49 protein-coding genes and 1 riboswitch (1 of these 50 running past the window's edge) are annotated in these 55921 nt (G+C 69.0%); of the genes, 20 read left to right on the top strand and 29 right to left on the bottom strand.

Translation table 11 applies throughout. The annotated features are described in order from the left end of the window. Window positions 1–132: 132 nt before the first annotated feature. Complete coding sequence (locus tag ACSQ2H_RS02105; protein WP_436059824.1) at window positions 133–912, bottom strand: hypothetical protein; 780 nt, start codon at window positions 910–912, stop codon at window positions 133–135. 64 nt (window positions 913–976) lie between these two features. On the opposite strand from ACSQ2H_RS02105, the gene ACSQ2H_RS02100 reads away from it, so the two are divergent. Then, window positions 977–3007: a TonB-dependent receptor domain-containing protein gene (locus ACSQ2H_RS02100; RefSeq protein WP_436059823.1), complete on the top strand. Its 2031-nt coding sequence runs from the start codon at window positions 977–979 to the stop codon at window positions 3005–3007. A 100-nt stretch (window positions 3008–3107) separates the two neighbouring features. Next, the gene (locus tag ACSQ2H_RS02095; RefSeq protein WP_436059822.1) at window positions 3108–3638 is read left to right on the top strand and encodes a hypothetical protein; all 531 of its coding nucleotides are present in this window, start codon (window positions 3108–3110) and stop codon (window positions 3636–3638) included. On the opposite strand, the gene ACSQ2H_RS02090 is transcribed toward ACSQ2H_RS02095, so the two are convergent. After that, window positions 3635–5083, bottom strand: a complete 1449-nt coding sequence (locus ACSQ2H_RS02090; RefSeq protein WP_436059821.1) for an AMP nucleosidase — start codon at window positions 5081–5083, stop codon at window positions 3635–3637. The two genes, ACSQ2H_RS02095 and ACSQ2H_RS02090, sit on opposite strands and share 4 nt — an antisense overlap. Before the next feature lie 123 nt (window positions 5084–5206). On the opposite strand from ACSQ2H_RS02090, the gene ACSQ2H_RS02085 reads away from it, so the two are divergent. From ACSQ2H_RS02085 to htpX, 4 genes are all read left to right on the top strand, one after another. Beyond that, window positions 5207–6457: a dicarboxylate/amino acid:cation symporter gene (locus tag ACSQ2H_RS02085; protein ID WP_436059820.1), complete on the top strand. Its 1251-nt coding sequence runs from the start codon at window positions 5207–5209 to the stop codon at window positions 6455–6457. 193 nt (window positions 6458–6650) lie between these two features. Beyond that, window positions 6651–8135, top strand: a complete 1485-nt coding sequence (locus ACSQ2H_RS02080; protein WP_436059819.1) for a putative bifunctional diguanylate cyclase/phosphodiesterase — start codon at window positions 6651–6653, stop codon at window positions 8133–8135. Window positions 8136–8252: 117 nt separating this feature from the next. Next, window positions 8253–9080 carry an alpha/beta fold hydrolase gene (locus ACSQ2H_RS02075; protein WP_436059818.1) on the top strand — a complete coding sequence of 276 codons (828 nt, stop codon included), beginning with the start codon at window positions 8253–8255 and terminating at the stop codon, window positions 9078–9080. A gap of 68 nt (window positions 9081–9148) precedes the next feature. Further along, on the top strand, window positions 9149–10123 hold the full coding sequence (gene htpX / locus ACSQ2H_RS02070) for a zinc metalloprotease HtpX (RefSeq protein WP_436059817.1): 975 nt from the start codon (window positions 9149–9151) through the stop codon (window positions 10121–10123). A 55-nt stretch (window positions 10124–10178) separates the two neighbouring features. Here htpX and ACSQ2H_RS02065 read toward each other — a convergent pair whose 3' ends face one another. Next, complete coding sequence (locus ACSQ2H_RS02065) at window positions 10179–10973, bottom strand: enoyl-CoA hydratase/isomerase family protein (RefSeq protein ID WP_436059816.1); 795 nt, start codon at window positions 10971–10973, stop codon at window positions 10179–10181. A gap of 79 nt (window positions 10974–11052) precedes the next feature. Between ACSQ2H_RS02065 and ACSQ2H_RS02060 the strand changes: the two genes are divergently transcribed. Then, complete coding sequence (locus ACSQ2H_RS02060) at window positions 11053–11652, top strand: class I SAM-dependent methyltransferase (RefSeq protein ID WP_436059815.1); 600 nt, start codon at window positions 11053–11055, stop codon at window positions 11650–11652. Between the two features lie 133 nt (window positions 11653–11785). On the opposite strand, the gene ACSQ2H_RS02055 is transcribed toward ACSQ2H_RS02060, so the two are convergent. Next, window positions 11786–12814: a ribonucleotide-diphosphate reductase subunit beta gene (locus ACSQ2H_RS02055; protein ID WP_436059814.1), complete on the bottom strand. Its 1029-nt coding sequence runs from the start codon at window positions 12812–12814 to the stop codon at window positions 11786–11788. Window positions 12815–12945: 131 nt separating this feature from the next. Between ACSQ2H_RS02055 and ACSQ2H_RS02050 the strand changes: the two genes are divergently transcribed. After that, window positions 12946–13599, top strand: coding sequence for a glutathione S-transferase family protein (locus ACSQ2H_RS02050; protein WP_436059813.1), 654 nt, complete (start codon window positions 12946–12948; stop codon window positions 13597–13599). Between the two features lie 19 nt (window positions 13600–13618). Here the strand turns inward: ACSQ2H_RS02050 and ACSQ2H_RS02045 are convergent, their stop codons facing one another. Both ACSQ2H_RS02045 and ACSQ2H_RS02040 read right to left on the bottom strand, forming a co-directional pair. Then, window positions 13619–14455 carry a lipid A-modifier LpxR family protein gene (locus ACSQ2H_RS02045; RefSeq protein WP_436059812.1) on the bottom strand — a complete coding sequence of 279 codons (837 nt, stop codon included), beginning with the start codon at window positions 14453–14455 and terminating at the stop codon, window positions 13619–13621. Window positions 14456–14771: 316 nt separating this feature from the next. Then, window positions 14772–16637, bottom strand: coding sequence for a ribonucleoside-diphosphate reductase subunit alpha (locus tag ACSQ2H_RS02040; RefSeq protein ID WP_436059811.1), 1866 nt, complete (start codon window positions 16635–16637; stop codon window positions 14772–14774). 324 nt (window positions 16638–16961) lie between these two features. Continuing rightward, a riboswitch (yybP-ykoY riboswitch) is annotated at window positions 16962–17108 on the top strand. Between the two features lie 78 nt (window positions 17109–17186). Between ACSQ2H_RS02040 and ACSQ2H_RS02035 the strand changes: the two genes are divergently transcribed. Next, the gene (locus ACSQ2H_RS02035) at window positions 17187–17744 is read left to right on the top strand and encodes a TMEM165/GDT1 family protein (protein ID WP_436059810.1); all 558 of its coding nucleotides are present in this window, start codon (window positions 17187–17189) and stop codon (window positions 17742–17744) included. On the opposite strand, the gene ACSQ2H_RS02030 is transcribed toward ACSQ2H_RS02035, so the two are convergent. The 3 genes from ACSQ2H_RS02030 to ACSQ2H_RS02020 all read right to left on the bottom strand — a co-directional run bounded on the left by ACSQ2H_RS02030 (window position 17741) and on the right by ACSQ2H_RS02020 (window position 23143). Further along, window positions 17741–19525: an SLC13 family permease gene (locus ACSQ2H_RS02030; RefSeq protein WP_436063531.1), complete on the bottom strand. Its 1785-nt coding sequence runs from the start codon at window positions 19523–19525 to the stop codon at window positions 17741–17743. The genes ACSQ2H_RS02035 and ACSQ2H_RS02030 overlap by 4 nt on opposite strands. Window positions 19526–19660: 135 nt before the next feature. Then, the gene (locus ACSQ2H_RS02025) at window positions 19661–20851 is read right to left on the bottom strand and encodes an OmpA family protein (protein ID WP_436059809.1); all 1191 of its coding nucleotides are present in this window, start codon (window positions 20849–20851) and stop codon (window positions 19661–19663) included. 489 nt (window positions 20852–21340) lie between these two features. Next, a complete protein-coding gene (locus ACSQ2H_RS02020) occupies window positions 21341–23143 on the bottom strand; it encodes a cation:proton antiporter domain-containing protein (RefSeq protein WP_436059808.1) in 1803 nt (600 codons plus the stop codon). A gap of 84 nt (window positions 23144–23227) precedes the next feature. On the opposite strand from ACSQ2H_RS02020, the gene ACSQ2H_RS02015 reads away from it, so the two are divergent. From ACSQ2H_RS02015 to ACSQ2H_RS01990, 6 genes are all read left to right on the top strand, one after another. Further along, window positions 23228–23620 (top strand): DUF2946 family protein, encoded by a 393-nt coding sequence (locus tag ACSQ2H_RS02015; protein ID WP_436059807.1) that lies wholly within the window; start codon window positions 23228–23230, stop codon window positions 23618–23620. 67 nt (window positions 23621–23687) lie between these two features. Further along, window positions 23688–25754 carry a TonB-dependent receptor family protein gene (locus ACSQ2H_RS02010; RefSeq protein WP_436059806.1) on the top strand — a complete coding sequence of 689 codons (2067 nt, stop codon included), beginning with the start codon at window positions 23688–23690 and terminating at the stop codon, window positions 25752–25754. Between the two features lie 152 nt (window positions 25755–25906). After that, window positions 25907–26374: a YcnI family copper-binding membrane protein gene (locus tag ACSQ2H_RS02005; protein WP_436059805.1), complete on the top strand. Its 468-nt coding sequence runs from the start codon at window positions 25907–25909 to the stop codon at window positions 26372–26374. Between the two features lie 11 nt (window positions 26375–26385). Next, entirely contained in the window at window positions 26386–26883 is a 498-nt protein-coding gene (locus tag ACSQ2H_RS02000; protein ID WP_436059804.1) for a copper chaperone PCu(A)C, read from the top strand. A 102-nt stretch (window positions 26884–26985) separates the two neighbouring features. After that, the gene (locus ACSQ2H_RS01995) at window positions 26986–28575 is read left to right on the top strand and encodes an AMP-binding protein (protein ID WP_436059803.1); all 1590 of its coding nucleotides are present in this window, start codon (window positions 26986–26988) and stop codon (window positions 28573–28575) included. Between the two features lie 121 nt (window positions 28576–28696). Beyond that, on the top strand, window positions 28697–30742 hold the full coding sequence (locus ACSQ2H_RS01990; RefSeq protein WP_436059802.1) for a M13 family metallopeptidase: 2046 nt from the start codon (window positions 28697–28699) through the stop codon (window positions 30740–30742). 357 nt (window positions 30743–31099) lie between these two features. Here the strand turns inward: ACSQ2H_RS01990 and hisG are convergent, their stop codons facing one another. From hisG to pgi, 8 genes are all read right to left on the bottom strand, one after another. Then, a complete protein-coding gene (hisG, locus tag ACSQ2H_RS01985) occupies window positions 31100–32050 on the bottom strand; it encodes an ATP phosphoribosyltransferase (protein WP_436059801.1) in 951 nt (316 codons plus the stop codon). Next, a complete protein-coding gene (locus ACSQ2H_RS01980; RefSeq protein WP_436059800.1) occupies window positions 32047–33180 on the bottom strand; it encodes an ATP phosphoribosyltransferase regulatory subunit in 1134 nt (377 codons plus the stop codon). Before ACSQ2H_RS01980 ends, hisG begins: the two co-directional genes overlap by 4 nt. Beyond that, window positions 33177–34646 (bottom strand): histidine--tRNA ligase, encoded by a 1470-nt coding sequence (hisS, locus tag ACSQ2H_RS01975; protein WP_436059799.1) that lies wholly within the window; start codon window positions 34644–34646, stop codon window positions 33177–33179. Before hisS ends, ACSQ2H_RS01980 begins: the two co-directional genes overlap by 4 nt. A 290-nt stretch (window positions 34647–34936) precedes the next feature. After that, complete coding sequence (locus tag ACSQ2H_RS01970) at window positions 34937–35587, bottom strand: glutathione S-transferase family protein (RefSeq protein ID WP_436059798.1); 651 nt, start codon at window positions 35585–35587, stop codon at window positions 34937–34939. Further along, window positions 35584–36054 carry an SRPBCC family protein gene (locus tag ACSQ2H_RS01965; RefSeq protein ID WP_436059797.1) on the bottom strand — a complete coding sequence of 157 codons (471 nt, stop codon included), beginning with the start codon at window positions 36052–36054 and terminating at the stop codon, window positions 35584–35586. The genes ACSQ2H_RS01970 and ACSQ2H_RS01965 overlap by 4 nt, the downstream gene beginning before the upstream one ends. Then, window positions 36041–36397, bottom strand: a complete 357-nt coding sequence (locus ACSQ2H_RS01960; RefSeq protein WP_436059796.1) for an ArsR/SmtB family transcription factor — start codon at window positions 36395–36397, stop codon at window positions 36041–36043. The genes ACSQ2H_RS01965 and ACSQ2H_RS01960 overlap by 14 nt, the downstream gene beginning before the upstream one ends. A gap of 78 nt (window positions 36398–36475) precedes the next feature. Beyond that, entirely contained in the window at window positions 36476–37330 is an 855-nt protein-coding gene (locus ACSQ2H_RS01955) for an SDR family NAD(P)-dependent oxidoreductase (RefSeq protein ID WP_436059795.1), read from the bottom strand. A gap of 24 nt (window positions 37331–37354) precedes the next feature. Continuing rightward, window positions 37355–38971, bottom strand: coding sequence for a glucose-6-phosphate isomerase (pgi, locus tag ACSQ2H_RS01950; RefSeq protein ID WP_436059794.1), 1617 nt, complete (start codon window positions 38969–38971; stop codon window positions 37355–37357). A 98-nt stretch (window positions 38972–39069) separates the two neighbouring features. Between pgi and ACSQ2H_RS01945 the strand changes: the two genes are divergently transcribed. Then, window positions 39070–39507: a hypothetical protein gene (locus ACSQ2H_RS01945; RefSeq protein ID WP_436059793.1), complete on the top strand. Its 438-nt coding sequence runs from the start codon at window positions 39070–39072 to the stop codon at window positions 39505–39507. A gap of 4 nt (window positions 39508–39511) precedes the next feature. Here ACSQ2H_RS01945 and ACSQ2H_RS01940 read toward each other — a convergent pair whose 3' ends face one another. The 3 genes from ACSQ2H_RS01940 to ACSQ2H_RS01930 all read right to left on the bottom strand — a co-directional run bounded on the left by ACSQ2H_RS01940 (window position 39512) and on the right by ACSQ2H_RS01930 (window position 42641). Beyond that, window positions 39512–40120 carry a thioredoxin family protein gene (locus ACSQ2H_RS01940; protein ID WP_436059792.1) on the bottom strand — a complete coding sequence of 203 codons (609 nt, stop codon included), beginning with the start codon at window positions 40118–40120 and terminating at the stop codon, window positions 39512–39514. Window positions 40121–40137: 17 nt separating this feature from the next. Beyond that, a complete protein-coding gene (locus tag ACSQ2H_RS01935; protein WP_436059791.1) occupies window positions 40138–42270 on the bottom strand; it encodes a protein-disulfide reductase DsbD family protein in 2133 nt (710 codons plus the stop codon). Window positions 42271–42350: 80 nt separating this feature from the next. Then, window positions 42351–42641 carry a hypothetical protein gene (locus ACSQ2H_RS01930; protein WP_436059790.1) on the bottom strand — a complete coding sequence of 97 codons (291 nt, stop codon included), beginning with the start codon at window positions 42639–42641 and terminating at the stop codon, window positions 42351–42353. A gap of 103 nt (window positions 42642–42744) precedes the next feature. On the opposite strand from ACSQ2H_RS01930, the gene ACSQ2H_RS01925 reads away from it, so the two are divergent. Next, window positions 42745–43137, top strand: coding sequence for an acyl dehydratase (locus tag ACSQ2H_RS01925; protein ID WP_436059789.1), 393 nt, complete (start codon window positions 42745–42747; stop codon window positions 43135–43137). A 60-nt stretch (window positions 43138–43197) separates the two neighbouring features. Here the strand turns inward: ACSQ2H_RS01925 and ACSQ2H_RS01920 are convergent, their stop codons facing one another. Beyond that, window positions 43198–44001 (bottom strand): SapC family protein, encoded by an 804-nt coding sequence (locus ACSQ2H_RS01920; RefSeq protein WP_436059788.1) that lies wholly within the window; start codon window positions 43999–44001, stop codon window positions 43198–43200. A 212-nt stretch (window positions 44002–44213) separates the two neighbouring features. Between ACSQ2H_RS01920 and ACSQ2H_RS01915 the strand changes: the two genes are divergently transcribed. Both ACSQ2H_RS01915 and ACSQ2H_RS01910 read left to right on the top strand, forming a co-directional pair. Continuing rightward, the gene (locus ACSQ2H_RS01915; protein ID WP_436059787.1) at window positions 44214–45095 is read left to right on the top strand and encodes a MaoC/PaaZ C-terminal domain-containing protein; all 882 of its coding nucleotides are present in this window, start codon (window positions 44214–44216) and stop codon (window positions 45093–45095) included. Between the two features lie 154 nt (window positions 45096–45249). Further along, window positions 45250–46047, top strand: coding sequence for an acid phosphatase (locus ACSQ2H_RS01910; protein ID WP_436059786.1), 798 nt, complete (start codon window positions 45250–45252; stop codon window positions 46045–46047). Here ACSQ2H_RS01910 and ACSQ2H_RS01905 read toward each other — a convergent pair. The 5 genes from ACSQ2H_RS01905 to ACSQ2H_RS01885 all read right to left on the bottom strand — a co-directional run bounded on the left by ACSQ2H_RS01905 (window position 46044) and on the right by ACSQ2H_RS01885 (window position 52453). Continuing rightward, window positions 46044–46580 carry a GNAT family N-acetyltransferase gene (locus ACSQ2H_RS01905; RefSeq protein WP_436059785.1) on the bottom strand — a complete coding sequence of 179 codons (537 nt, stop codon included), beginning with the start codon at window positions 46578–46580 and terminating at the stop codon, window positions 46044–46046. The genes ACSQ2H_RS01910 and ACSQ2H_RS01905 overlap by 4 nt on opposite strands. After that, window positions 46577–47104 (bottom strand): GNAT family N-acetyltransferase, encoded by a 528-nt coding sequence (locus tag ACSQ2H_RS01900; protein ID WP_436059784.1) that lies wholly within the window; start codon window positions 47102–47104, stop codon window positions 46577–46579. Before ACSQ2H_RS01900 ends, ACSQ2H_RS01905 begins: the two co-directional genes overlap by 4 nt. A 34-nt stretch (window positions 47105–47138) precedes the next feature. Beyond that, window positions 47139–48014 carry an N-carbamoylputrescine amidase gene (gene aguB / locus ACSQ2H_RS01895; RefSeq protein ID WP_436059783.1) on the bottom strand — a complete coding sequence of 292 codons (876 nt, stop codon included), beginning with the start codon at window positions 48012–48014 and terminating at the stop codon, window positions 47139–47141. After that, on the bottom strand, window positions 48014–49024 hold the full coding sequence (locus tag ACSQ2H_RS01890; protein ID WP_436059782.1) for an agmatine deiminase family protein: 1011 nt from the start codon (window positions 49022–49024) through the stop codon (window positions 48014–48016). The genes aguB and ACSQ2H_RS01890 overlap by 1 nt, the downstream gene beginning before the upstream one ends. Before the next feature lie 123 nt (window positions 49025–49147). After that, a complete protein-coding gene (locus tag ACSQ2H_RS01885) occupies window positions 49148–52453 on the bottom strand; it encodes a carboxypeptidase regulatory-like domain-containing protein (protein ID WP_436059781.1) in 3306 nt (1101 codons plus the stop codon). Window positions 52454–52672: 219 nt separating this feature from the next. Between ACSQ2H_RS01885 and ACSQ2H_RS01880 the strand changes: the two genes are divergently transcribed. Next, a complete protein-coding gene (locus tag ACSQ2H_RS01880; RefSeq protein WP_436059780.1) occupies window positions 52673–54229 on the top strand; it encodes an ArnT family glycosyltransferase in 1557 nt (518 codons plus the stop codon). On the opposite strand, the gene msrA is transcribed toward ACSQ2H_RS01880, so the two are convergent. The 3 genes from msrA to ACSQ2H_RS01865 form a co-directional block, all read right to left on the bottom strand. Next, window positions 54198–54782: a peptide-methionine (S)-S-oxide reductase MsrA gene (gene msrA, locus ACSQ2H_RS01875; protein ID WP_436059779.1), complete on the bottom strand. Its 585-nt coding sequence runs from the start codon at window positions 54780–54782 to the stop codon at window positions 54198–54200. The genes ACSQ2H_RS01880 and msrA overlap by 32 nt on opposite strands. A 73-nt stretch (window positions 54783–54855) precedes the next feature. Further along, window positions 54856–55497, bottom strand: a complete 642-nt coding sequence (locus ACSQ2H_RS01870) for a 3-oxoacid CoA-transferase subunit B (protein WP_436059778.1) — start codon at window positions 55495–55497, stop codon at window positions 54856–54858. Window position 55498: 1 nt separating this feature from the next. Further along, on the bottom strand, window positions 55499–55921 hold the 3' portion of the coding sequence (locus ACSQ2H_RS01865) for a CoA transferase subunit A (RefSeq protein WP_436059777.1). Its footprint extends 297 nt past the window's final position; 423 of the gene's 720 nt are visible here — the last part of the coding sequence; its start codon lies beyond the right edge, outside the window — the gene reads right to left on this strand; it ends in the stop codon at window positions 55499–55501.

Genomic DNA, 55921 nt, shown 5'->3' with positions numbered 1-55921 from the left:
AAAGTGGGGTGAAAACCTGTCGCACGACAGACAAAAAGCTATCGTCCGATAGAATTCCGTGAAACGCTGATTTCGCTGACAGATGCATGTCGCGACGGGAGGAAACACCCCCCTCGGAGAAACTCCCGCCCCTCAGGCGGACGCCTCGGCCGCAATCACATAATCATGGCCGTGAGCGAGACCGCCGTGCCGCAGGCATAGATCGAGGCTGCTCCCCCGCATTGCCTCGATCATCAGCCCCATGGCTGCGGCGAGGGCGGAGTCGGGCAGCTTGACGAGGCGGCGCGTCGCCATGTCGAGCTGCCCGTTCACCCAGGCTTCGCGATAGCGATTGGCGAACCGGCGGGCCGACAGCACGCGGTAGCCGGACGCCTGCAGGGCGTTGATCACCCACTCGGCCGGATACTCGCGGTAGGGCGTTTCCCCGGCGAGCAGCAGCACGGCGTCGCGCAGCCGGCCGATGTCGCGCACGGCCTGGGCGGCCGGCGTTTCCGCTTCGCCGACGACGTAGGGATCGAGCCCGACCACATAGATCCGCCGTTTCACCAGCGGCCGCAGCCGCGCGAACAGCTGCGACTGGAAATAGGGCGAGAAGCCCTCGATCGCGCCGACCAGATAGTCGGCCAGCACGGTGTCGAATCCCTCGCCCGCCAGCAGCTCCGGGTCGGTCCAGTTGCCGACGATCAGGCGGTCCTGGGCGCGGAAGGCGCCGCCGGCCCGGTCCTGGACCTGGGCGGCATGGCCGGGCGAGCCGGTGACCGCGCACCAGCGCTCGGTGGGAAGCGCCGTCGACCACAGCGCCGAGTTCACGCCGGTCCCGGCGTCGAGGAACGCGCCCCACGGCGCGTCGCCCTGCAGCTGTTCGATATGACGGAAGAGCGCCGAGGTTTTGGGAAGCGTGGCCGAGAGCATCTTGATGAGTGTTACGTTATAACATAATGAGCGACCCTTCAGTCATGAGCCGGGGTCCCGTAAAATGCAACTTCGAACTGTCCTACTCGCCGCCGCCAGCCTGTCGGCGGTGAGCGCCACCGCGGCCTGGGCCGACCAGTCCGGCCCCGGAACCGAGGTCGGCGAGATCGTGGTCACCGGCGACCCGCTGGGCCGCTCGGCCAAGGACGTGATCTCGAGCGTGGCGGTGGTGCGCGGCGAGGACCTCGACCATCGCCGGCAGTCGACGCTGGGCGAGACGCTGACCGGCCTGCCGGGGGTGAACTCCGACACCTTCGGCGGCGGGGCCAGCCGGCCGGTGATCCGCGGCCAGACCGCGCCTCGGGTGAAGGTGCTGACCGACGGCTCGGCGCTGATGGACGCTTCGGAGGTCTCGCCCGATCACGCCGTCTCCGGCGAGCCGCTGCTGCTGGACGGCATCGAGATCCTGCGCGGGCCGAGCGCCCTGCTCTATGGCGGCGGGGCGATCGGCGGGGCGGTCAACCTGATCGACAAGAAGATCCCGACCGCCCTTCCCGACGACGGCTTCGAGGGCGTCGCCGAGGTGCGGCTCGGCTCGGCCGACAACGAGCGCGCCGGCGTGGTCGGGGTGACCGGCGGGACCGGAAACTTCGCGATCCGCCTGGAGGCGGCCGGCCGCAAGGCCGACGACTACGAGGTTCCGGACTGGCCGGAGGACACGCTGGACGGCTCGTTCAACCGCAGCCGCACCGCGACGCTCGGCCTCTCGTGGGTCGGCAGCCGCGGCTATCTGGGCGCGGCCTATACCGACCAGCGCAGCACCTACGGCCTGCCCGGCCACAGCCACGAATACGAGGACTGCCACCCGCACGGCTCGAGCCTGCACTGCGGCGGCCACGACCATGACCACGAGCACGAACATGGCGAGGGCGACGAGCACGGCGCGCCGATCGTCGAGCTGAAGAGCAAGCGGGTCGACGTGCGCGGCGAGCTGCGCGACCCGGTCGCCGGGATCGAGCGCATCCGCCTGCGCGGCGGCTACACCGACTACGCCCACGACGAGATCGACGACGGCGTGGTGGCGACCACCTTCACCAACAAGGGCTATGACGCGCGGATCGAGGCGCAGCACGCGCCGATCGGCGCCCTGCGCGGGGTGATCGGAGTGCAGACCGCGCGCAGCGATTTCGCGGCGGTCGGGGCGGAGTCGTTCATTCCCAAGAGCCGCACCACCAACTCGGCGATCTTTGTGCTTGAGGAGCTGGAGCTCGGCGACTGGCGGTTCGAAGGGGCCTTGCGCCAGGAGTGGCAGGACGCCCGCGCCCAGGGCCGCGTCGACACCGACCACAGCCCGTTCTCGGCCTCGGCGGCGGCGACCTGGCGGTTTGCGCCCGACTATGCGCTCAGCCTGTCGGTCGCCCGCTCGCAACGCGCGCCGAGCGCCCAGGAGATGTACGCCCGCGGCGTCCACCTGGCGACCAACACCTACGAGATCGGGACCGCGACGCTGGACGTCGAGACCGCCAACTCGGTCGAGCTCGGCCTGAAGAAGACCGGCGGGGCGACGACCTTCTCGGCCAGCGCCTACCGCTACGCCTATGACGGCTACATCTTCGCCCGCACGCTGGACCAGTTCGAGGACTTCCGGCTGATCCGCTACAGCCAGGCCGACGCGACCTTCACCGGGGTCGAGGCCGAGGTGCGCCACGCCTTTGCGCCGGGCCTCTCGGCGGCGGTGTTCGGCGACTATGTGCGGGCGGAGTTCGACGACGACGGCGGCGACCTGCCGCGCATTCCGGCCGGACGACTGGGCGTGCGGGGCGACTTCGCCCGCGGCGACTGGTCGGGGAACCTGGAATACGTGCGGGTCTTCGAGCAGGACCGGATCGCGCAGTTCGAGACCAAGACCCCGGGCTACGACATGGTCAACGGCACGCTGGCCTACGACTTCGCGGCCGGCGCCTTCGCCAGCCAGGTGTTCGTGCGCGGGACCAACCTGCTGGACGAGAAGGCGCTGAACCACGCCTCGTTCATCACCGACGTCGCGCCGCTGCGCGGCCGCAACTTCGCGGTCGGCCTGCGGACGAAGTTCTAGAGTTTTTCCTCCCCTGCAAAGCGGGGGAGGAAGACCGCCCGCGGGGCTGCGCCGGCGCTGGTTTAACGAAATCGAAGCAGCGCAAACGTGTTCATGGGGCATGTCGACTGAAGACCAGCCGCCGACACCGACACTGGGCCCAAAGCCGCTGCTCGACTTGGCCGAAGGTCCGCGCCATAGCTTTTGGCAGCGGTACCAAGCCCAATCGAACGCGCCGGGAGCGGCGATCGCCGCCGCCCTTTCACCCATGAAGACGGCGCGGAGCATTCGCGACGGCGTCGAGGGGGGAGCAATTAGCGTCCTCTCGCTGGTTGCCGTGCACGGCGCTTATGCGGTGGCGGGGATGCTCGAACCCAACCTGTCACGCTTGGCGATCCACAGCTTGCTCACACTGGCCGCCATCCTCGCCTACTACGCCATTCTGCATGGCCGCACGATATGGCCGAGCCTGATCGTGTTGGGTTGGTATCTGTTCGAGATCTTCTTTAGCCGCCGACTGCTCGGCTATGCCATGGGCCAGACAACGCTCAACGTCATCATGCTGCCTTGGGTCCTGCTCGCGGTTCGAGCGTCGTGGCGCCGGCGACAGATGGCGAAACCGCCTGCCGCCGGCGCTGCCGCCGCATCCTAGCGGAACGGCGGCTCGTCGAAGCTGCGCAGCTTGCGCGAGTGGACGCGGGAGCCCTCGTCGCGCAGCAGGTCCATGGTGGCGATGCCGATCTGCAGGTGCTGGCCGATGGCGCGTTCGTAGAAGGCGTTGGCCTGGCCCGGCAGCTTGATCTCGCCGTGCAGCGGCTTGTCCGACACGCAGAGCAGCGTCCCGTAAGGCACCCGGAAGCGGTAGCCCTGGGCCGCAATGGTGGCGCTTTCCATGTCGATAGCCACCGCCCGCGATTGATTGAACCGCAGCGACGAGGACGAGAAGCGGAGCTCCCAGTTGCGGTCGTCGGTGGTCACCACCGTGCCCGTGCGCAGCCGGCGCTTGAGCATCTCGCCGCTCTCGCCGGTGACGTTCTCGGCGGCGCGGTTCATCGCCACCTGGATCTCGGCGATCGGCGGGATCGGGATCTCCGGCGGCAGCACGTCGTCCAGCACGTGATCGTCGCGCAGATAGGCGTGGGCCAGGACGTAGTCGCCGATGGTCTGCGAGCCGCGCAGCCCGCCGCAGTGGCCGATCATCAGCCAGGCCTGCGGGCGCAGCACCGCCAGGTGGTCGGTGATGGTCTTGGCGTTGGACGGGCCGACGCCGATGTTGACCAGGGTCAGGCCGCGCTTGCCCTTGGCCATCAGGTGGTAGGCCGGCATCTGGTGCCGCCGCCAGGCGCCGTCGGCGATCACCTGCTCGGGGTTCTCGGTTTCGGCGGTGACCAGCACGCGGCCGGCGGCGCTGAGCGCATCGTAATGGCCCTCGCGGATCTGCTGGCAGCCCCAGCGCACGAACTCGTCCACGTAGCGATGGTAGTTGGTGAACAGGATGTAGGGCTGCACGTGCTCGGCCGGGGTGCCGGTGTAGTGCGCCAGCCGCGCCAGCGAGAAGTCGGTGCGCAGGCCGTCGAACAGGGCCAGCGGTCGGGTTGGCTCCAGGCTGGCGTCCCAGAAGCCGTCGGCGATCTCGTCGCCGATGTGGGCCAGCTCGGTGGTCGGGAAGTGGCGGGCGATCTGGGCCGAGCCGATGTCGGCCATGGCCAGGTCGACGGCGCCGTCCAGCACGTATGGGAACGGCATCTCCTGGCGCGAGCGCCCGACCTCGATGGTGACGTCGAAGTCAGCCATCAGCAGGCTGATCTGCTCGGTCAAATAGTCGCGGTAGAGGTCCGGCCGGGTCACCGTCACCGAGTAGTCGCCGGGCTGCGACAGGCGGGCGTAGGCGCGCGACAGGCGCGGATAGCTGTGGCCCGGAGGCCAGGTCAGCCGCAGTTCCGGATAGGCGAAAATTCCTTCGGCGCGGGACGCGGGGCTGGGCGGAGGACCGCCGGCCAGGAAGGTTTTCAAGGCGCTCCGCAGAGCTTCGACGGTCGTCTGATATTCGGTATTAAGCCGCTCGACGATGGCGGCTGCTTTCTCTTCGTTGAACATGGGTCAGTTTAGCCTGCTCTTGTACAGGTTGCGAGACGTCTCTTTCACGCTTTTGCAAAGCTATGGACGAAAGCCCCTTTTGTCGGCCACAAGGCCAGCTCTAGTGATGCTGGGGGACCCGCCATGAACAGACTTTTCACCGCCTTCATTGTTGGGGCGATGGTGCTCGGGGTCCTTGTCGGCTGGGGCGTGAACCAGGGCCTGAGCCCGGAACAGGCCAAGTCCGTCGCTGAAAACCTGACCATCATCACCGACGTGTTCCTGCGGCTGATCAAGATGATCATCGCCCCGCTGGTGTTCTCGACCCTGGTCGCGGGCATCGCCCACATGGAAGACGCCGCCTCCATCGGCCGGGTCGGCGTCAAGACGATGGCCTGGTTCATCACCGCCTCGATCGTCTCGCTGACCATCGGCCTGCTGATGGTGCACCTGATCCAGCCGGGCGTCGGCATGGGCCTGGTCGACAGCGCAGGCCACGCCGCCGGCGCGGTCGACGCCAGCAAGCTGACCCTCAAGGAATTCGTCACCCACCTGGTGCCGAAGTCGATCGTCGAGGCGATGGCCAACAACGAGATCCTGCAGATCGTGGTGTTCTCCGTGTTCGTCGGCACCGCCGTCGCGGCGCTGGACGACAAGGCTCCGGCCGTCACCGCCCTGGTCGACCAGATCGCCAACATCATGCTGAAGGTCACCGGCTACGTCATGAAGACCGCGCCGCTGGCGATCTTCGCGGCGCTGGCGGCGACCATCTCGACCCAGGGCCTGGGCGTGCTGGTCGACTACGCCAAGTTCGTGCTGGGCTTCTACGCCTCGCTCGGCGTGCTGTGGGGCCTGCTGAGCCTCGCGGCGATCCTGATCGTCGGCAAGCGCGCGCTGCAACTGCTGGGCGCGATCCGCCAGCCGGCGCTGCTGGCCTTCGCCACCGCCTCGTCGGAAGCGGCCTATCCGCGTACCCTGGAAGAACTGCAGAAATTCGGCCTGTCGCGCCGGATCTCCAGCTTCGTGCTGCCGCTGGGCTACTCGTTCAACCTCGACGGCTCGATGATGTACTGCACCTTCGCGGTGCTGTTCATCGCCCAGGCCTACGGCATCGAACTGACCATCGGCCAGCAGATCACCATGCTGCTGCTGCTGATGGTGACCTCGAAGGGCATGGCCGGGGTGCCGCGCGCCTCGCTGGTGGTCATCGCCGCCACCCTCACCTACTTCGACCTGCCGGAGGCCGGCCTGCTGCTGATCCTCGGCGTCGACCACCTGCTCGACATGGGCCGCAGCGCCACCAACGTGGTCGGCAACTCGGTGGCCGCCGCAGTGGTCGCCAAGTGGGAGAACCAGATCGAGGAACCCGGCGAGAGCGAAACAGCCCGCGCCTAAAGTCCCCTGACGGGCGCCCTTTCCGGGCGCCCGTTAACGGACGATTCCAGGATTGCCGCATATTACGCGTAACCCTGATTTTTCAGGGCATGCGGAAGGGGGCGGCATGAAGGGCATCGTCTGGACGGAGTTTGTGGGATCCAGGGCGGATTCCATGGGCCCGCGCGGACGGCGTCCGGGGGCCTGAACCGCCGTGAACCCCTTCGGTCAACCCATCGAACCCGCGGCGCGCGACGCCGAGGCGCTGCTGATCGAGGCGCGGCAGGAGTTGCGCCAGGTCTCGGCGAGCCTGGCCGCGCGCATCGAGGAACTGGAGACCGAGCGCGCGCTGACCATGCACCTGGCGCGGACCGACAGCCTGACCGGGCTGCTGAACCGCGGCGCCTTCACCGCCGCCCTGGTCGGGCGGCTGGAGGAAGCCCAGCGCAGCGGCGAGCCGGCGGCGCTGTTTGTCATCGACCTCGACCGCTTCAAGAACCTCAACGACAGCCTCGGCCATGACGCCGGCGACCAGCTGCTGGTCGAGATCGGCCGCCGGCTGAAGGCCGACGCCCGCGAGGGCGACGTGGTCTCTCGCCTGGGCGGCGACGAGTTCGCAGTGATCGCCGCCGGCGCGGACGCCGCGGCGCGGGCCGCCGAGCTGACCTCGTCGCTGACCCAGACCCACACCATCTATGGCCGGGCGATCGCGCCGGGCGCCTCGGTCGGGCTGGCGGTCTATCCGACCGACGCCGCCGACGCGGCCGACCTGCAGCGGTTCGCCGACATCGCGCTCTACCGCGCCAAGACCGCAGGCGGCAGCCGCTGGGCGGCCTTCGACGAGGACCTGCGCAAGGCCACCGAGGCGCGCAACAGCCTGGAGACCGAGCTGCGCCGCGCGATCCCGGCCGGCGACATCGTCCCCTGGTTCCAGCCGGTGGTGAACGCCGCCGACGGCCGCATCATCGCCGCCGAGGTGCTGGCCCGCTGGAACCACGCCGAGCGCGGCATGATCCCGCCGGGCGTGTTCGTACCGCTGGCCGAGGAACTGGGCCTGATCGGCGAACTGGACGGCGCAATCTTCCAGTCCGCGTGCCAGCGCGCCGCCCCCTGGGTGGCCGAGGGCATGATCGACACGATCTCGTGCAACGTCTCGCAGCGCGAGCTGCTGGACCCGGCCTTCTCGCGCAAGCTGATCGCCCGCCTGGCCGACACCGACCTGCCGGCCACGGCGCTGACCGTCGAGATCACCGAGACCTTCCTGGTGCACGACCTGAGCCTGGCGCGCCGACACATCGAGCGGCTGGCCTCGCGCGGGGTACGCATCGCGCTGGACGACTTCGGCACCGGCTATTCGAACCTGCGCGCGCTGCTGCAGCTGCCCATTCACACCGTGAAGCTGGATCAGTCGCTGATCGGCGGGGTTGGTCGCGACCCGCGGGTCTCCAAGCTGGTCCGCGCCATGCTCGGGGCCGCCAAGTCGCTGGACGCCCGCATCGTCGCCGAGGGGGTCGAGGACGAGGCCCAGGCCATCTTCCTGCGCGCCGCCGGCGCCGACCGCATGCAGGGCTATCTGTTCGCCCGCCCGATGCCGGGCGACGCCTGCGAGGCGCTGATGCGCGAGCAGGCCGCCGGCGCCGAGGCGCCCACCGACCGGATCATGGCCGCCGCCGCGACCCTGCGCACGGCCGCCTTCTAGGCAATCGGCGCAAGCGCCCGGCTAGGGCGCCGGCCCGACTCGACAAACCTCTCCCCGCCCCGCGAGATGCCCCGCGCCGCGCCCGGCGCGACGGCGATCAACAGCGGAGCAGGGACGATGCCGACCATCACCACCACCGACGGCGCCGAGATCTTCTACAAGGACTGGGGCGCGGGACGCCCCATCGTGTTCCACCACGGCTGGCCGCTGAGCGCCGACGACTGGGACGCGCAGATGATGTTCTTCCTGGCCAAGGGCTTCCGCGTGATCGCCCACGACCGCCGCGGGCACGGGCGCTCGACCCAGACCTCGGGCGGGCACGAGATGGACACCTACGCCGCCGACATGGCGGCGCTGGCCGCGCACCTGGACCTGAAGGACGCCGTGCACATCGGCCACTCGACCGGCGGCGGCGAGGTCGCCCGCTATGTCGCCCGCCACGGCGGCGGCGGCCGGGTCGGCAAGGCGGTGCTGATCGGGGCGGTGCCGCCGATCATGGTCAAGTCGGACAAGAACCCCGGCGGCCTGCCGATCGAGGTGTTCGACGGCTTCCGCGCCGGCCTGGTCGCGAACCGGGCGCAGTTCTTCCACGATATTCCGGCCGGGCCGTTCTACGGTTTCAACCGTCCAGGCGCGAAGGTCTCGGAAGGCGTCATCGACAACTGGTGGCGCCAGGGGATGATGGGCGCGGCCAACGCCCACTACGAGTGCATCAAGGCGTTCTCGGAGACCGACTTCACCGACGACCTGCGCGCGATCGAGGTCCCGGTGCTGGTCATGCACGGCGACGACGACCAGATCGTGCCGATCGCCGATTCCGCCCTGCTCTCGATCAAGCTGCTGAAGAAGGGCGAGCTGAAGGTCTATCCGGGCCTGCCGCACGGCATGTGCACGACCCATCCGGAGATCGTCAATCCGGACCTGCTGGCCTTCATCCAGGCCTGACGAAATCGGACGGCGAGAGGGCGGCTACGCCTTGCGCAGCCGCCCTCTGCGCCCCCATATCCGCGCCCATGCACAACCACCTTCGCACCTTCATGTTGCTGGCGGGCATGACCGCCCTGTTCGTCGGTATCGGCTACCTGATCGGCGGACCGACCGGCATGGCCATCGCGCTCGCCCTCGGCGTGGCGATGAACTTCTTCAGCTACTGGAACTCCGACAAGATCGTGCTGCGCATGTACGGCGCGCGCGAAGTCGACGTGAGCACCTCCGATCCGCTGCTGCGCAACTACGTCAACGACGTCTACGAGCTGGCCGACAGGGCCAACATGCCGCGCCCGAAGGTCTATGTGATGGAGACCGAGCAGCCGAACGCGTTTGCGACCGGCCGCGATCCCGAACACGCCGCGGTGGCCGCCACCGTCGGCCTGTTGCGCATGCTGGACCGCCGCGAGATCCGCGGGGTGATGGCCCACGAGCTGGCGCACGTGAAGAACCGCGACACCCTGACCATGACCATCACCGCGACCCTGGCCGGGGCGATCTCGTCGCTGGCCAACTTCGCGCTGTTCTTCGGCGGCAACGACCGCGAGCGTCCGGGCGGGATCATCGGCACCATCGCACTGATGGTGCTGGCCCCGATGGCCGCGGCCCTGGTGCAGATGGCGATCAGCCGCGGCCGCGAGTACGAGGCCGACAAGCACGGCGCCGAGATCAGCGGCGACCCGCAGGCCCTGGCCAGCGCGCTGCAGAAGATCGAGGCCTACGCCCACGGCATCGTCAACGTCACCGCCGAGCGCAATCCGGCCACCGGCCAGATGTTCATCATCAACCCGCTGGCGGGCCGCGGGGCGGACAACCTGTTCTCGACCCACCCGGCCACCGGCAACCGCGTCGCGGCGCTGATGAAGATGGTCGGCGGCCGCGGCGCGCCGCCGCGCCAGCAGGACCCGATCGTCAGCGGCGGAAGCCGCTGGGGCGGCGGCGCGACCGCGGTGCCGACCACCGAGCCGCGCAGGCCGCAGGGCGGTCCCTGGAACAGCTAGGACCTCCGTAGAGGTCGTCGCCGTCGTTGGGCCCCTAGGCGCCCTCGCAGCGCGATCAGCGGCCCTGGAACACCGGCTTGCGCTTCTCGAGGAAGGCGCGGCGGGCCTCCTGGCCGTCCTCGCTGCGGAAGGCGCGGCCGATGTTGGAGACCTCGTAGCGGAGCTGCTGCTCCATATCGATCGACTCGTACGACTTCACGATGCCGCGCTTGAGCAACCGCAGGGTGATCGGCGACCACTCGCAGAGCTGAGCGCAGTACTCGGCCAGACGGGCGTGGAAATTGGCGTCGTCGACCGCCTCGCCGGCCATGCCCCACTGCAGGGCCTCGGCCCCGACGACGGTGCGGTTCTCCATCATGAAGCGCATGGCGCGCTCGTAGCCCATGACCTGCGGCAGGGTGATGGTCAGGCCGGCGTCCGGCGAGCCGCCGATACGGGTGTAGCCGGCCATCAGCCGCGCGCTGGAGGCGACCAGCCGCACGTCCGTCGCCATGGCGAGGCCAAGGCCTGCGCCGACCGCCACGCCGTTGATCCCGCCGACCACCGGCTTGTCGCAACGCTTGCGCAGGGCGAGCACGAACTGGCCGACCCAGCTGATGTCGTCCAGCTGGGCGGTCATTTCAGAGTCCGGGTGATAGGGCTCCGAGCCCGTCAGATCGAGCCCGGCGCAGAAGGCGTCGCCCGAGCCGGTTAGCGCCACGACCCAGACGTTGTCGTCGCGGGCGGCAGCGTCCACCGCCTCGATCACGCCCCAGGCGAGCTGCTGGGAGAGCGCGTTCTTCTTCTCCGGACGGTTCAGGCGGATGGTGCGGACGTGGCCGGCGTCGGACGTCTCGACAAGCTTGGACATGGCGTTTCCCCTCGTTCTTGCGTTGACGCGACAATGAACGCGGTGGGAGGTGGAGGCCAGACCTTAGGGGAGGACGGCCATGGCCCAGATGCACGACGAGGACACCCTGGCCTTCTACGATCGCGAGGCGGCCGCCTATGCGGGGCGCAAGCGCGGCGCGCCGGCGAGGCTGCAGGCCTTTCTCGAGCAGATGCGGCCGCGGGCGCGCATCCTGGAGCTGGGCTGCGGCGGCGGACAGGACGCCGAGCTGATGATCGCCGCCGGGTTCGAGGTGACGCCCACCGACGGCTCGGCCGGCCTGGCGGCGCAGGCGCAGGCGCGTCTCGGCCGTCCCGTGCGGGTGATGCGGTTCGAGGAGCTGGACGACGTCGGCGCCTATGACGGCGTCTGGGCTAACGCCTGCCTGCTGCATGTGCCGGAGGACGGGTTGGCCGACGTGCTCGGTCGCATCCACCGGGCGCTGAAGCCGGGCGGGCGGTTCAACGCCGGGTTCAAGGCCGGCGACGGCGGCGGGCGCGACAGCCTGGGCCGCTACTACAACTTCCCGAGCGAGCAGAGCCTGCGGGCCGCCTATGGCGCGGCCGGCGACTGGGCGGCGCTGGAGTTCACCGCCGGCCAGGGCGGCGGCTTCGACGGGGTGATGCGGGACTGGTGGTTCGTGGACGCGGTGCGGGGATAGCGCAACCAATTGCTCCCCCTTTGGGGGAGCTGTCAGCCGGATGGCTGACTGAGGGGGCGTGCTGACTCAGCAGTCCCCTCCGTCGTCCCTTCGGGACGCCACCTCCCCCAGAGGGGGAGGAATTAACTGCGGCTTACTCGGCCGCTTCGCTGCGCTTGGCGAGCATGTTGTCGAACGACGTCCAGACGCCCTCGGCGCCGTGCCACTGGCCCTTGGTCGCGGCCTTCGAGTACTCGGTCGAGCGGGCCTCGAAGAAGTTGGCGTGCTCGACGCCCGAGAGCATCGACTGCAGCCAGGGCAGCGGGTTTTCCTTCACGCCGTAGACTTCCGGCAGCTGCAGCTGGCGCAGGCGCCAGTCGGCGATGAAGCGGATATACTGCTTGATGTCTTCCGGGGTCATGCCCTGGACCTCGCCGGCGTTGAACGCCAGGTCGATGAAGGCGTCTTCGAGACCGACGACGGTCTTGCAGCAATCGATGATGTCGTCGCCGACGCTCTTGGTGACCGCGCCGGTCTCCTTGTTGAACGCGTGGTAGAGCTTGATGATGCCTTCGCAGTGCAGGCTCTCGTCGCGCACCGACCACGAGACGATCTGGCCCATGCCCTTCATCTTGTTGTGGCGCGGGAAGTTCAGCAGCATCGCGAAGCTGGCGAACAGCTGCAGGCCCTCGGTGAAGCCGCCGAACATGGCGAGCGTGCGGGCGATGTCGGCGTTCGTGTCGACGCCGAACTTCTGCATGTAGTCGTGCTTGTCGCGCATCTCCTGGTAGTCCAGGAACGCCGTGAACTCGCTATCGGGCATGCCGATGGTTTCGAGCAGCAGGGCGTAGGCCGCGATGTGGATCGTCTCCATGTTGGAGAACGAGGCCAGCATCATCTTCACCTCGGTGGGTTTGAAGACGCGGCTGTAACGCTCCATGTAGTTGTCGTTCACCTCGACGTCCGATTGGGTGAAGAACCGGAAGATCTGGGTGAGGAGGTTGCGCTCCTTGTCGTTGAGCTTGGCCGCCCAGTCCTTGAGGTCTTCGCCCAGCGGCACCTCTTCGGGCATCCAGTGGACCTGCTGCTGCTTCTTCCAGAAGTCGTAGGCCCACGGATAGCGGAACGGCTTGTAGGCGAAGGACGGAGTAAGCAGGCCGGGCTGAGCGGACGTCGCGGTCACGGGTGCGGCTTTCGAATCTGACGGCTGGTGTTGGAGCTTATCTAGGCGCCGTTCGGGGGCCAGCGGAAGGCATATCTTGTGGTTGGGTCATCACATCACACCCAAGATGTTGTGAAACACGGGGATGAACGATGAGCGCTGAATATGTCGTCCACGGGGCGGCCGGATCGGGATCGGTCCCCGTCGAAGCCACGCTGACCTTGCTGGGCCTGCCCTACCGGGTGGTCGAGAACGCGCCCTGGGCGAGCACGGCCGCGGCCGACGCCGTGGGCCAGGTCAACCGCCTGCGCCAGGTGCCGGCGCTGATCACGCCGGACGGCGAACTGCTGACCGAGAGCGCGGCGATCCTGATCCATCTGGCCGACCGCCATCCGCAGGCCGGGCTGGCGCCGGCGATCGACGCCGCCGAGCGGGCGCAGTTCCTGCGCTGGATGATCTACCTGCCGGCCCAGGTCTATTCGATGTTCTGGGTGCGCGACGACCCGAGCCGGCTGGCGGCCGACGCCGCGGCCGAGCAGGTGATCAGCGAGCGGACCGCCCAGCGGATCGCCGATTGCTGGCGGATGATGGACGAGCAGGTGACGCCCGGCGGCTACATCCTCGGCGAGACCCTAAGCGCGCTCGACCTCTATGTGGCGGTGATGTCGCGCTGGACGCCGCGGCGGAAGGTCTTCTACCAGGTCGCGCCGAAGATGAGCGCGGTGGTCCGCCGGGTCGACGCCGAGCCGCGGCTGGCCGGCTTCTGGGCGCAGCGCATGCCGTTCGAAGGCGCATGGGAGGGCTGACGCTCTCCGCTCGGCTGCGTCACTTCTGCGGTTTGATCGAGAAGGTGAAGGCCAGCACCGAGTCTTCCTTGGTCTCCTGGCCGAAGACCATGTGCTCGCCCTTCACCTCGCGGTGGATGTAGCCGAACGAGGTCTGCAGCGCGCCCTTGCGATAGGCGACCCCGACATGGGCGTCGCCGACCAGGGCGCTGGACGGATCGGTGGTGAAGCCCTGGCCGTCCCAGCTGTTGCCGTTGCGCAGCACGTTGAGGCCCACCGCACGGCCGCTGGCGGCGGCGAACAGATACCAGCGCCCCTGATCGCCATAGGCCTTGCCGTCACGGACGCCGAGATCATTGAGGCGGTCCTCGACCTCGCCGTCGCGCTTCTGGGCGACGGTCAGGGTAGCGCCGGCCTCAGCCTGGCCGCCGCTGTTGGAGAGGCCGACACCGGTGTGCGGGGTGACGGCGACGTCGAGCTCGCCGGCCCGCATACGCACGGGCGCCCAGTCGCGGGTGACCGCCACCTCGTAGGCGTCGGCGTCGAACTGGGCGGCGCGCGGATCGATGTTGGCCGGCAGGCCGCTGGGCGAGCGCACCGCGCCGCCGACGCTGAGCCGCAGGTTGTCGACCGAGCCGCGCTCCGTCTTGCCGAGTTGGAAGTTGTTGGTGGCCCAGCGGACCGGGGCGCCGTCGGCGGCGAATTGCTCGCGCTCGACCATGTTCGAGAAGTCGTCCTGTCGGATCTTCGGCGCCTTGTCCGGCGCGAAAGCCGCGTCCTTCAGTTCCGTGGCGTCCGCAAGCCTCGGTGATTGCGCAGCGGCCCCCGTCGCAGCGCCAAAACTCAAGGCGATGGCCAGCCCAGCCAACAGCCTCATCCTCGCACCTCCCATACCGCATCGTTGAGCGTGCGGCTCAACAAGCACCCTTCCATGATGGTGGAATGACGCCAACGGGAAATCCGTTCCTCTGCCCTGCGTCACATCGGGTTTACACCTGAGGTGGCGCGGTCACAGGCGCGCAAATGCGCCAATCTGGACGGAATCGGGAGAATGCGCGCAATTTGTGCGCGCCGCCGGCGGTCGACGGCGTAGCTCAGGCGTCGCCCGAACAGACATCGAGGGGCGCAGGCGCCCCTCGACTTCAGTCTCTGAATTTGTCCGTCGCCGCAGGGCGGCGGTTAGAAGACAGCGCCTATTGGCAGGCCAGGCACTCTTCGTAATCGGTGCGCTCGGACGGCGCGTCGATGATCATGGCCGCGCCCTCGCCGCCGGCGTGGGCGGCGCGCTGCACCGACTTGGAGCGCAGGTAGTAGAGCGACTTGCAGCCGCGCTCCCAGGCCTGCCAGTGCAGCATGTGCAGGTCCCACTTGTCGACGTCGCCCGGCAGGAAGACGTTGACCGATTGCGACTGGCAGATGTCCGGGGTGCGGTCGGCGGCCAGTTCGATGACCCAGCGCTGGTCCAGTTCGAAGGCGGTCTTGTAGACGTCCTTCTCGTCCTGGCTCAGGAAGTCGAGGTGCTGGACCGAGCCTTCGTTCTCCAGGATCGAGTCCCAGACGCCGGCGGTGTTCTTGGCCTTCTCGTCGAGCAGGCGCTCCAGGTAGGGGTTCTTCACCGCGAACGAACCCGACAGGGTCTTGTGGGTGTAGATGTTGGCCGGGATCGGCTCGATGCCGGCCGAGGTGCCGCCGCAGATGATCGAGATCGAGGCGGTCGGGGCGATGGCCAGCTTGTGGCTGAAGCGCTCCATCACGCCCTTTTCGGCCGCGTCCGGGCAGGCGCCGCGCTCGGCGGCCAGCTTGCGCGAGGCCGCGTCGCACTGGCGGCGCAGGTGCTTGAACAGGCGCATGTTCCAGCTCTTGGCCAGGGCGCTCTCGAACGGCACGTTCTGCATCTGCAGGAACGAGTGGAAGCCCATCAGGCCCAGGCCCACCGAGCGCTCGCGCTGGGCGGCGTAGACCGCGTTGGCCATTTCCGGCGGCGCGCTGCGGATGAAGTCCTCGAGCACGTTGTCGAGGAAGCGCATGACGTCCTCGATGAAGGTCGGGTGGTCGCGCCATTCCATGAACTTCTCGGCGTTGACCGAGGAGAGGCAGCAGACGGCGGTCCGCTCGTGGCCCAGGTGGTCGGTGCCGGTGTGGAGCATGATCTCCGAGCACAGGTTCGACTGGCGCACCGACAGGCCGAGATCGCGCTGATGCTGCGGCATCGAGCGGTTCACGGTGTCGGAGAAGATCAGGTAGGGCTCGCCGGTCTGCAGGCGGATCTCGAGGATCTTCTGCCACAGCGAGCGGGCGTCGACCTCACGCAGGACTTCCTGGTTCTTCGGCGAACGCAGGCCGAACATGGCGCCCTCGCGGACCGCCTCCATGAACTCGTCGGTGATGTTGATGCCGTGGTGCAGGTTCAGGGACTTGCGGTTGAAGTCGCCCGACGGCTTGCGGATCTCGAGGAACTCCTCGATCTCCGGGTGGTGGATGTCGAGATAGACCGCGGCCGAACCGCGGCGCAGCGAGCCTTGGCTGATCGCCAGGGTCAGCGAGTCCATCACGCGGATGAAGGGGATGATGCCGCTGGTCTGGCCCGCGCCCTTGACCTTCTCGCCGATGGAGCGGACGCCGCCCCAGTAGGTGCCGATGCCGCCGCCGTTGGAAGCCAGGGCGACGTTCTCGTTCCAGACGCTCTGGATGCCGTCGAGCGAATCGCCGACCGCGTTCAGGAAGCAGGAGATCGGCAGGCCGCGACCGGCGCCGCCGTTCGAGAGCACCGGGGTGGCCGGCATGAACCAGAGGTTCGAGATGTAGTCGTAGACCCGCTGGGCGTGCTCGGCGTCGTCGGCGTAGGCCGTCGCGACGCGGGCGAACATGTCCTGGTAGCTTTCGCCGGCCAGCAGGTAGCGGTCTTCGAGGGTCGTCTTGCCGAACTCGGTCAGCAGGGCGTCGCGCGAGCGATCGACCTCGACCTTCCGGACGAGCTGGAGCGCAGGCCGTTCAGCCCGATCCGGGGCCGTCTGGGTCGCTTCCGAAACCGTCCGCATCACCGCTTCGCCGCTGCTCATGCCCCAAAACCCATAACTATCAGACGCTTTGCCTCCGGGACACCGCCCGGCCGTATTCACCGCTATATCTAGTGGCTGCCCCGCCCCCGATACGCTCCATATGGGGCCATGAAGGCTAATGACTCGTCAACGGTCTGGAGCGGTCATCCCCACGAGAATTTCGTTAACGCTGCATTTACCTTTGCGGCCAGGGCTTGGCGGGCTTGAGTTTTCCACAGGCGCTCCGCGCCCGGACAAAGCCTCCGCTCACGAGACTGTGAAAACTGGGGGCGATTCAATCGCGAGTCGTTCGCACTTGCCCACCGCCGACCACCACCCTATCCACACGCCGTCACTGGGGAGTAGCCGCCCGTAACTCCAGCGGGGGACGCGTCAACAAACTTGCCGAGGATCGATTGGTCCGGGGCATGGCGTGTTCGGCAAAGACCTGAGTCGTTTCGGCGGCCAGGCGCTTGGCGAGACCTTTGGCTTTCGTGCGTCGGTCCATGCGGGGTCGGCGGCGCGGAAGGCCATTGGTATGTCTCGACCCCGCCCGGACGCCTGTTCTCCATGGAAGCCTTCCTCGTCTCCACCGGCCTCGTGGCCGTCGCCGAAATCGGCGACAAGACCCAGTTGCTGGCCCTGTTGCTGGCCGCGCGGTTCCGCAAGCCCGCGCCGATCATCCTCGGCATCCTCGTCGCCACCATCGCCAACCACGCCCTGGCCGCCTGGGTCGGGGTCGCGGCCGCTTCGCTGCTCAACGGCCCCTGGATGAAGTGGGTGCTGGGCCTGGCCTTCATCGGCTTCGGCGTCTGGGCGCTGATTCCCGACAAGTTCGAGGAAAGCGACAAGCCCAAGGACCGGGCCGGCGTGTTCCTGACCACCCTGGTGGCGTTCTTCTTCGTGGAGATGGGCGACAAGACCCAGGTGGCGACCGTCGCCCTGGCGGCGAAGTTCCACCAGGTGCTGGTGGTCGCGGCCGGCACCACGCTCGGCATGATGATCGCCAACGTCCCGGCGGTGCTGATCGGCGAGGCCGCGGCCACGCGCCTGCCGCTCAAGTACATCCGCTGGGCGGCGGCGGCCTGCTTCGCGGCGATCGGCGTCTGGATCCTGATCGCCAGCTAGCCGGCGGTCAGCGGCCAGAACCAGGCGATCAGCGGCGCGCCCAGGACCAGCACCAGCAGGGTCAGGGGCGCGCCGAGCCGCGGATAATCGGCGAACCGATAGCCGCCCGGCCCCATCACCAGAGTGTTGCACTGGTGGCCGATGGGGGTGAGGAAGTCGGACGCCGCGCCGACCGCGACCGCCATCAGGAACGGGTCGGGATTGAGGCCCAGCTGCCGCGCCATGCTGGCCCCGACCGGGGCGACGATCAGCACGGTGGCGGCGTTGTTCAGGAACGGCGTGGCGGCCATGGCCACGGCCATGATCGATACCAGTGCGATCATCGGCGACTGGCCGCGGAAGACGCTCGACAGCCAGCCGCCGATCAGTTCGGCCCCGCCGGTGGTCGAGATCGCCTCCGACACCGGGATCATCGCGGCGATCAGCACGATCAGCGGCCCGTCGACGGCGGCGTAGGCCTCACGCATGCGCAGGGCGCCGACGACGATCATCGCCACCGCCGCGCCGAAGAAGGCGATGGCCACCGGAACCACCTGGAAGGCGACCAGCACCATGGCCGCGGCCAGGATCACGGCCGGAGCGACCGCGTGGCGGATGCCGCCGAGCCGCACCTCGCGCTCGGCCAGCGGCAGCAGACCGAGCGCCGCCAGGGCCGTGGGCAGGGTGCGTTCGCCGCCCTGCAGCACCACGATGTCGCCCGCGCGCAGGCGGATGCGGCTGGGGCTCTGCTTGAGATCGAAGCCCGAGCGGCTGACCGCAAGCAGGTTCACGCCGTGCAGGCCGTAGAGGTCCGACTGCTGGGCCGAGCGGCCGATCAGCTCGGATTCGCCGCCGACCACCGCCTCGACGACCCGCGCCTCGTCGGTCGGCTCCTCCATGGCGACCGGGCGGTCGGAACGGGTCAGCCGCAGCTTGCCGCGGTTGATCAGCTCGTCGAGCGCCTGGGGCTCGCCCTGCAACAGCAGCACGTCGCCCGGGCGGACCTTGGTGTTCGGATGCGGGCGCGCCCGCCGGCGCCCGCCACTGAGCAGCATCATCACCCGCGCCTCGCCCGCTGCCAGCTCGTGCAGTTCGCCGATGCGGGCGCCGGCCAGCGACCAGTCGTCCGGGGCCTCGACCTCGGTGATGTAGGCGTTGGCGGCCAGCGCCTCCTCGAGGTTCACGGCCGGGGCGCGGTCCTTGGGCAGGATCCGATAGGCGAAGGCCAGGAACACGAAGCCGATCACCGCCAGCGCCAGGCCGACGGGGGTGTAGTCGTACATGCCGAACGGCTTGCCGAGCAGCTCCTCGCGCACCTGCGAGACGATGATATTCGGCGCGGTGCCGACCAGGGTGACGATGCCGCCGAGCATGGCCCCGAACGCCATCGGCATCAGCAGCCGCGAGGGCGAGGAGCCGGTGCGGCGCGACAGCTGCAACGCCACCGGCATCAGGATCGCCAGCGCCCCGACGTTCTTGGTGGCGGTCGACAGCAGGGTCACAGCGGCGGTCAGCACCGGCACCTGGCTGCGTTCGGTCTTCAGTTTCGGGATCAGCGGCCGCAGGACCGCCTCGACGATGCCGGACTTGGCGAAGGCGGCGCTGACCACCAGGGCCGCGGCGATGATCACCGTGATGTCGTTGGAGAAGCCGTCGAAGGCGCTCTTGGCCGGCACCACGCCGATCGCCACGCCGGCCAGCAGCGCGCAGACGGCGACGACGTCATAGCGGAAGCGGCCCCAGATGAAGGCGCCGATCGTCAGCGCGATGAGCCCGAAGGCCAGTCCCTGGTCGAGCGTCATCGTCGCCACCTGCCCCACCCGCTGCGGTGGAGCTCTGACAACGCCGCACGTCGGTGAAGGCTGCGGCCCCAAAAGCAAAAGAGCCCGGCCTTTCGGCCGGGCTCTCCGCTAGTTCGGCTGATCGCCGAGATCGACTTAGAAGTTGATGTCGATCGTCGAGCGGCGGTTCAGCGGTTCCTTCACGCCGTCGGCGGTCGGGACGGCGAGTTGGGTTTCGCCCTTCCAGTCCACTTGCAGCGCGGCTTGGTTCACGCCCAGGCCCACGAGGGCGTCGGCGGTGGCCTTGGCACGACGTTCCGACAGGCGGACGTTGTACGCAGCCGAACCCGAGGTGTCGGTGTGGCCGACCACGATCAGGCGAGTCGCGTTGCCGCTGGTCGCGTAGGTCGCAGCTTCCTGGATCACCGTCTGGGCTTCCGGCGTCAGCACGTACTGATCGAACGGGAAGTAGACGATGAATTGCTTGGCCTCATACGCCGGCGGAGGCGGCGGCGGAGGCGGCGGCGGCGGGGGAGGCGGCGGCGGGGGCGGCGGAGGCGGCGGCGGGGGCGGCGGCGGCGCGAACGAGTAGCGCAGGCCGACGGTCACCGATTGGTCCGTGTATTCGCCCGTGAAGACGCCCGGCTGCAGAGCGTGCGAACCGGTCGACGCGAAGTCGAGGTCCGTGCCGCCCAGGTAGCGGTAGGTCAGGTCCACGTTCAGACGATCGGTCGCGCGCCAGGCCAGACCAGCGATCAGCTGCCAGGCCAGGGCGGTGTCGTCGTCGTCGATGCTCAGGTTCTGGATCGACGGGTTGGTCGCGCTGAACGCACCGGTCACCGACGAGAACTGGCCGACGGTGTCGACCTTCACGTGGTTGATACCGATACCGGCGCCGACGAACGGATTGATGACCGCGCCGGGGGCGATGTCATAGATCACGTTACCCATCAGGGTCCACGACGTGACGTCACCCGAGGCCGAGCCGCAGTTCGGAGCGGCGGCCGAGCGGACCACGCCCGGGGTGCAGAGGCCGAGGATCGAATTGTTCGAACCACCGCGGATCGACTCGATGTCGCCCGGACGGTAGCCGCCTTCGAGTTCGACGCGCCAATGTTCGTTCAGCTGGTAGCCGAGACGAGCAAAGCCGGTCCAATCCTCTTCCTGGTTAAAGGTCCAGTTGTAGGGCGAGCCGCCAGCCGAGTTGTTCGACGATTCACCGTCGATACCGTCCGGCCAGTGGTAGCCGAGGTCGACAGCGCCGTACCAACCAACTTCTTGCGCCGAAGCACCCGATGCGGCGAACACCGCAGCCAGGGCGGCCCCCGCTAGGAGTTTGAATTTCATATTCAGAGCCCTCTCTTGCCCTCTGCTGCGGCCAAATGACCCAGCGCTGTTATATCAAGGGCCAACCATTACGAAAGTGTCGCCGGAGCAACACCTTCGCCAATTCGTGGCGCCTCTCAAATCCAACCCCAGGACGTTACACATTCTTCCCCTCGGCGATCAACTTCGGGGCGAGGGACACGTCCCTCGTTCGGTCGCCAACGATGTGCCCTGGGCTCCACCGCGACGCCGAATTCTCGTTATCCGATTCAGTTCGGAAATGCAGGCGCGCTACCCAGCGCGCGCGCGATCCGACTGAAGCCGGTTGATTCTCTTGAACTATGAGCGCACTCACCGGGACCGTCCAGTCCGCTCGGCACGCGAACATCCGCGTACCCCAGGCAAGGTCTCAATTGTCTGACTGGTCACTCCCCCTTCGCCTAAGACGCGAATACCGTCTCCGGTTCGAGCGGACAACGTCCCCCCTACGGCTTAGTTCCGCCGGCGCCGTCAGTTTTCTTGCGCGCGTCGGTAGCGACGGACTCTTCCCCCCAGGGCCTCGGGCCGGTTGAGCGCCTTGCGGAACTCGTCCCGCCGCTCGTGGATCGATGCGATGATTAGTCCCATTGGCACACCGATCTCAACCAGAACCGCCTCCGACAATTGTAAACTAGCTTCAACCGTCTCGGGCACCGCGTCGGTGGCGCCCAGCTCGTAGAGCCGCTGGGCCTGGCGCGCGTCGCGGGCCCGCGCGACGATGGTCAGGTCGGGACGCATGGCCCGCGCGGTGGCGACGATCGCCTCCACGCCCTCGGGCGAATCCATGGTCACCACCAGGGCCGGCGCGGTCTCCAGCCCGCAGCGACGCAGGAACTCCTGGCGCGAGGCGTCGCCGAAGTAGATCGCCTCCCCCGCGTGGCGCGCAGCCTCGACCAGCTTGGGATCGCGCTCGGCCGCCACCCAGGCGATGTCGTGCCGGTGCAGCATGTCGCCGACCAGCTTGCCGACCCGCCCATAGCCGACGACCAGCACCTTGGGCGCTTCGGCCCCGGCCGGATCGGCGGCCGGCGGGGCGACCGGCTCGGCCGACAGCCCCTGGCCGCCGGTCTTGCGGCCGCCCAGCTTCAGGCCCAGCGCGGCCAGCAGCGGGATGCACATCATCGAGATGGTCGAGGAGACCAGCACCATCTGACCCAGCGGCCGCGGGACGATGCCGTCGCCCATCGCGGCCGAGAGGATGACGTAGGCGAACTCGCCGCCGCCGGCGAGCAGCAGGCCGGCCTCGAGCGCCCCGCGCCAGGGCAGGCCGAACAGCCGTCCGAGCCCGAACACCACCGTGGCGTTGAGCGCCACGACGCCCACCGACATGCCGAGGATCGCCCAGGGCTGGGCGGCCAGCAGCGACAGGTCCAGCCCGATGCCGACGGAGAGGAAGAAGAGGCCGAGCAGCAGGCCCTTGAACGGCTCGATGGTGACCTCGACCTCGTGCCGGTACTCGGTCTCGGCCAGCAGCAGGCCGGCGATGAAGGCGCCCAGCGCCATCGACAGGCCGGTAAGCGCGCTGACCAGCCCGGCGCCGATGACCACCAGCAGGCAGGCGGCCATGAACAGCTCTTCGCTCTTGGCCCGGGCCACGGACTTGAGCATCGGGCGCAGCAGCAACCGGCCGAACGCGACGAGGATCATCACCCCCAGCGCGGCGGGCGCGAAGGCCAGCAGCAGCCGCGGCGAGAACGCCTCGCCGTCGCCGCCTCGGCCAAGGATCGCCAGGGTGACCAGGATCGGGGCCACCGCCAGGTCCTGGAACAGCAGCACCGAGAAGGTCGCGCGGCCGGCCGGCGAGTGCTGGCGCTTGTGCTCGGTCAGGATCTGCATGACCACGGCGGTGGAGGACAGCGCCAGGGCGGCGCCGATGGCCACGGCCGGCGCGATGTCGAGGCCGAGCGTCATGCCGGCCAGCGCGATGGCCGCCAGGCAGAGCGTCACCTGCAGCGCGCCCATGCCGAAGACCCAGCGCCGCATCAGCCGCAGACGCTCCCACGACAGCTCCAGCCCGATCATGAACAGCAGAAAGACGACGCCGAACTCGGCGAGCTGGGCGATCTCGCCCGCATTGGCGATGGTGAAGTAGCTAAGCCAAGGGAAGGCGCCGCTAAGGGCGCCCAGGCCGAAAGGGCCAAGCACGACGCCCGCCCCGAGGAAGCCGAGGATAGGGCTGATCCGCCAGCGGCGGAACAAAGGCACGATCACGCCGGCGGTGGCGAGAAAGAGAACGACGTCCTTATATTCGCCGGGCGAAACGTGACCTTCCATGCGCGCTCCTTCTGTGATGAGCGCCACTATGGGGTGTCGACGCCTCTTGCGTAACCCGTCGGGCAGCCCTTAAGACGCCCGCCCATGCACTTCGGCCGAAAAAAGCGCGCGACGCGGGCGAGCCTGGGGGTCCTGGCGGCCCTGCTGGCCCTGTTCGCGCAGGCTTTGCTGCCGGGTGCGGCCATGGCCGCCGAATCGCTTTCCACCGTCCGCGTCGAGCTCTGCACCGAGACCGGGGCCAAGACGGTGGTCATCGGCGCCGACGGCCAGGAGCGCAAAAGCGGCTTCGCCGGCCTGCCCTGTCACGACTGCCTGGCCGCCAGCATGGCGGTCGTCGTCACCCCCGAACTGGCGGTCGCGCCGGTCGCCTACGCCGCCGTCGTCGTGCGCCACGCCGCGCCTGCGCCGACCCTGCAGCCCCGCGCCCGCGCGCCGCCGCGCCCGCCCGGCCAAGGCCCCCCTTCCCTGAACGTCTGAGCCTAAGCCGACCGCAGCGCCCCGCGCGCCTGCGGCCTTTCTCGTACGTCCAGGGACACCACCAGACATGTTCGCTTTCCTGCGCGCCTCGCCGCGCGCGCTGCTGCTCGCCGCCACCGCCCTTTCGCTGCCTGCCCTTTCGCTGCCTGCCTTGGCCCACGCCGACGAGGCCGGGCCGCTGGTCGACGCGGTGATCGTCACCGCCAATCCCGATCCCGAGGATCCGCCGGTCGTCGCCGACGCGCGGCGCCGGCTGTCCGAAACCCCCGGCGCGGTGGCGGTCATCTCGGCCGAAGCCTACCGCGATCGCTACGCCCAGGGGCTGGCCGAAACCCTGCGCGACGTGCCCGGCGTCTACGCCCAGAAGAAGTGGGGCGACGACACCAGGCTCTCGATCCGCGGCTCGGGGATCGGCAATCCCAACCACAACCGCGGCACGCTGCTGGCCCAGGACGGCGTGCCGTTCAACGAGGCCGACGGCTATGGCGACTTCCAGCAGATCGACCCGCTGATCGCCCGCTTCACCGAGGTCTACAAGGGCGGCAACGCCCTGCGCTTCGGCGGCGCGCTGCTGGGCGGGGCGATCAACCTGGTGACGCCGACCGGCAAGGACGCCGGCGCGCGGAACATGCTGCGGCTGGACGGCGGGTCGTACCGCACGATCCGCGGCCACGGCGAGGTCGCCCGCCAGTGGGGCGAGTGGGACATGTTCGCGGCCGCAACCGCGATCTCGGCCAACGGCTGGCGCGAGCAGAGCGACCAGACAGCCCAGCACGTCTCGCTGAACATCGGCCGCAGCTTCGGCGAGGACCGCGAGCTGCGCTTCATCCTGTCGGGCCACAATGTCGACCAGGAAATCCCCGGCGCCGTCGAACTGGACCAAGCGCTGAACACACCGCGCAAGGCCGCGGCCGGCAACCTCGCCAACGAGTATCAGCGCAACATGCGCAGCGTCCGCGGCACGCTGCAGACCCGCTGGCGGCTCGACGACAACGCCGTGTTCGAAGGCGGCGTCTATGCAAGCTGGAAGGACCTCGACCACCCGATCTTCCAGGTCATCGACCAGGAGAGCCGCAACTGGGGCGCCTTCGGGCGGCTGGACGTCGAGGGCGAACTGGGCGGCCGCCGGGCCGACCTGTTCGTCGGCGCCTCGGCCAGGCTTGGCGACCTCGACGCGCTGCAATGGGTGAACCTGAAGTCGTCGAAGGGCGAGAAGCGGGCCGACAGCCGCCAGAACGCCCGCGCCCTGGACGTGTTCGCCGAGGGGCGCGTGTTCGTCACCGACCAGCTGGCGCTGGTCGGCGGCGGCTCGCTCGGCTCGGCCAACCGGCAGTTCCGCAACAACCTGAACCACAGCGCCGACCGCAACATCACCTACGAGTGGTTCGCCCCGCGGATCGGCGTGCTGTGGCAGGCCGAGGACGGCGCCCAGGCCTTCGCCAACCTGACCAAGTCGGTGGAGCCCCCGAACTTCAGCGCCCTTGTGCAGACGGGACCGTTCGTCGGCTTCGCACCGTTGAAGGCGCAGGAGGCCTGGACCGCCGAGGTCGGGACCCGCGGCCGGCGAGGCGCCATTTCCTGGGACGTCGCCCTCTATCGGGCCGAACTGGAGAACGAGCTGCTGAACTTCGTGGTGTCGCCGAGCATCCCGGCCGCCACCTTCAACGCCGGGCCGACGATCCACCAGGGCCTGGAAGCAGGGCTCGACTGGCGCGTCGGAAGCGTCCGGCTGCGCCAGACCTACGCCTGGTCCGACTTCCGCTTCGACGGCGACGGCGTCTATGGCGACAACCGTCTGCCGGTCGTGCCCGAGCATCTCTACCGGGCCGAACTGCGCTACGATCATGCCAGCGGTTGGTTCATCGCCCCCTCGGTCGAATGGTCGATCACCGACACCTATGTCGACTACGCCAACACCATGAAGGCCCCGTCCTATGCGGTCTGGTCGCTGGGCGGCGGCTGGCGCGGGCCGGACGGGATCAACATCTTCGTCGAGGCGCGCAACCTGGCCGACGAGCGCTATGTCTCGAACTTCAGCGCCATCACCGACGCGCGGCTGCCGAGCGTCTCCAAGGCGGTGTTCTTTCCCGGCGAAGGCCGCTCGGTGTTCGGAGGCGTGACGTGGGCGTTCTGAGGATTCTCGACTTCCTCCCCCATGCATGGGGGAGGGGGACCGGCGCAGCCGGTGGAGGGGGCGCGACCGGGCTCGGCGCAGGCGGCTCGCCCCCTCCACCCCCCTTCGGGCGGTCCCCCTCCCCCGCTACGCAGGGGAGGAAAGTCGCGACGATGTTGAGCGCGGCGCTGATCGCCGCCCTGCCCTCGACCGCCGCCGCGCATGTGGCGGCCGATCCGGGCCGCGCAAGCGCCGGCGCCTATCAGGCGGTCGTCTTCCGGGTCGGGCATGGCTGCGGCGAAGCGGCGACCACGGCGCTGCGGATCGAGATCCCCGCCGAGATGGCCTCGGCCCGGCCGCAGCCCAAGCCGGGCTGGACGCTGGAGATCGAGCGCCAGGACGGCAAGGTCGCCGCCGTCACCTGGCGCGGCGAGCTGCCGGCCGACCAGTTCGACGAGTTCGCGGTGCTGTTCAAACTGCCCGACCAGCCCGCGACGCTCTATTTCCCGACCGTGCAGTCCTGCGGCGCCGACGAGAGCCAATGGACGGAGATCCCCGCGCCGGGCGAGCGGGCCAGCCACCCGGCGCCCGCGCTCGTCGTCACGCCCAAGGCCGCTGCGGCCGAAACCCATCAGCACTAGAGGACGCCCCCATGCGACACCTTGCGATCATCGCCGCGGCCGCCGCGGCCCTGACCCTCTCCACCGCCGCCCAGGCGGCGAGCTACCGCCTCGGGACGCTCGAAGTCGTCGATCCGTGGAGCCGGCCGGCGGCGGCCAACGGCAACGGCGGCGGCTTCCTGACCATCGTCAACCGCGGCGCGGCCGCCGACACGCTGGTCGCGGTCGAGACCGCCGCCGCGCGCAAGACCGAGGTGCACCGCACCTCGACCGCCGGCGGCGTGATGAAGATGGAGCGCCAGGACGCCGGCGTCGCCATTCCGCCCGGCAAGCAGGTGGCCTTCGCCCCGGGCGGCTATCACGTGATGTTCCTGGGCCTGACCAAGGCGACCAAGCTCGGCGACAAGGTCCCCGCGACCCTGGTGTTCAAGAGCGGCGCGAAGTTGAAAGTCGAGTTCCAGGTCGCCGCCGGCGCCCCGGGCGCGGCTCCAGCCAAGACGCCCGCGGCCGACGCTCACCAGCATCACTGAGCCGTTACGCAGCAAGGCCGCGCGATGACCAATGGGCGGCGTTGACAGCGCCGCCCCCCGCGTCGTCTATGCCCTCCATATTTTAAGAATGGAGGATCGTCCTTGGTTTGGAATTACGCCAACCTCTGGGAGTCCGTCGCCGACGCGACCCCCAACCGCCCCGCCCTCATCCATGGCGAGCGCCGCCTGAGCTGGCGTGAATTCGACCGCCGCGCCAACGCCCTGGCCAAGGCCATGGTCGACGCCGGCCTTTCGCAGCAGTCGAAGGTTGCGGCCTATCTCTATAATGGGCCGGAGTATCTCGAGAGCTACTACGCCGCCTTCAAGGCCGGCCTGGCGCCGTTCAACACCAACTATCGCTACGGCGGCGACGAACTGACCTACCTGTTCGACAACGCCGACGCAGAGGCCGTGGTGTTCCACGCCTCGTTCGCCGAGATGGCCGACAAGGTGCGCGGCCGCCTGCCCAAGGTGAAGATCTGGATCGCCGTGCCGGAAGCCGGCCATCCGGTCCCCGAATGGGCGGCGGACTACGACGCCATCGTCGCCGGCGGCGCCGACCGCTTCGAAGCCCCCTGGGGCCGCACCGCCGACGACCTGCTGATCATGTACACCGGCGGCACCACCGGCATGCCCAAGGGCGTGATGTGGCGCCAGGAGGACCTGTTCAAGGCGCTGGGCGGCGGGGCCAACCTGCTGCTGGGCCTGGGTCCGCTGGAAACCGTCGCGGAAGCTGGCCAGCGGGCCAAGGCGGTCGACGCCTCGGGCGCGCCGCTGAACATCACCATCCCGGTCGCCCCGCTGATGCACGCCACCGGCCAGTTCATCTCGTTCGGCACCCTGATCGGCGGCGGCGCCGTCGCCACCCTGACCGGCCGCAAGTTCGACCCGGCGGTGCTGTTCGACGAAGTCGAGCGCCTGGAAGCCTCCGGCCTGATCATCGTCGGCCCGGCCTTCGCCGCGCCGATGCTGGAGACCCTGGACGCCAATCCGGGCCGCTGGGCCATGCCGTCACTGAAGCGCATCGCCTCGTCGGGCGCGATGTGGGGCCTGGAGAACAAGCAGGGCCTGCTCAAGCACCTGCCGAACGTGATGCTGATGGACAGCCTCGGTTCGTCCGAAGCCCTCGGCCTGGCGTCCTCGACCTCGGGCGCGGGCCAGGCCACCGGCACCGCCAAGTTCGTGACCGGCCCCAACGCGGCGGTGTTCACCGAGGACGGCGTGCGGGTCGAGGCCGGCTCGGGCGTGCGCGGCCTGGTCGCCGTCGGCGGCCACACGCCGATCGGCTACTACAAGGACGAGGAAAAGTCGGCCAAGACCTTCCGCACCTTCGAAGACCGCCGCTGGAGCGTCCCGGGCGACTGGGCGACCGTCGAGGCGGACGGCTCGATCACCCTGCTGGGCCGCGGCTCGCAGGTGATCAACACCGGCGGCGAGAAGGTCTTCCCGGAAGAGGTCGAGGAAGCCCTGAAGCGCTTCCCGGGCGTGCGCGACGCGGCCGTGGTCGGCCTGCCCGACCCGCGCTTCGGCGAGCGTATCGGCGCGATCGTGGACTTCGGCGGCGACAACCTGCCGACCCTGGCCGACCTGTCGGCCCACGTGAAGGGCCTGCTGGCCGACTACAAGGCCCCGCGCGAGCTGGTGCTGGCCCGGCCCGCGCCCCGAACGGCAAGCTGGACTACAAGGCGCTGAAAGCTCAGGCGATCGCCGCCCTGGCGACGGACGCCTAACGTAACAAAAAAGTAACGTGCTTCAGAGGGCGCGGCCGGTCCACGGTCGCGCCCTCTTTGCAAGACAAGGCTCGAAATCACCGATGAAGACCCTGTGGCTGGGCGCGGCTTCCGCTGCGGCCCTTCTTTGCGTTTCGGCCCCGGCGCTGGCGGACAACCTGCCCGACCTTTCCAAGGCGCCCCGGATGGGCCCCTGGGGCTTTGACATGGCCGGCCGCGACACCTCGGTCGCGCCGTCGCACGACTTCTTCGAGTACGCCAACGGCACGTACCTGAAGAAGCTCGAGATCCCCGCCGACCGTTCGCGCTTCGGCGCCTTCGACGCCCTGCAGGACCTGTCGCAGCAGCGCATGCGCGCGGTCGCCGAGAAGGCGGCCGGCAACACCGCCGCGACCGGCGGGGAAGCCCAGGTCGGCGCCTTCTACCGCAGCTACATGGACGAGGCCGCGGTCGAGGCCCTGGGCGCCAAGCCGCTGGCCGGCGACCTGGCCGTCATCCGCAAGATCAAGACCAAGGCCGAGCTCTCCGAACTTATGGGCGCGACCATGCGCCAGTTCGGCGGCGCGTTCTTCGGCACCTACATCCACGACGACGCCAAGGCGCCTGATCGGTACACGGTCTATGTGAACCAGGGCGGCCTGGGCATGCCCGACCGCGACTATTACCTGGCCGACCGCTTCAAGACCCAGAAGGCCGCCTACCAGGCCTACGTCGCCAAGCAGCTGAGCCTGGCCGGCTGGGACAAGCCCGCCGAGCACGCCGCGGCGATCGTCGCCCTGGAGACGCAGATCGCCGAGGCCTCGTGGACCCGGGCCGAGAGCCGCGACGACGACAAGACCTACAACCCCTACACCGTCGCCGAGCTTGCGAAGTACGCCCCGGGCTTCGACTGGGCCGCGTACCTGAAGGGCGCCAAGCTTGGGCAGGTCGACCGGGTGATCGTCGCCCAGAACACCGCCTTCCCGAAGATCGCCAAGATCTTCGCCGACACGTCGATGGAGACGCTGAAGGCGTGGTCGGCGTTCCACCTGGTCGACCAGGCCGCGCCGTACCTGTCCAAGGACTTCGTCCAGGCCAGCTTCGAGTTCCGCAACAAGACTCTGTCGGGCCAGCCCGAGCAGCGTCCGCGCTGGAAGCGCGCGGTGGCGGCGACCGACAACAATGTCGGCGACCCGCTGGGCAAGCTCTATGTCGCGGCCTACTTCCCGCCGGAGAGCAAGGCGAAGATGGAGACGCTGGTCGCCAACGTCAAAATCGCCATGAAGGGCCGCATCGAGAAGCTCGAGTGGATGGGCCCCGACACCAAGGCCAAGGCCCTGGAGAAGCTGTCGAAGTTCGGCGCCAAGATCGGCTATCCGGACAAGTGGCGCGACTACTCGGCTCTGGAGGTCAAGGACGGCGACCTCTACGGCAACGTCAAGCGGGCCAGCGCCTTCGACTGGGACTACCGTGTCGCGCGCCTGGGCGGTCCGGTCGACAAGGACGAGTGGCTGATGACCCCGGCCACCATCAACGCCTACTACCTGTCGACCAAGAACGAGATCGCCTTCCCGGCCGCGATCCTGCAGCCGCCGTTCTTCGATCCTGACGGCGACCCGGCGGTGAACTACGGCGCCATCGGCGGCGTGATCGGCCACGAGATCACCCACGGCTTCGACGACCAGGGCCGCAAGTCGGACGGCGACGGCAAGCTGACCGACTGGTGGACGGCCGAGGACGCCGCCAAGTTCGACGCCCAGGCCAAGAAGTTCGGCGCCCAGTACTCTGCGGTCGAGGTGCTGCCCGGCGCGCATATCAACGGCGAGCTGACCATGGGCGAGAACATCGCCGACCTGGGCGGGCTGCTGGTGGCGCTGGACGCCTATCGGCTGTCGCTGAACGGCCAGCCCTCGCCGGTGCTCGAAGGCGTGAGCGGCGACCAGCGCGTGTTCCTCGGCTGGGCGCAGGTGTGGCGCGGCAAGTACCGTGACGACATGATGCGCCAGCAGCTGGTCTCGGACCCGCACTCGCCGCCGAAGTACCGCGTCGACGTGCCGGTGAAGAACATCGACGCGTTCTACGAGGCGTTCGGTGTGAAGCAGGGCGACGGCATGTATCTGTCGCCGGGCGACCGGGTGCGGATCTGGTAGGCCGCGCCTAGTTCGACCTGGAAGGGCGGCGCTCCCCGCGGGACGCCGCCTTTTCTTTGGGCCTCGGCATTTTTGACATTTGAGTCAAAAGTTTCGTCGGGCAAAAATTTGGCCCGCTGCGGGGGATAATCGCAGCGGGCCTTATTTTGAGCAGTCGCTCTTATAGAGCGGGCGTTTCCTCCCCGAAACGCCGGAGACTGTCGGACTTGGTGGCCGTCATGTCTCTCGCAGGACTGAGAAAACGGTAATTTCTGACCCGAGTCAATGCGCCGAAATCGAAGTCCCCGCGAAATATCGATCAGATTTGCGCGAGCGGGACTTTTTGGGTGATTTGCGGGATTCTTTTTGACGGTATCGTCAAAACTGCACCCGCCTGCGTAGTTCGTCGCTCGACGCACAACCCACGTCATAGACGAAGTCCGGACGCGACGCGGTGACCGGGCCGATTCCGGCCCCGGCCAGCGCCAGCGAGGCCTCCGCCACTTTGCCGGCCGGAACCAGCAAGCCGTTCGGGCGACGGCTGGCGCCGCTTTGCACGAGAGCTTCGACCACGGGGGTCTCTCGCGGATCGGATGGCCAGATCAGGGTGGCGCTGTCGTGGGCGGCGGCGCGCGCCTCGATCACCCGCAGCAGCCGCTCGGCCGCCGCAAGTTGATCTTGGCTCCAGGATGCTCGCAGCGACGCGGTCAGATGGGCCTGGCTCTTGAGGATCACCCCATCGCCGAGCACCTTCAGGCCGTTGGCGACCAGGGTCGCGCCCGTCGTGGTGATGTCGACCACCAGTTCGGCCGAGCCCGCCGCCGGCGCTCCTTCGGTCGCGCCGCCGGATTCGGTGATCCGGTAGTCAGCGACGCCGTGCCGCGCGAAGAAGGCGCGGGTCTGGACCAGGTACTTGGTCGCCACCCGCATGCGCCGTCCCGAGCGGGCGAGCAGGTCGTGGCCCACTTCCTCGAGGTCGGCCATGGTCTCGACGTCGATCCAGCTCTTGGGCACGGCGACGACCAGGTCGGCGCGGCCGAAGCCGAGCGCGCGCAGCAGCAGCACCCGGGCGTCGACGTCGCCGCCGCGCTCGCGCAGCAGGTCCTCGCCAGTGACGCCCAGATGAACCTCGCCGAGATCCAGCGCCTCGGCGATGTCGCCGGCCGACAGCAGCCGCACCTGGATGCCGGGCACGCCCTTGAGCTCGGCCATGTAGCCGCGCGATCCGCCGGCCACGGACAGTTTCAGTCCGCAATCGCCGAGCCAGGCCTCGACCTGTTCCTTCAGGCGGCCCTTCGACGGGACGGCGAGGATAAGGGGTTCGCTCACGACTCGCCTCCCGCCCAGGCCCGCCAGGGCCGGACCACGCATCCCACGGCCCGCACGTCGGCCGTTCCGCCCAACCGCGAGGGCAGGCTGTCATAGCGCCCGCCGACGGCGATGCTGCGCTCGGGGTCGAGCGCGGCCGAGCGGATCTCGAAGGTCAGGCCGTCGTAATAGTCGAAGGCGTGGCCGAGGGCGGTGGAGAAGCGGATCGCCTCAGTCGGCACGCCCGCGGCGTGCAGAAGCGCCAGCCGTTCAGCCCAGGCGGCCAGCTGGGCGTCGAGCGCGCCCTTGCCGGCGATGTCGGCCACCGCGTCGAACGCCGCAGACGGCGCGTCCTCGATGGCCAGGAAGCGGCGAATGCGGTCAGCCTGGTCGCCGGTCAGGGCCGGGGCCTGGGCCGCCTGGGCGCGGCGGATCAGCCGCTGGGCGATCTCGGCCGGGCCGCGGCCGCCGACCGGATCGATCCCGGCCAGGGCCCAGACCTCTTCCAGCACGGTGGCGGCCTCGGCTTCCGACAGACCCGACAGCAGGCCGGCCAGCTTGCCGTCGTCGGCCGGGGCCTCTGCGGCGCGTTCGGCGCGGGCGAGCTCGGCGGCCAGCAGCCGCGGGCGGGCGGCGACCCGCTTCACGCGCGCGGCCAGCGGCGCGGCCAGGCCCAGGGTGTCGACGAAGGCGGCGAAGAGCGCGATGTCGCCGAGCCACAGCGAGAGATCGCTGCGCCCGCCGGCCAGGGCCGAACGCCAGGCCAGGGCCGCGATCTCGGCGTCGGCCTGAACCACCGAAGCCTCGACGCCGTCGAAGCTTTCCAGGCCGATCTGGCGGAACTCGTCGGGGCGTCCAGGCTCGGGCGAGGCGCGGAACGCCTTGCCCTCATAAAAATAGCGGCCGGAGGAGCGGCCGCTTTCGAGGTGCTGGCGCACCACCGGGACAGTGAAGTCGGGACGCAGGCAGGTCTCCTGCCCGCCCTCCGACTGCACGACGAACAGCCGCGGGCGCATGGCCTCGCCGGCCAGCTCGAGCAACAGGCCGAGCGGCTGCAGGATCGGCGCATCGACGACCTCGGCGGCCTGGTCGAGGAACGGCGCGCGGATCGCGGCCAGCGGCTCGGCGGGAACGGCGGGTTCGGCGCTCACTGGCCGGCCTCGATGATCTTGCGCACCGCCGCGACCAGGTCGGAACGGTCGATGGTCTGCTGGCCCGGACGCTGCTCGCGCCACTCGGCGTTGTCGGCGACGCCCGAGGACAGCGCGCGGCCGAGGTCGAGATCCTTGATAGTGACCTTGCCGGCGGCGATCTCGTCGCCGCCCAGCATGATCGCGGCCGGCGCCATGCGGCGGTCGGCGTACTTCATCTGGGCCTTCATGCCGGCCGAGCCGAGATAGACCTCGGCCGGGATGCCGGCGCTGCGCAGCTCGCCGACCACCGAGAAGTAGTGGGCCATGTCGTCGGGGGTGAAGGCGATGACCACCACCGGACCGCGGACGGCGTCGCCGAGATCGCGGCCGGCGGCGCGCAGCGCCGAGACCAGGCGCGAGACGCCGAACGAGAAGCCAGTCGCCGGCACCTGCTCGCCGGTGAAGCGGGCGACGAGGTCGTCGTAGCGTCCGCCGCCGCCGATCGAGCCGAAGCGGATGCCGCGGCCCTTCTCGTCCTTGGTCTTGAGCAGGAGTTCAGCCTCGAACACCGCACCGGTGTAGTACTCCAGGCCGCGCACGATCGAGGGATCGAAGGCGGCCCGCTCGACGCCGACGCCGAGGCTGGTCAGCGCCTTGTCGATGGCGGCAAGTTCGGCGAGGCCGGCGTCGCCCTCGGCCGAACCGCCGATGATGTTGGCGATCTGGTCGAGGGTCTCGGCGCGGCCGCTCAGGCCCGCGCCGACGAAGGCCAGCACCGCTTCAGCGCCGGCGGCGTTCAGGCCGGCGCCCTTGGTGAAGTCGCCGGACTCGTCCTTGCGGCCTTCGCCCAGCAGCAGACGGACGCCCTCCGGCCCCAGACGGTCGAGCTTGTCGACGGCGCGCAGCACCGCCAGCTTCTGGACGTCGTTCTGGACGCCGGCCGTGGTCAGCAGGCCGTTGAGGAGCTTGCGGTTGTTGATCTTGATGACCGCCGAGCCGGCCGGCAGGCCGGCGGCCTCCAGGCCCTCGACCGCCATGGCGATGATCTCGGCGTCGGCTTCGGGCCGGGCCGAGCCGACGGTGTCGGCGTCGCACTGGATGAATTCGCGGAAGCGGCCGGGGCCGGGCTTCTCGTTGCGCCAGACCGGACCGAAGGCGTAGCGGCGGAACGGCTTGGGCAGGCCTTCCTTGGTCTCGGCCACGAACCGCGCCAGCGGCGCGGTCAGGTCGTAGCGCAGGGCCATCCACTGCTCGTCGTCGTCCTGGAGGGCGAAGACGCCCTCGTTCGGACGGTCGGCGTCGGGCAGGAACTTGCCCAGGGCGTCGGCGTACTCGAAGGCCCCGGTGTCGAAGGCCTCGAAGCCGTAGCGTTCGTAGACGGCGGAGACCTTGGCCAGGATCTGGCGCTCAGCGGCCAGGTCACGGGCGCGGCGGTCGTTGAATCCGCGCGGGGCGCGGGCCTCGGGGCGGGGAGCGTCGGTCATGGCGCTCGCCTAGCGGGTCGCAGCGCGCGCGGCAAGGCGCGGCTGGGTTTGGGAAGTGGAGATGTCCATTCGTCGGGTCCTTTGGAAGGAGATGTTCGACGGATGGAGCTGGGATGCCCTGAGCCCCATCCGCTGGTGCGGGAGGCTCGGGCGGGGTCGCTTTTAGGCCATGCGATCCCAGGCCGATCCCGCGCGTGCGGTCGGATGGTGATGGCCGTGATGGTGCGAAACCCGGGTCATTGCGACCCGGGTCTTAGACGCAAAGTGTGAAGATGGCGAGTCCGGACGGCTCAGGCCGGTTCCAGCTCGACGAAGTCGCCCAGTTGGGCCGCCAGCGCCGTCTGGAAGGCCGGCCGCGCTTCGCAGCGGCCCTGATAGGCGACCAGGTTTGGGAACGCCGCCAGGATGTCGGTGTGGCGCAGGTTGCGCAGCACCGTGACCATCATCAGGTCGCCGGCCGTGAAGCCGTCCGCCTCCAGATAGTCCTTGTCGCCCAGATTGGCGGCGAGCTCGCCCAGCCGCTGGCGCACGAAGGCCTCGACCGCGGGCCGCCGCAGACGGGCCCACTCCTGGTCGGCGTTGAAGAGGTCGAGCTCGGCCAGGTTCTGGATCGGCGGCTCGATCGAGTTTAGGGCGGCGAACAGCCAGGTGGTCGCCCGGGCCTGACCGTCCGCATCGGCGGGCATCAGGGCCGGAGAACGGGCGGCGATGTGCAGGACGATCGCCCCGCTCTCGAACATCGACAGCTCGCCGTCGTGATAGGCGGGGACCTGGCCGAACGGCTGCAGCGCCCGATAGGCGGCGGTCTCGCGGTCGTCGAAGTCGATCAGCCGGGCGCAGTAGGGCACGCCGGCCTCCTCCAGCGCCCAGCGGACGCGCAGGTCGCGGACCAGGCCGCGGGCGAAGGGCGGAACCCACTTGAAGGCGGAAACCTCGATCATCGTGCATCCTCCGTGGCGAGATAGGCGACCAGCTTGTCGACCAGTGAACTCCAGCCGCCGGTGTGGGAATCGCGAGCTTCGACCGTGGCGAAGGGCGCCTGATGGAAGCGGAACAGGGTGCGTCCGCCGGCCAGGCGGGCGAACGTGACCGTGATGGTGTTGTCGACGTCGAAGGCGCCGTCCTCCCAGCGGAAGCTCATGACGATCTTCTCGCCGTCGACGATCTCGCTGTAGGTCCCGGCCATCCAGTGCTCGGCCCCCGACGCCTCACGGATGCCGGCGCGGTAGCCGCCGCCGACCCGGAAGTCCTGGTCGAACGCGACTGTGGTGAAGTCCTTGGGCCCCCACCAGCGCATCAGGTGTTCGGGCGTGGTCCAGACCTTGAAGACCAGGTTCGGCGGCGCGTCGAAGATGCGCTCGATCAGCAGTTCGTCGTCCTGAAGGACTGTGGCGTCAGTCGCGGTCATTGTCCTGTGCCTCCTTGGCCTGGAGCTCGGCGAGGTACTCGTCCATCCGCTCGAAGCTGGCGTCCCAGAACCGGCGGTAATGGTCGATCCAGCCGGCGGCCTGCTTGAGCGGTCCCGCATTCAACTGACAGGGCCGCCATTGGGCTTCGCGCGTCCGTGAGACGAGGCCGGCCTGTTCGAGCACCTTCAGGTGGCGCGAGACCGCCGGCAGGCTGATCTCGAACGGCTCGGCGAGATCGGAGACGGAGGCCTCGCCCAAGGCGAGGCGCGCCAGGATCGCGCGCCGGGTCGGATCGGCCAGGGCCTGGAAGGTGGTGCTGAGCGGGTCGGATGTCGTTTTCATTTAACTGACAAGTTAATTAACTCATCGGTTAAATGCAAGGCGTGAATCGAAAGCCCCGGAAGGCGCCCTTGATGCGGACTAGCCGAGCGTGGGGGTGGCGTACTCCAGGCCGTCCAGCGCCGGACTGGCGTCGGCGGCGTCGAAGCCGGCCATGATCCGGGCGAAACGGCCCTGCACCAGGCCGCGCATGTCCGGATGGGTGAAGATGTAGCGCTCGTCGTTCTGGACGGCCTCAAGCACCCGGCGACCGACGAACTCCGGATCGATGCCGTTGTCGACGTTGGACTGACCGACCACCGGATTGTTGGGGACAGGCCCGCCATACTGCGCCTGCCGCGTGCGGGCCGACTGGTTGATCTTGGTCTTCACGAAGCCGGGGCAGAGCACGGCGACGTTGATGTTCTCGGGCGCCAGCTGGCCGGCCCAGCCCTCGGACATGCCGACCACGGCGTACTTGGTGGCGGTGTAGGGCTCCATGCCCGGCACCGAGATCATCCCGGCCATCGAGGCGGTGTTGACGAAGCAGCCGCCCTCCCCGTGCGCGCGGACATGCGGCAGGAAAGCCTCCATGCCGTAGACCACGCCCATCAGGTTGACCGCGACGATCCAATCCCAGTCGGCGGGCTTCACCTCGCCGATCGGGCCGCCGGCGCCGACCCCGGCGTTGTTGCAGACCACATGCACCTTGCCGAAGGCGTCCACCGTCGCCTGGGCCGCGGCGACCACCGCGGCGCGGTCGCCGACGTCGCAGATGACGCTGCCGGTGCGCACCTGGCGGGCTTCGAGATCGGCGACGGCGGCCTTCAGCGGCGCCTCCTCGATGTCGGCCAGCATGACGTTCATCCCGGCGCCGCCGAAGGCGTGGGCCATGGCCAGGCCAAGGCCGCTGGCCCCGCCGGTGATAAAGGCGGTCTTTCCAGTCAGGTCACGCATACGGGCCTCCCCTCGTTTTGTTTCTTAGGCCTTGAGCCGGCTCACCAGCCGCTCGGTGGACGGATCATGCGCGCCGCGCGCGCCGCCTTCCAGTTCGCCGAGGATGCGGGTGGCCAGCGTCTTGCCCAGCTCCACGCCCCACTGGTCGAAGCTGTTGATCCGCCAGAGCACGCCTTCGACGAAGGTCTTGTGCTCGTAGAGCGCGATCAGCGCGCCGAGCGCCCGCGGCGTCAGACGGTCCAGCAGGATGAAGCTGGAGGGCCGGTTCCCGTGGAAGGTCTTCTGCGGCGCCAGCACGTCGATGGCGGCCGGGGCCATGCCCTGGGCGGCCAGTTCGGTGCGGACCTCGCTTTCCGGCTTGCCGACCATCAGCGCCTCTGCCTGGGCGACGGCGTTGGCCAGCAGCTTGGTCTGGTTCGACGGCTCTCCCTCGCTCGCCCGGGCGACGGCGATGATGTCCAGCGGGATGATGTCCGTCCCCTGGTGCATCAGCTGGAAGAAGGCGTGCTGGACGTTGGTGCCGGCGTCCCCGAACACCGCCGCGGCGGTGGCGCGGGCGACCGGCTTGCCGTCGATCCCGGCCTGTTTGCCGTTGGATTCCATCTCCAGCTGCTGGAGGAAGTTGGGCAGCAGCCGCAGGCGCTGGGCGTAGGGCACGACGGCTCGGATCGAGCGGCCAAGGCCGTTGCGGTTGAAGATGTGGGCCAGGGCCAGCAGCACCGGCGCGTTGGCCTCCAGCGGCGCGCTGCGGAAGTGGTCGTCCATAGACCGCGCGCCGGCCAGTAGCTCCTCGAACGCGTCGGGGCCGAGCGCGATGACGCACGACAGCCCGACCGCCGACCACACCGAGTAGCGGCCGCCGACCCAGTCGCGGAAGCCGAAGATCTGGTCGGCCGGGACGCCGAAGGCCTGGGCCACGGCGGGCGCGGCCGAGACGGCGAGCAGGTGGGCGTCGCCGGCCTGACCGAGCGCCGCGCGCAGCCAGGCGCGGGCGACCGTGGCGTTGGCGATGGTCTCCTGGGTGGTGAAGGTCTTGGAGACGACGACGACCAGGGTGCGGGCCGGGTCGAGCCCGTCGAGCGCCAGGGCCATGTCGGCCGGATCGACATTGGCCGCGAAGCGCAGCTCGATCTGCGGCGAAAGCGGCCGCAGCGCTTCCCAGACCAGGCGCGGGCCGAAGTCGGAGCCGCCGATGCCGATGTGAACGATGGCGCTGAAGGGCCGGCCGGTCGCGCCGCGCTTCTCGCCCGAGCGGACGGCGCGGGCGATGGCGGCCATCGCCTCGCGGGTGGCGTCGACCTCGGCCGAGACCGCCTCGCCCTTGGCTGCGAAGGCCGCCCCCTTGGCCGCGCGCAGCGCCATGTGCAGGGCGGCCCGATCCTCGGAGGGATTCACCGCCTCGCCGGCGAACTGGCGATCGCGCGCCGCCTCGATCCCGCCGGCGTGGGCCAGCGCGAGCGCGGCGTCGGCCTCGACCAGCGACCAGGGCTGCTTGGAGAGGTCGAGCAGCAGTTCCGGCGTCTCGACGCTGAGGCGGTCCAGGCGATCGGGTTCGGCTTTGAACAGGTCGGCGATGCGACGCTCGCGGGCGGTCTGGGCGGCGGTTTCCAGCGTGGTCCAGGCGGCGGCGAGGTCGGTCATGCGGTACCCTTCTTGAGATGGTAGCGGGGCGTTTACGGTATCGCCGTTAGCAAAAGGCGCCCGGCCTGTCTTGGGCGATTCGAGGAAGGTCCCGCCCGATGTCCTGCAGCGCCGCCGCCATGCTTTCGGCTCTCTGGCTCGCCGCCGCCCCGGCTGGAGCCGGCGCCGCCGCGACGCCGCCGCCGGCGGCCGCCATCGAGCCTTTGTTCGCCGACATCGTGCAGCGGGCCGGCGCGCTGAAGGCCGAGGTCGAGGCGTTCAAGGGCACCAGCGCCCCGATCGGCGCGGGGTTCAAGACCAAGGTCGGCGAGCTAGCCGCGCTCGACATGCAGGCCCACCGGATCCTCGCCGAGCGCAATCTGGACGGCGACCTGAAGTGCATCCTGCGCGGCATCTCCGAGGACCTGCCGCTGAAGCTCAAGGCGCTCGAGGAGGCCAAGAGCGGCGCGGACCGCGACATGGCGATCGCCGACATGGGCTATCTGCTCAACGACAATGTCGAGGTGATCACCGCGCCGCCGCAGGCGCCGGTCTAGGCGGCTATTCCGAGTACTTGATCGTGCAGCCGTAGGGCTTGCTGACCGCCGTCGACACTGCGCGGCCGGCCTTGATGTCCGACAACGCCGCCGTCACGTAGTTCTTGGCGCCCTTGAGGCTGGCCGGATCGGCGGTCGGCTTGTCGTCGATGCCGCCCATGTAGGCGAGCTTGCCGGTCTTATCGACGATGTACATGTGCGGCGTGGTCTTGGCCTCGTAGGCGCGGCCGACCTGACCGGAGGGGTCGAGCAGCAGGGCCGTCGAGCCGGCGCTGTTGGTCGCCTTCCAGCCCTTGGCCTGCGCGCCCTCGACATAGCCCTGCTTGCCGGGCGCCGACGAGATCAGGGTCAGCCAGACGACGCCGTCCTTGGCCGCGCCCTTCTGCAGGCCCTGCATGTTCCCGGACTTGTAGTGCTTCTGGACGTAGGGGCAGCCGTCGTTGGTCCATTCCATGACCACGGTCTTGCCCTTGAACTCGGCCAGCGAGCGGGTCTTGCCGGCGGCGTCCTTGACGGTGAAGGCCGGGGCGGCCTGACCGACGACCGGCGCGGCGTAGGCGGCCGGCGCCGCCAGGGCGATGGCGGCGGCGAAGAGAATCGAACGGCTGAGCATGGGCGCCTCCTGGGGGGTCAGCGGCCTTGCGCGTCCTTCAGAGCCCGGACGACGAGGCCTTCGGTGAGGATCTGCGGCAGGATAACGCCGTCGCCGCCCTTGGCGCCATACACGAGGTAGAGCGGAACCCCGGCGCGCCCGTGTTTGGCGAGTTCGGCCTCGATCTCTGCATCTTTTCGTGTCCAGTCCGCCTTCAGGTAGACAGCGCCGGTGTCCTTGAAGGCGTCGGCGACCGACTGGCTGGTCAGGGCGACGCGTTCGTTGACCTGGCAGGTCACGCACCAGGCGGCGGTGAAGTTGACGAACACCGGCTTGCCGGCCGCCTGGGCGGCGGCGAGCTTCTCGGGCGAATAGGCTTCGTAGGGAACGTCGGCCTTGCCGCCGCCGCCGGACGCAGCGACCGCGGAGCCCGGCTCGCCGTAGTTCGGCCAGACCGCCGCCAGCGCCGCGACCAGCGCCAGCACCCCGCCGACGGCCGCGGGCGCGATCACCGAAGCGCCATTGGCGTGGCGGCGCTGGGCGACGCCCAGCAGCCAGGCGCCCAGCGCCAGCACGATCGCGGCCATGAAGATCCGCGCCAGGGCGGTGTCGCCGGCCTGCAGGGTCAGCACCCAGACCAGCCAGGCCGCCGCGCCATACATCGGGAAGGCCAGCAGCTTCTTGAAGCCGTCCATCCAGGGCCCCGGCTTGGGCAGGCGCGACAACAGGCCGGGGATGAAGGCCGCCAGCGCGAACGGCGCGGCGAAACCGAGACCCAGCGCCAGGAACACGGTCAGCGCCGCCGGCGCGCTCTGGGTCAGGGCCCAGCCCAGCGCCGGGGCCATGAACGGGGCGGTGCAGGGCGCAGCGACCACCACAGCCAGTGCGCCCGTGAAGAAGGCGCCGGCCAGGCCGCGTTTGCCGGCCAGTCCCGTGCCGACGCCCTGCAGCGAGGATCCGACCTCGAACACGCCCGACAGGTTCAGCGCTACGGCCAGCATCAGCAGGGCCAGGCCGGCCACCACCGGCGGCGACTGCAGCTGGAAGCCCCAGCCGACCGCGGCGCCGCCCGCGCGCACGGCGATCAGCGCCAGGGCCAGGGCCAGGAAAGTCGCCAGCACGCCGACCAGGAAGGCCAACCCCTGCCCCTGGGCGGCGCGGCGCTCATGGGCGTGGCCGGCCAGCGAGGCCGCCTTCATCGCCAGGATCGGGAAGACGCAGGGCATCAGGTTGAGGATCAGCCCTCCGAGAAAGGCGAAGGCGGCGGCCAGCGGCAGACCGAGCGAACCGGACGCGCCGCCGCTGGCCTTGGCGGGCGGGCCGAGGCCGGCGGCGCCGGCCGGCAGCGCGCCCTCGGCGGCCGAGATCTCGTAGGACTTTCCGCCGACGGTCAGCACCCCAGTCATGGCGCTTGGGGTCTGCGGCTGCTGGAAGGCGTAGCCGGGCGTCAGCGCCAGGGTCAGGCCGTCGGGACCGCGCTCGATGGCCTGCGGCTTGGCGTGGTCGATGACCGTGGAGTCGAAGGGGAAAAAGTAGGCGTCGGAGAGGTCCATGCCCTTCAGGGCCTCGCCGGTGATCGCCAGGGCCAGCATCGGCCCCTGCTTGGCGAAGGCGGCGTTGAGGCCCGCCGGGGCGGGCGCATTGGCGAGCGCCTTGGCGATCGGGCCGCTCCACTCGGGGTTCGGCTCGGCCAGGCCTTCGGCGACGGGCAGCGACAGGGTCAGCTCGGCGTCCTCGGGGACGCAGATCTCCTCGCAGACGAGGAACGAGGCATGGGCCTTGAGGGTGACGGTCTCGCCCGGCTTGGCGGTCGCCGGCGCGGTGATCGGCACCGGCAGCAGCACCTCGTCCTTGTAGCCGTAGTTCATCAGCGGCCCGGTCGGCTGGCGCGTCGGCGCCGGCCAGACGATCTCGCCGGCGGTCCAGCCGCCCGGCAGGGTCCAGGCGATGCGCGTCGCCTCGCCGCTGTCGCCGGAATTGCGCCAGTAGGTGTGCCAGCCCTTGTCGATCTTCTGGCGCAGGGCGACGTAGGTGGTCGCGCCCGGGGCGATCGACTGATCGCGGGCCACAAGCTCGGCGACCAAGTGGCCGGTGTCCACCGGCTGGGCCGCCGCAGGAAGCGCCCAGACGAGGGTGAAAGCCGCCAGGAGCTTCGCAAGAAGGCGCGTCATCCGGTCATCCCGTTCAGGTACGTCCCGCTATATGGCCCGCCAAGGCGCGCGCGCAAAGCGACGCTGACGTCGCGACCGGCCTATTCGGCCAGGGCCAGCCAGCGGCGCGGCCATTTCCAGCCGAGCGGCCGCACTTCGCCGGGTTTCAGGGCCAGCGTCTTGACCGTGCGCGGGGCCAGCGGACCGATGACATGGACCGGCTCCAGCCCCTTCACCGGACTGGTCGCGACGCCGCCGATCAGCATGGCCCGGTCGATGGCGGTCCACTCGGCCTTGTTGCGGTCCTCGTGGGCGACCGCGAAGAAGTGGCGCACGGGCGCAGGCTCCCCCGCCAGTTCGATCATCACTCCGATCAGCCACCCGCTCGACATCACCGCCTCATAGGCCCGCCCGGGCCATCACAAAAGCTCGACTTGTCATCGTCAGGCGCGATGATCGGCGAATCAGCGTTTTCCCGGAACTGGAGTGCGTACCGTGCCCGCGTCATTTGATGACATCGAAATGGGTCAGGTGGTTTCGTTGGGAGAGATCCCGGTCGAGCCTGCCGCGCTCGAAGCCTTCATCGCCGCCTTCGCGCCGGGCTGGCCGACCGAACGCGGCGCGCCGGACGCCATGGTCTATGCGCTGTGGTGCCGGCTGGACGCCGCCTCGGCCCTGGAGTGGCCGCAGACCAAACGCCTCGGCGTCGACGCCCTGCGCTGGGCGCGCAACCCGCCGGCCGGCGAGATCCTGCGCGGCCGCATGACGGTGATGGGCAAGGACCCGGTCGGCGACGGCAAGGGCATCATCATCGCGCAGCACGACCTGCTCGACGAAGACGGGCGGCTGGTCTTCTCCTGCCTGACCCGCAGCGTCTTCGCCCGATAGGCCAAACGAAAACGGCGGGCCTCGCGGCCCGCCGTTCTGATGTTCAGCCTTGCCTGCGCCTTAGGCGTTGGCGGGGACCGGAACCTGCGGCGCACGGGCCATGGCCAGCGCGATCAGGCGATCCCAACCGGCCAGCGACACCAGATGGGCGTAGATCTGGGCCAGGGCGCCGTTGTCGCGCAGCTCGATGAACTTGTCGTGCGGCAGGGCGTTCAGCTTCTCTTCCGAGACGCCGAAGTATTCAGCGATGGTCTGCTGCGGGCCGGCGCTGCCGTCCGGATTGGTCGGGGTGAAGAGCGCCTTCTTGGTCTCGAACAGGTCCAGGCCCTTCAGCAGCTCGACGAAGCTCTGGGTGCGCTGGCGCTCCATCTCGTAGTCGTTGCAGAAGTTGATGCAGTTCTGCGTGTACTCGGTCGGCTTGCCGTCGGCGTCGAAGAACAGCATGTCGGCTTCGGCCTTATCGACGATGAACTCGGCCGAACGGTCGATGCAGAGCACCATCTGGCCGGCGTTGTTGTCGGTGGCGAAGACGAACGGATAGCGGCGGATGTAGGCCGGGACGTAGACGCCCGGCTCGAACAGGCCGTTGTCCTGCAGGAACATGTTCTGGCCGAGGTTCAGGCCCATGACCGCCAGCGGAATCTTGTCGTCGCCGACGAAGATGATCGGGCCGCAGAGCGACGAGACGCCGAACTCGGTGACCGTCAGCGGAACCGCATGACCTTCTTTGGCGAAGGTGAACGGGCCCGGCAGGCTCTTCACGCCCAGGCCGCTGTGCAGGTCGATGGAGAGCGGCTCCGGCGTCGAATAGAAAAGCACGTTGCCGGTGATCTGACCCATGCCGGTCGGGGTTTCGTTCGCCATGAAATACCTTCGATGATCCTGGGCGATGATGGGGTTGCGCGAGCGGGCGGTTGTTTTGGCTTGGTGCGCCGTCTCGGGCGAAGTCGCCGCTTCTACCTGATCGGACAGGCGCCCGCAAACCTGCACGCAGGCCGCTTGCCTCCGCCGGGCCGAACCGCTTCAATTCGCCTCATTCGATAAGGCCGCCAAGGCCACATACCGGAGGATATATTTTGCCGATCTTTTATCCCGACATTCTCGACCAGAAGACTGCGCCGCGGACTTTCTCCTACGGCGACAAAGACGTGATGCTCTACGCCCTGGGCGTCGGCATGGGCCGCGACCAGATGAACGAGACGGAGCTGGCCTTCGTCTACGAAAAGAACCTCAAGGTGATTCCGACCGCCGCCACCGTGCTGGCCGCCAGCATGCGCGGCGCAGCGGGCCCGGCTCCGGAGATGCCGGCCGGCCACCGCCCCAGCCAGATCAACTTCCTGATGGTCGTGCATGGCGAGCAGAAGGTCGAACTGCACAAGCCGCTGAGCGCCACGGGCACCTACACCGCCCAGGGCCGCACCGTCGGCGCCTATGACAAGGGCCCGGGCAAGGGCGCGGTGATCCTCAACGAAACCGTCTGGACGGACGACAAGGGCGAAAAGGTCGCCACCCTGACCAGCTCCACCTTCGCCCGCGGCGACGGCGGCTTCGGCGGCCCGTCGGAAGGCGCGCCCGAACCGCACGTGGTGCCGACCCGCGCGCCGGACATCTCGGTCGACTTCGACACCCGCGACGACCAGGCCCTGCTCTATCGGCTGAACGGCGACCGCAACCCGCTGCACTCCGATCCGGACGTCGCCAAGAAGGCCGGCTTCGACAAGCCGATCCTGCACGGCCTGTGCACCTACGGCATCACCTGCCGCGCGATCCTGCAGGAAGTCGTGAACTTCGATCCCGACCAGATCTACTCGCACCAGGCCCGCTTCTCGGCCCCGGTGATCCCCGGCGACACCATCACCGTGGACATCTGGAAGGACGGCAAGAACATCTCGTTCGAAGCCCGGGTTAAGGCCCGCAACGCCACCGTCATCAAGAACGGCCTGACGGTCCTGCGGTAGGGATTTCCTCCCCCATTGATGGGGGAGGGGGACCGGCGAAGCCGGTGGAGGGGGCGAGACTGGCTCTAAGCTAGCGGCTCAGCCCCCTCCCCCCCCTTCGGGCGGCCCCCCTCCCCCGCTTCGCAGGGGAGGAAAATATCGCTAGAGGGTCGCCATGACCCGTAGCTTCAGCATTGTCGCCGGCCTGGCCCTGGCCGCCGGCCTCGCGGCCTGCGCCGCCACCAAGACCGCCGACGCGCCGCCCGTGGACGAGAGCCTGGCCGCGCCGCTCAATCCGCTGCCCACCGACCTGACCGGCTATCTCGCCGAGGGCGACCTCAATGGCGCGGCCCTGCTCGGACCGCCGCCGGCGCCGCAGAGCCTGACCGGCCAGGCCGACCGCGCCCGCTACGAAGAGACCCGCGCCCTGGCAGGTTCGCCGCGCTGGAAGCAGGCAATCGTCGAGAACGACCTGTGGGGCGGCGGGGCGCTGAAGCAGTACGCCTGCAAGCTGGGCGTCTCGATCGACGAGAAGCAGACCCCGACCGCGCTGAAGATCATGCACCGCGTCGAACTCGACGTGCGCACGATCGGCAAGCCGGCCAAGGACCACTATGACCGCCCGCGCCCGATGATCGGCGACGACAAGCCGATCTGCATCCCGCGCGAGGACTGGATGAAGACCAACGCCTCCTACCCCTCCGGGCACTCGATGACGGGCTGGGCCTGGGCGCTGATCCTGGCCGAGCTGGCCCCGGCCAAGGCCGACGACATGCTGGGCGTCGGCAAGCAGATCGGCGAGAGCCGAATCATCTGCGGCGTGCACTACGCCAGCGACATCGAGGCCGGCCGCACCCTGGCCAGCGCCATGGTCGCGCGGCTGCACGGCGATCCGCAGTTCCAGGCCGACATGAAGAAGGCCCGCGGCGAGATCGCCCGCGCCAAGACCGCGCCGGGTGGCTGCGCCGCCTAGGGTCGCAGCGCCCGATAGAGGACGGTCGGACGCATCGGATCGTCCTCGGCATGCCCGGGGCCGGGAAAGTCGCTCAGCTCCGCGTCGTAAGCCATGCCGAGCCGCTCCATCACCCCGCGCGAGCGCAGGTTGATCGCCGCGGTGATGGCGTCGATCTCGGGCAGGTCCAGGCGGGTGAAGCCGTCCTGCAGCACCGCGGCGGCGGCCTCGGTCGCATAGCCGTGGCCCCAGGCCTGCCGGCTCAGCCGCCATCCCATGTCGATGAACGGCGGGACCGGCAGCTCCTCGAACGACGGCATCAGACCGCAGGAACCGACGAAGGCGCCGTCCGACCGCCGCTCGATCGCATAGCGGCCCATGCCGAGCCGGGCGAAGGCGTCGTGGGCGCGCTGCATGTAGGCGCGGGCGCGTTCGCGGGTCAGCACCCCGCCCAGCCAGCGCATGACCTCCGGATCGCGGGACATCGCCGCGAACGGCTCCAGGTCCTCCTCGCGCCACTGGCGCAGGACCAGACGCTCGGTCTCGAGCCTCACCGGCGGGCCACGTAGACGACGTGACGGTTCAGCGGATGGTCCGCCGCCAGGTTGGGATGATCAAAGTCGCGGGCCGGATCGGCGACCATGCCGATCTTCCGCATCACGCCCTGCGAGGCCAGGTTGGTGTCGGCGGTGAAGGCGAGGAACTCGTCCTGGTCGAGGTTGGCGAACGCCCAGTCGAGCACTGCCCGGGCCGCCTCGCTGGCGTAACCCTGCCCCCACGCCGCCGGAATGAGCCGCCATTCGATCTCGGTCGCTGGGCTCACCGGCAGGGCCTCGTTGACGCAGGCCAGGCCGGTCATGCCGATGAGCCGGCCGTCGGATTTGCGCTCCACCGCCCAAGGCCCCCAGCCATGCTCGGCGATCTGGGCGTTGAACCGGTCGAGCAGCGCGTCGCTGCCGGCGCGGTCGAGCGTTCCGCCCAGCCACGCGCCGACCTGCGGATCGCCGTTCAGGGCGGCGAAATCGGCTCGGTCCTCTTCGCGGTAGGCGCGAAGGATCAGGCGCTCGGTCTGGATCATGCGCCCGAGGTTACATGATCCAGACGCGGCGTCGCTAGACGGGGCGCGGACCGGCCAGGGCGCCGTAGAGATCGGTGCGGCGGTCGCGGAAGAAGCCCCAGGCGGCGCGGTGGGTGGCCAGGAAATCCAGATCGAAGGTCGCCTGGACGATGCCCTCCTCCGACCCCAGCTCGGAAACCAGGTCGCCGCGATGGTCGGCGATGAAGGACGAGCCGTAGAAGGCCTGGCCGCCGGTCGGATAGCCGTCCCAGGGCTCGAAGCCGATGCGGTTGGCGCCGACCACGGGGATGACGTTGGAGACCGCATGCCCCTGCATGGCGCGCCGCCACGGCAGGGCGGTGTCCAGGGTCGGGTCGTGCGGCTCGGACCCGATGGCGGTCGGATAGAGCAGGATCTCGGCGCCCAGCAGGGCCATGGCGCGGGCGCACTCGGGGTACCATTGGTCCCAGCAGATGCCGACGCCGATCTTGCCGAAGCGGGTGTCCCAGACCTTGAAGCCGGTGTCGCCCGGTCGGAAGTAGTACTTCTCCTGGTAGCCGGGGCCGTCCGGGATGTGGCTCTTGCGGTAGACGCCCATCAGCGAGCCGTCGGCGTCGATCATCACCAGGCTGTTGAAGTAGTGCGGGCCTTCGCGCTCGAAGATCGAGACCGGGATCACGACGCCGAGCTCCGCCGCCAGCGGAGCCAGCTCGGTGACACAGGGATGCTCGCGCCACGGGTAGGCGCCCGCGAACCAGTGCTCTTCCTGGGTGACGCAGAAGTACGGGCCCTGGAACAGCTCCGACGGCAGGATCACCTGGGCGCCCTTGGCGGCCGCCTCACGGATGAAGGCCTTGGTCTTCTCGATGTTGGCCGCCATGTCCATGCCGTAGGAGGTCTGGATCGCGGCGACGTTGATCGTGCGGGCCATCAGGCGGGCTCCTGCTGAGTGATGCAGTGGAAGGATCCGCCGCCCGTGAGGACGGCGGTGGACGGCAGGCCGATGACCTTGCGGTCGGGGAACACGCTTTCCAGCGCCTGCAGCGCCAGGTCGGCGGCCTGGCCCTCGCCGTAGGTCGGCATGATCACCGCGCCGTTGGCGATGATGAAGTTCATGTGGCTGGCCGGCGCGGCCTTGCCCTCGACGCCCTCGATCCAGCCGGGCGAAGGAACCCGCACGACCTTCAGCTTGCGGCCCTCGGCGTCGGTGGCCTCGGCCAGGCGCCGCGCGGCGTCGTCATAGGCCTCGAGGTTCACGTCGCCGCGACCGAAGCCGATCGGGCAGACCGCCACGCCGGGCGCGACGAAGCGGGCGAGATTGTCGACGTGGCCGTCGGTATGGTCGTTGGCCAGACCCTCGCCCAGCCAGATGGTCTTGGTCGCGCCGAACGCCTGGGCGAACGCCGCCTCCGCGGCAGCCTGCGTCCAGCCGGCGTTGCGATTGGGATTGAGCACGCACTGGCCGGTGGTCAGCACCGTGCCGGCGCCGTCGTGGTCGACCGCGCCGCCCTCCAGGATGAAGTCGTGCTGGTTCAGCGTCACGCCCGACGCGGCGGCGATCTGGCCGGCGACCTCGTCGTCGTGCGGGAAGTCGTACTTGCCGCCCCAGCCGTTGAAGCGGAAGCCCTGGGCGACGTCGGCGCCGCCCTTCTTGGCGAAGATCGGCCCGGTGTCGCGCAGCCAGACGTCGCCGAAGCGGCCGGGCACGATCTCGATTCCGGCGACGTCGCCGAGCATCCGGCGGGCGGCGGCCTCGCCCTCGTCGCTGCCGGTCATCAGGCGCACGCGTTCCCCGCCCGGGCCGGCCAGGGCGCGGGCCAGCGCGGCGACCTCCTGCTGAGCGTCGGCGAGGTATTCCTCCCAGAGGCCCTCGTCATGGCTGGGGAAGCCCAGCCACATGGCGCGGTGCGGAGCCCATTCGGCGGGAACGAGAACGGTCATGGCTGCCTTCATCTAGTGAACGCGCGCAGATGGGCGGGCGCGGCCCCCCCGTCAAGCGTCGCATAGAAAAAGGGCGGCCCGTCGCCGAGCCGCCCCTTCCGATCTGGCTCTAAGCCCGAAGCCTTAGAACTTGTACTTCGCGCCGATCTTGATCTGCCACAGCGAGTTCTCGCTGCGCAGGAACGGCTTCACCGGCTGCTGGAAGGCGCCGCCGACGCCCGTGCCCGAGTAGGTGTAGGTCGCGCCCGGAGCCGCGCAGGCGCCGGCAGCGCCCGCTCCGCACTGGACATTCACCACCGGCACGCCGCGGTAGAAGTCGTACTGCTCGACGATGCCCCACTCGTCGTTGAGCAGGTTCCCGAGGTTCTCGATGTCCATGTAGACCTCGAGCTTGGCGCCGTTCGGGAAGAACGCCGGCAGTTCCTGGCTGATGCGCAGGTCGACCGTGGTCACGTCCGGATTGTTGTAGGCGTTCCGCGGCACGATCTTGCCCGCGTAGCCGATCAGGCCCGACTGCTGCAGGAAAGCGTTGAACGCCGCCACGTCGAAGCCGGCCGCGTAGTTGACGCGCGGGTCCGAGGTCGCGGTGACCTGGCCGCCCGCCGCCGCCGGCACATAGAGCAGGGCGTTCGACGAGGCCTGGCGACCCGAGAAGCTCGAAACCGAGTTGCCGAAGTCGTTGTCAAAGCCGCTCGTGGCGCTGTTCGCGAAGGTGTAGCTGAACGGCAGACCCGTGCGGCTTTGCGCGAACATGCGGATCGAGGTCTGGTTGTCGCCGAAGAACTTGCGGGCGTACGAAACGTCGAACGCAAAGCGCTCGCGGATCTCGTAGTCCGAGCGCGCCGCCGGCGGGTTCTGGACGTCCGACGAGGCGAACCGGGTGTAGCTCGACTGAGCGATCGAGCTGGTCATCGGGTTGGCGTCGGTCGAGTCGGTGTGGGTGTAGATGAACTTGCCGCCCAGACCTTCCAGGAAGCCTTCGTTCCACTCCTTGGCGATGGTGATCGCGTAGGATTCCGAGCCGCCCTTGTCGGTGTTGGCCAGCATCAGGTCGTACGAGTTGCCGGTGGTGTCGCCGATCGTGTTGCGACCGTAGACCGGGCGACCGTCCGGCGCGGTGCCGATCTGCTTGGCCCGCAGGTCTGTCCAGTACAGCGCGTTCTGGTTCGACATCCGCACGTAGTCGGCCTGGACCAGCCAGCCGTCGCCGAAGCGGCCGAGGTCGAACTCGTAGCCGACCGACAGATTGCCCTTCCAGGTCACGGGGATCTGGAACGACGGGCTGACGACGTTGGTATTGCCGCCGCGCGGGACAAAGACGCAGCCGTTGGGGGCTTTGGTGATATCGACGTTAGTCAGGTTGGCGCCGGTGCAACTGGCGTTGACCTGGTTGACGCCGTTGTTCGAGAAGGCGTTCGACACCCAGACGTTCAGGCCGGTCGACGAGAAGCCACCAAAGCCGCCGGAGACGCGCAGACGATCGGTCGGAGACCAGTTGAACGACGCCCGCGGCAGCACGACGAACTTGCCGTCGAGGTTCTGCTGGTTGGAGAAGCCGTTCCGCGACTCGAACGCCGAGTTGTAGGTCGGCATGTCGTCCATCGAGTACGAGTCGATTCGGAAGCCGGCCAGGACGTCGAGGTTCGGCAGGATCTGGATGCGATCTTCGGCGTAGGCGCTGGTCAGGCGATAACCGAAGGTGGCCGCGCCGAGACGGGCGGTGCCGAGGGTCGCCGGAACCGTGCCGCCGTTCGGATCTACGCCGCCGGTCAGGGTGAAGCCTGACGCGATCTTGTTCAGGTAGTTGGCGTAGCTCGAGAAGGTGTAGCTGCCGAGCGAGTTGGCGACGAACACGTTGAACATGTCGACTTGCTCGCTGCGCACGCCGGCCATGAAGTCATGGATGCCGTAGTGGTAGCGGGCGATCGCCTCGACCGTGTCGACCTTCACGTTCAGATAGTTGTCGTGACGGTTGATGTCGGCGCCGTAGCGGAACTGGGCGTTGCCCGCGCCCGGCAGGACGCCCGGCATGTCGTTCACGGTGACGTCGACCTGGCCGACGCTCAGGCCGCCGAGCGGCAGCTGCTGGGTGTCGGTTTCCTTGCGCGAGACGCGCAGCTCGGTGGAGAAAGCGTCCGTCCACTGCGAGTTCAGCTGGGCGGTATAGACCGTCAGCTCCTCGATCTTGTTGTAGTCGTTGGTCTCCAGGCCGATCCGCGGCTGGGTGACGCTGTTGCCCTGGGCGAAGGTCGAGGTGACCGAGCCGTTCAGCGAATTGCCCGACGTGCTCTGCCAGGTGAACTCGGCGCGGTGGTTGTCGGCGATGTTCCAGTCGATCTTGACGAGCTTCTTCTCGTCCTCGACCGGGAAGGCGCCGGACAGGAAGTTGCCGGGGTCGTAGCCATAGATGCGCTGAGTGTCGGCCTGGAACTGGTCGACCGCGCCCGTCGTGATGCGCGGAATGATCACCGAGGCGCCGGAGCCGACCGGCCCCTCGTCGAAGCCCAGTTCGCCGTCGAATTTTTCGTAGGCCGCGAAGAAGAACAGCCTGTCCTTGATGATCGGACCGCCGAGCGAGAAGCCCCAGGTCTTTTCCTCGAAGGCCGAGCCGGCCGGCTTGCCGCGGATGGTGTCGCCCTGGAAGTCGCGACCGGTCTTCTCACCCCAAAGCGAGCCCGAGAAATCGTTGCCGCCCGACTTCAGCACGGCGTTGATCTGGCCGCCGGTGAAGCCGTTGTTGATCGGGCTGTAGGGCGCGATCGAGACATTGACCGCGCCGACCGCGTCCAGCGGGAAGGGCGAACGCTGCGTCGGATAGCCGTTGCCGTTCAGGCCGAAGTCGTCGTTCTGGCGGACGCCGTTGACGGTCAGCTGGTTGAAGCGGGTGTTGGTGCCCGCGAAGGACAGCGCGTCCTGGTTCGAGACGTCGATGGTCGCGAACGGGTCGAGACGGGCGAAGTCCTTGATGTCGCGGCTGATCGACGGCAGCGATTCGATCGCCGCGGCCGAGAAGTTCGTCGACGGGCCGCCCTGGCTCGGCGCGGCCAGCGCGCCGGTCACCACCAGCTCTTCGACCGCCGCGGAGCCCGCGCGGAACATGTCGAGCTGGACGTTCGCCGGGTCGCCGACGCCGATGCTCTGCAGAGTCGCCTGGCTGCGTTCGAAATCCGTCGCAGTGGCGACGATGCGGTACGGACCGCCGACCCGCAGGCCCCGCGCCGAGAAGTAACCGTCGGCGCCGGTGACCGAGGTCGAGGTGGCGCCGGTCGGGACGTGAGTCACCGTAACCGTCGCGCCGGCCACGCCCGCGCCGTTTTCGTCCGTAATCTGACCACGCACCGAGCCAGTGGTTTCCTGCGCGTACACCGCGCTGGACATGGCGCACACGAGCGCGGTCAGCGCCGCGCCGCCGGCGAGCCTATTCATCATTCGCATTGAGATCCCCTAATCATCGGGAATGGGATGAACGCAGGGTCCAGGCCCCCCACTCCTGGTGGTCCCTATAGCCGGGAAAATTCGCCCGTGGGTGACGGAATCGTGACGGCTTGGTCACTTGACGTGACGGACGCCAAATAACCCGGCGCCTGTCGCTTTACAGACACGCCGGGCCGCGCAAATTTCCGCCCATTCGCGACCCATGAGGCGACCTTGGCCAGCAACCCACTGTCAGCGCACGGAATCGAACGCCATTGGCGGGCGGTGCTGATGATCACCCTGGCGCTGACCGCCGTGCGCATGGTCGCGCTGTTCGCCACCCCGCTGGAACTCTATCCCGACGAAGCCCAGTACTGGCTTTGGTCGCGCACCCTCGACTGGGGCTACTATTCCAAACCACCGATGGTGGCGTGGCTGATCTGGGCGACGACCTCGATCGGCGGCGACGCCGAGCCCTGGGTCCGGTTCTCAGCGCCGCTGCTGCACGCTGTGACCACCTTCTGCGTGTTCGCGATCGGCCGGCGGCTCTACGATTCGACCACCGGCTTCGCCGCCGCGGTGCTCTATCTGCTGATGCCGGCGGTGCAGTTGTCCTCGCTGGTCGCCGCCACCGACGCCCCGCTGCTGATGTTCCTGGCCATGGCGCTGCTGGCCTATGTCGAGATGCCCGCCGGCGACACGCGCCGCCGGCTGTGGCTGGCCGCCGGCTTCGGCGCGGCGCTGGGCCTGGCGTTCCTCTCCAAGTACGCAGCGGTGTACGGACTGATCGGCCTGGCCCTGCACCTGGCGTTGTCGCCCGACGCCCGCCGGATCTGGACTCTGACCTCGGCGCTCGCGGCCCTCGCCGCGCTGCTGGCGATCCTGGCCCCCAACCTGATTTGGAACGCGGCGCACGGCTTCTCGACCGTCCAACACACCGCAGCGAACGCCAACTGGAGCGGACACCAGCTATTCAACCTCACCGAGCTCGGCGACTTCCTGGCCTCGCAGTTCGGGGTGTTCGGGCCGATCCCATTCGCGGTGCTGCTGGGCGGCGCAGCGGTGCTGGCCTTCCGCCGCCGACTGCAGCCGGCCGACGTGCTGCTGCTGTGCTTCGCGCTGCCGGCCATCCTGATCGTCACCGGCCAGGCGTTCATCAGCCGCGCCAACGCCAACTGGTCGGGGGCCGGCTACGTTCCCGGCGTGATCGTGGTCGCCGCCTGGCTGCTGCGCTGGCGCGCCCGCGGGTGGCTGATCGCGGCGCTGGCGCTGCAGGGTGCGGTGGCGGCGGTGTTCCTGGCCTGCGTGCTCAACACCGGCTTCGCCGACCGCGTGGGGCTGTCGAACGCGTTCAAGCGCGCCAAGGGCTGGGAGCAGATGACCGAGTCCATCGCCAACCGCGCCATGCGCGAGCCGCCCGGTACGCTGAGCGCCATCGCCGTCAACGACCGCTTCCTGTTCAACGCCGCCGCCTACTACGGCCGCGAGTACTTCGGCCAGAACGGCGAGCCGCCGCTGAAGATGTGGGTGCGCGAGGCGCATCCGCAGAACCAGGCCGAGACGGTCGCCCCGCTGGCTGCAGCCGAGGGCAAGCGGGTGCTGGCGGTCAGCCTGGAGCAGGTGTTCCTGGACGAGATGAAGGCCGACTTCCGCGCCACCTCGGACGAGGAGATCGTCAGCATCTGGCTGGACCGCAAACGCAAGCGCAAGGCCGAGCTGTTCATCGCCGAGGGCTTTGCGCCGGCCCCCCGCGATCCGATCACCGGTAAGCCGATCCCCAAACAGCCTTGAGCGCCCGATCGCGGCCGCAGCCGATGCTATAGGCCTCGTAGTTGACGGGATTCTTCTTGGCGTAGTCCTGGTGATAGGCCTCGGCCGGCCAGAACTTGCCGCCGGTCAAGATGCGGGTGGCGACCGGCTTGCCGAGGGTCTTGGCGACCTGCGCCTTCACCGCCTGGGCGGTTGCGGTCTCGGTGCTGTCCGCCACGAACACCGCGGTCGTGTAGGACGGCCCGCGGTCGCAGATCTGGCCGCCGGCGTCGGTCGGGTCGATGTGGTGGAAGAAGCCGTCGACCAGCTTGGCATAGCTGATCTTGGCCGGGTCGTAGGTGACCTTCACCGCTTCGAGATGACCGCGATGGTTCTGGTAGGTGGGGTTCGGCATGGCGCCGCCGGCATAGCCGGAGACGGCGCTGGTCACGCCGGGCAGACCCTCCATCGCCTTCTCGGTCGACCAGAAGCAGCCGCCGGCGAAGACGGCGGTCTTCAGGGCCGCGGCCTCGGAGACCTCGGCGAGCGAAAGGGTGGCGATCGCCGCCACCGCGGCGGCGCGAAACAGCTTCATCGCATTCCATCCTGGCGCGGCCGATGGGCCGCAGACAGTAGAAATACGCGCCGACCGCCCCGCCGGATGCGCCCTAGACCGCGACCTCGAAGGCCGCCTCGGTCTTGGCCTTCACTTCGTCGAGCGTGACGCCGGGCGCCAGCTCGATGAGCTTCACCGGGGTCTTGCCGCGGTTGATCTCGAACACGCCGAGTTCGGTGATCAGCAGGTCGACGACGCCGGCGCCGGTCAGCGGCAGGCTGCATTCCGTCAGCAGCTTAGGCGCGCCCGACTTCTCGCAGTGGTCCATGACCACGACGACGCGCTTGACGCCCGCCACCAGGTCCATGGCCCCGCCCATGCCCTTGACCATCTTGCCGGGCACCATCCAGTTGGCCAGGTCGCCGTTCGCCGCCACCTGCATGCCGCCCAGGATCGACAGGGCGATATGGCCGCCGCGGATCATCGCGAACGAGTCGGCGCTGGAGAAGTAGGACGAGCTCGGCAGCTCGGTGATGGTCTGCTTGCCGGCGTTGATCAGGTCGGCGTCTTCCTCGCCCTCATAGGGGAAGGGGCCCATGCCGAGCATGCCGTTCTCGCTCTGCAGCGTCACGTGCATGCCGTCGGGAATGTAGTTGGCGACCAGGGTCGGGATGCCGATGCCCAGGTTCACATAGAAGCCGTCGCGCAGTTCCTTGGCGGCGCGGGCGGCCATCTCGTCACGGGTCCAGGCCATCTTACGCGCTCGCCTTCTCTTCGCGGGGACGCGTGGTCACGCGCTCGATGCGCTTCTCGTAGACCGCGCCCTTGACGATGCGGTCGACGAAGATGCCGGGGGTGTGGATGTGGTCCTTGTCGATCGAGCCGATCGGCACGAGGTTCTCGACCTCGGCGACCGTGACCTTGCCGGCCGTGGCCATCATCGGATTGAAGTTCCGGGCGGTCTTTCGATAGACGAGGTTGCCCTCGGCGTCGCCGGTGTGGGCCTTGACGATCGAGAGGTCGGCGGTAAGGCCGCGCTCCATCACATAGGTCTCGCCGTCGAAGTCGCGGACTTCCTTGCCCTCGGCCACCAGGGTGCCGACGCCGGTCTTGGTGAAGAAGGCGGGGATGCCGGCGCCGCCGGCGCGGATGCGCTCGGCCAGGGTGCCCTGCGGATT

The organism is Phenylobacterium sp. LjRoot97 (genome assembly GCF_964254345.1).
GTDB lineage: Bacteria > Pseudomonadota > Alphaproteobacteria > Caulobacterales > Caulobacteraceae > Phenylobacterium.
The sequence above is the reverse complement of the archived record's forward strand: the minus strand, read 5'-3'. Positions and strand labels throughout refer to the sequence as shown.

Coding starts and splice junctions, on each gene's coding strand:
- ACSQ2H_RS01870 (WP_436059778.1), bottom strand. CDS start 55,497: ATGGCCTGGACCCGTGACGAGATGGCCGCCCGCGCCGCCAAGGAACTG.
- msrA (WP_436059779.1), bottom strand. CDS start 54,782: ATGAAGCTGTTTCGCGCCGCCGCGGTGGCGGCGATCGCCACCCTTTCG.
- ACSQ2H_RS02015 (WP_436059807.1), top strand. CDS start 23,228: ATGCACTTCGGCCGAAAAAAGCGCGCGACGCGGGCGAGCCTGGGGGTC.
- ACSQ2H_RS02030 (WP_436063531.1), bottom strand. CDS start 19,525: ATGACGCTCGACCAGGGACTGGCCTTCGGGCTCATCGCGCTGACGATC.
- ACSQ2H_RS02050 (WP_436059813.1), top strand. CDS start 12,946: ATGAGCGCTGAATATGTCGTCCACGGGGCGGCCGGATCGGGATCGGTC.
- ACSQ2H_RS01885 (WP_436059781.1), bottom strand. CDS start 52,453: ATGATGAATAGGCTCGCCGGCGGCGCGGCGCTGACCGCGCTCGTGTGC.
- htpX (WP_436059817.1), top strand. CDS start 9,149: ATGCACAACCACCTTCGCACCTTCATGTTGCTGGCGGGCATGACCGCC.
- ACSQ2H_RS01900 (WP_436059784.1), bottom strand. CDS start 47,104: ATGATCCAGACCGAGCGCCTGATCCTTCGCGCCTACCGCGAAGAGGAC.
- ACSQ2H_RS02095 (WP_436059822.1), top strand. CDS start 3,108: ATGTCGACTGAAGACCAGCCGCCGACACCGACACTGGGCCCAAAGCCG.
- pgi (WP_436059794.1), bottom strand. CDS start 38,971: ATGACCGACCTCGCCGCCGCCTGGACCACGCTGGAAACCGCCGCCCAG.
- ACSQ2H_RS02000 (WP_436059804.1), top strand. CDS start 26,386: ATGCGACACCTTGCGATCATCGCCGCGGCCGCCGCGGCCCTGACCCTC.
- ACSQ2H_RS02065 (WP_436059816.1), bottom strand. CDS start 10,973: ATGTCCAAGCTTGTCGAGACGTCCGACGCCGGCCACGTCCGCACCATC.
- ACSQ2H_RS01920 (WP_436059788.1), bottom strand. CDS start 44,001: ATGGCGAACGAAACCCCGACCGGCATGGGTCAGATCACCGGCAACGTG.
- ACSQ2H_RS02005 (WP_436059805.1), top strand. CDS start 25,907: ATGTTGAGCGCGGCGCTGATCGCCGCCCTGCCCTCGACCGCCGCCGCG.
- ACSQ2H_RS01940 (WP_436059792.1), bottom strand. CDS start 40,120: ATGCTCAGCCGTTCGATTCTCTTCGCCGCCGCCATCGCCCTGGCGGCG.
- ACSQ2H_RS01890 (WP_436059782.1), bottom strand. CDS start 49,024: ATGACCGTTCTCGTTCCCGCCGAATGGGCTCCGCACCGCGCCATGTGG.
- ACSQ2H_RS01930 (WP_436059790.1), bottom strand. CDS start 42,641: ATGTCGAGCGGGTGGCTGATCGGAGTGATGATCGAACTGGCGGGGGAG.
- ACSQ2H_RS01960 (WP_436059796.1), bottom strand. CDS start 36,397: ATGAAAACGACATCCGACCCGCTCAGCACCACCTTCCAGGCCCTGGCC.
- ACSQ2H_RS01990 (WP_436059802.1), top strand. CDS start 28,697: ATGAAGACCCTGTGGCTGGGCGCGGCTTCCGCTGCGGCCCTTCTTTGC.
- ACSQ2H_RS02100 (WP_436059823.1), top strand. CDS start 977: ATGCAACTTCGAACTGTCCTACTCGCCGCCGCCAGCCTGTCGGCGGTG.
- ACSQ2H_RS02085 (WP_436059820.1), top strand. CDS start 5,207: ATGAACAGACTTTTCACCGCCTTCATTGTTGGGGCGATGGTGCTCGGG.
- ACSQ2H_RS02045 (WP_436059812.1), bottom strand. CDS start 14,455: ATGAGGCTGTTGGCTGGGCTGGCCATCGCCTTGAGTTTTGGCGCTGCG.
- ACSQ2H_RS01955 (WP_436059795.1), bottom strand. CDS start 37,330: ATGCGTGACCTGACTGGAAAGACCGCCTTTATCACCGGCGGGGCCAGC.
- ACSQ2H_RS01910 (WP_436059786.1), top strand. CDS start 45,250: ATGACCCGTAGCTTCAGCATTGTCGCCGGCCTGGCCCTGGCCGCCGGC.
- aguB (WP_436059783.1), bottom strand. CDS start 48,014: ATGGCCCGCACGATCAACGTCGCCGCGATCCAGACCTCCTACGGCATG.
- ACSQ2H_RS02025 (WP_436059809.1), bottom strand. CDS start 20,851: ATGAAATTCAAACTCCTAGCGGGGGCCGCCCTGGCTGCGGTGTTCGCC.
- ACSQ2H_RS02075 (WP_436059818.1), top strand. CDS start 8,253: ATGCCGACCATCACCACCACCGACGGCGCCGAGATCTTCTACAAGGAC.
- ACSQ2H_RS02020 (WP_436059808.1), bottom strand. CDS start 23,143: ATGGAAGGTCACGTTTCGCCCGGCGAATATAAGGACGTCGTTCTCTTT.
- ACSQ2H_RS01965 (WP_436059797.1), bottom strand. CDS start 36,054: ATGACCGCGACTGACGCCACAGTCCTTCAGGACGACGAACTGCTGATC.
- ACSQ2H_RS02035 (WP_436059810.1), top strand. CDS start 17,187: ATGGAAGCCTTCCTCGTCTCCACCGGCCTCGTGGCCGTCGCCGAAATC.
- ACSQ2H_RS02010 (WP_436059806.1), top strand. CDS start 23,688: ATGTTCGCTTTCCTGCGCGCCTCGCCGCGCGCGCTGCTGCTCGCCGCC.
- ACSQ2H_RS02060 (WP_436059815.1), top strand. CDS start 11,053: ATGGCCCAGATGCACGACGAGGACACCCTGGCCTTCTACGATCGCGAG.
- hisS (WP_436059799.1), bottom strand. CDS start 34,646: ATGACCGACGCTCCCCGCCCCGAGGCCCGCGCCCCGCGCGGATTCAAC.
- ACSQ2H_RS01935 (WP_436059791.1), bottom strand. CDS start 42,270: ATGACGCGCCTTCTTGCGAAGCTCCTGGCGGCTTTCACCCTCGTCTGG.
- ACSQ2H_RS02090 (WP_436059821.1), bottom strand. CDS start 5,083: ATGTTCAACGAAGAGAAAGCAGCCGCCATCGTCGAGCGGCTTAATACC.
- ACSQ2H_RS02040 (WP_436059811.1), bottom strand. CDS start 16,637: ATGAGCAGCGGCGAAGCGGTGATGCGGACGGTTTCGGAAGCGACCCAG.
- ACSQ2H_RS02105 (WP_436059824.1), bottom strand. CDS start 912: ATGCTCTCGGCCACGCTTCCCAAAACCTCGGCGCTCTTCCGTCATATC.
- ACSQ2H_RS01970 (WP_436059798.1), bottom strand. CDS start 35,587: ATGATCGAGGTTTCCGCCTTCAAGTGGGTTCCGCCCTTCGCCCGCGGC.
- ACSQ2H_RS01945 (WP_436059793.1), top strand. CDS start 39,070: ATGTCCTGCAGCGCCGCCGCCATGCTTTCGGCTCTCTGGCTCGCCGCC.